57 protein-coding genes, 1 tRNA gene and 2 pseudogenes are annotated in these 56,081 nt (G+C 55.9%); 38 read left to right on the top strand and 22 right to left on the bottom strand.

The window, feature by feature from the left end; translation table 11 throughout:
- Nucleotides 1–139 precede the first annotated feature (139 nt).
- Nucleotides 140–1,270 (bottom strand): AGE family epimerase/isomerase, encoded by a 1,131-nt coding sequence (locus IFT84_RS14045; RefSeq protein ID WP_192120389.1) that lies wholly within the window; start codon nt 1,268–1,270, stop codon nt 140–142.
- A gap of 219 nt (nt 1,271–1,489) precedes the next feature.
- On the opposite strand from IFT84_RS14045, the gene IFT84_RS14040 reads away from it, so the two are divergent.
- Nucleotides 1,490–2,362, top strand: coding sequence for a 3-hydroxybutyryl-CoA dehydrogenase (locus IFT84_RS14040; RefSeq protein ID WP_192120387.1), 873 nt, complete (start codon nt 1,490–1,492; stop codon nt 2,360–2,362).
- 28 nt (nt 2,363–2,390) lie between these two features.
- Here IFT84_RS14040 and tlpA read toward each other — a convergent pair whose 3' ends face one another.
- The gene (tlpA, locus tag IFT84_RS14035; protein WP_192120385.1) at nt 2,391–3,083 is read right to left on the bottom strand and encodes a thiol:disulfide interchange protein TlpA; all 693 of its coding nucleotides are present in this window, start codon (nt 3,081–3,083) and stop codon (nt 2,391–2,393) included.
- Between the two features lie 45 nt (nt 3,084–3,128).
- Between tlpA and argH the strand changes: the two genes are divergently transcribed.
- The 5 genes from argH (at nt 3,129) to IFT84_RS14010 (ending at nt 9,249) form a co-directional block, all read left to right on the top strand.
- On the top strand, nt 3,129–4,550 hold the full coding sequence (gene argH, locus IFT84_RS14030) for an argininosuccinate lyase (RefSeq protein WP_192120384.1): 1,422 nt from the start codon (nt 3,129–3,131) through the stop codon (nt 4,548–4,550).
- A 138-nt stretch (nt 4,551–4,688) separates the two neighbouring features.
- Nucleotides 4,689–4,880, top strand: a complete 192-nt coding sequence (lptM, locus tag IFT84_RS14025) for an LPS translocon maturation chaperone LptM (RefSeq protein WP_192120383.1) — start codon at nt 4,689–4,691, stop codon at nt 4,878–4,880.
- Between the two features lie 12 nt (nt 4,881–4,892).
- Nucleotides 4,893–6,170, top strand: coding sequence for a diaminopimelate decarboxylase (gene lysA / locus IFT84_RS14020; protein WP_192120382.1), 1,278 nt, complete (start codon nt 4,893–4,895; stop codon nt 6,168–6,170).
- Between the two features lie 67 nt (nt 6,171–6,237).
- Nucleotides 6,238–8,778 (top strand): TIGR02302 family protein, encoded by a 2,541-nt coding sequence (locus IFT84_RS14015; RefSeq protein WP_244651219.1) that lies wholly within the window; start codon nt 6,238–6,240, stop codon nt 8,776–8,778.
- A 30-nt stretch (nt 8,779–8,808) separates the two neighbouring features.
- Nucleotides 8,809–9,249 (top strand): hemin receptor, encoded by a 441-nt coding sequence (locus IFT84_RS14010; RefSeq protein WP_192120380.1) that lies wholly within the window; start codon nt 8,809–8,811, stop codon nt 9,247–9,249.
- Between the two features lie 3 nt (nt 9,250–9,252).
- On the opposite strand, the gene IFT84_RS14005 is transcribed toward IFT84_RS14010, so the two are convergent.
- Both IFT84_RS14005 and hpt read right to left on the bottom strand, forming a co-directional pair.
- A complete protein-coding gene (locus IFT84_RS14005) occupies nt 9,253–9,609 on the bottom strand; it encodes a response regulator (RefSeq protein WP_192120423.1) in 357 nt (118 codons plus the stop codon).
- A 90-nt stretch (nt 9,610–9,699) separates the two neighbouring features.
- Nucleotides 9,700–10,245, bottom strand: coding sequence for a hypoxanthine phosphoribosyltransferase (gene hpt, locus IFT84_RS14000; RefSeq protein WP_192120378.1), 546 nt, complete (start codon nt 10,243–10,245; stop codon nt 9,700–9,702).
- A 193-nt stretch (nt 10,246–10,438) separates the two neighbouring features.
- Between hpt and ftsE the strand changes: the two genes are divergently transcribed.
- From ftsE to IFT84_RS13980, 4 genes are all read left to right on the top strand, one after another.
- Nucleotides 10,439–11,098 carry a cell division ATP-binding protein FtsE gene (gene ftsE, locus IFT84_RS13995; RefSeq protein WP_192120376.1) on the top strand — a complete coding sequence of 220 codons (660 nt, stop codon included), beginning with the start codon at nt 10,439–10,441 and terminating at the stop codon, nt 11,096–11,098.
- Nucleotides 11,091–12,083: a cell division protein FtsX gene (locus IFT84_RS13990; RefSeq protein WP_192120374.1), complete on the top strand. Its 993-nt coding sequence runs from the start codon at nt 11,091–11,093 to the stop codon at nt 12,081–12,083. The genes ftsE and IFT84_RS13990 overlap by 8 nt, the downstream gene beginning before the upstream one ends.
- Before the next feature lie 53 nt (nt 12,084–12,136).
- Nucleotides 12,137–12,877, top strand: a complete 741-nt coding sequence (locus IFT84_RS13985; RefSeq protein ID WP_192120372.1) for a YdcF family protein — start codon at nt 12,137–12,139, stop codon at nt 12,875–12,877.
- A gap of 165 nt (nt 12,878–13,042) precedes the next feature.
- The gene (locus tag IFT84_RS13980) at nt 13,043–13,837 is read left to right on the top strand and encodes a lysophospholipid acyltransferase family protein (protein WP_192120370.1); all 795 of its coding nucleotides are present in this window, start codon (nt 13,043–13,045) and stop codon (nt 13,835–13,837) included.
- Here the strand turns inward: IFT84_RS13980 and IFT84_RS13975 are convergent.
- Nucleotides 13,832–14,353, bottom strand: a complete 522-nt coding sequence (locus IFT84_RS13975) for a gamma-glutamylcyclotransferase (protein ID WP_192120368.1) — start codon at nt 14,351–14,353, stop codon at nt 13,832–13,834. The genes IFT84_RS13980 and IFT84_RS13975 overlap by 6 nt on opposite strands.
- A gap of 205 nt (nt 14,354–14,558) precedes the next feature.
- On the opposite strand from IFT84_RS13975, the gene IFT84_RS13970 reads away from it, so the two are divergent.
- Nucleotides 14,559–15,572 carry a DUF2125 domain-containing protein gene (locus IFT84_RS13970; RefSeq protein ID WP_192120366.1) on the top strand — a complete coding sequence of 338 codons (1,014 nt, stop codon included), beginning with the start codon at nt 14,559–14,561 and terminating at the stop codon, nt 15,570–15,572.
- A gap of 106 nt (nt 15,573–15,678) precedes the next feature.
- Here IFT84_RS13970 and IFT84_RS21805 read toward each other — a convergent pair whose 3' ends face one another.
- The 4 genes from IFT84_RS21805 to IFT84_RS13950 all read right to left on the bottom strand — a co-directional run bounded on the left by IFT84_RS21805 (nt 15,679) and on the right by IFT84_RS13950 (nt 20,108).
- Complete coding sequence (locus tag IFT84_RS21805) at nt 15,679–17,106, bottom strand: methyl-accepting chemotaxis protein (protein WP_446737600.1); 1,428 nt, start codon at nt 17,104–17,106, stop codon at nt 15,679–15,681.
- A gap of 107 nt (nt 17,107–17,213) precedes the next feature.
- Complete coding sequence (locus IFT84_RS13960) at nt 17,214–18,140, bottom strand: prephenate/arogenate dehydrogenase family protein (RefSeq protein WP_192120364.1); 927 nt, start codon at nt 18,138–18,140, stop codon at nt 17,214–17,216.
- On the bottom strand, nt 18,137–19,246 hold the full coding sequence (gene hisC, locus IFT84_RS13955) for a histidinol-phosphate transaminase (RefSeq protein ID WP_192120362.1): 1,110 nt from the start codon (nt 19,244–19,246) through the stop codon (nt 18,137–18,139). Before hisC ends, IFT84_RS13960 begins: the two co-directional genes overlap by 4 nt.
- A gap of 94 nt (nt 19,247–19,340) precedes the next feature.
- Nucleotides 19,341–20,108 carry a class I SAM-dependent methyltransferase gene (locus tag IFT84_RS13950; protein WP_192120360.1) on the bottom strand — a complete coding sequence of 256 codons (768 nt, stop codon included), beginning with the start codon at nt 20,106–20,108 and terminating at the stop codon, nt 19,341–19,343.
- A gap of 70 nt (nt 20,109–20,178) precedes the next feature.
- Between IFT84_RS13950 and gloB the strand changes: the two genes are divergently transcribed.
- The 5 genes from gloB to IFT84_RS13925 all read left to right on the top strand — a co-directional run bounded on the left by gloB (nt 20,179) and on the right by IFT84_RS13925 (nt 25,403).
- Nucleotides 20,179–20,949 carry a hydroxyacylglutathione hydrolase gene (gene gloB, locus IFT84_RS13945; RefSeq protein ID WP_192120358.1) on the top strand — a complete coding sequence of 257 codons (771 nt, stop codon included), beginning with the start codon at nt 20,179–20,181 and terminating at the stop codon, nt 20,947–20,949.
- A gap of 151 nt (nt 20,950–21,100) precedes the next feature.
- Nucleotides 21,101–22,399: an extracellular solute-binding protein gene (locus IFT84_RS13940; protein WP_192120357.1), complete on the top strand. Its 1,299-nt coding sequence runs from the start codon at nt 21,101–21,103 to the stop codon at nt 22,397–22,399.
- 79 nt (nt 22,400–22,478) lie between these two features.
- Nucleotides 22,479–23,360, top strand: coding sequence for an ABC transporter permease subunit (locus IFT84_RS13935; RefSeq protein ID WP_192120355.1), 882 nt, complete (start codon nt 22,479–22,481; stop codon nt 23,358–23,360).
- A gap of 8 nt (nt 23,361–23,368) precedes the next feature.
- Complete coding sequence (gene ugpE / locus IFT84_RS13930; protein WP_192120353.1) at nt 23,369–24,211, top strand: sn-glycerol-3-phosphate ABC transporter permease UgpE; 843 nt, start codon at nt 23,369–23,371, stop codon at nt 24,209–24,211.
- 109 nt (nt 24,212–24,320) lie between these two features.
- Nucleotides 24,321–25,403, top strand: a complete 1,083-nt coding sequence (locus IFT84_RS13925; protein WP_192120351.1) for an ABC transporter ATP-binding protein — start codon at nt 24,321–24,323, stop codon at nt 25,401–25,403.
- Nucleotides 25,404–25,435: 32 nt separating this feature from the next.
- Here the strand turns inward: IFT84_RS13925 and yddG are convergent, their stop codons facing one another.
- Nucleotides 25,436–26,302, bottom strand: coding sequence for an aromatic amino acid exporter YddG (gene yddG, locus IFT84_RS13920; RefSeq protein ID WP_192120348.1), 867 nt, complete (start codon nt 26,300–26,302; stop codon nt 25,436–25,438).
- Between the two features lie 29 nt (nt 26,303–26,331).
- A complete protein-coding gene (locus tag IFT84_RS13915; protein WP_244651218.1) occupies nt 26,332–27,075 on the bottom strand; it encodes a DUF3108 domain-containing protein in 744 nt (247 codons plus the stop codon).
- Between the two features lie 301 nt (nt 27,076–27,376).
- Between IFT84_RS13915 and rpmB the strand changes: the two genes are divergently transcribed.
- Entirely contained in the window at nt 27,377–27,667 is a 291-nt protein-coding gene (gene rpmB / locus IFT84_RS13910) for a 50S ribosomal protein L28 (RefSeq protein ID WP_192120344.1), read from the top strand.
- 131 nt (nt 27,668–27,798) lie between these two features.
- On the top strand, nt 27,799–28,434 hold the full coding sequence (locus IFT84_RS13905) for a VUT family protein (protein WP_192120342.1): 636 nt from the start codon (nt 27,799–27,801) through the stop codon (nt 28,432–28,434).
- An 11-nt stretch (nt 28,435–28,445) separates the two neighbouring features.
- Here IFT84_RS13905 and IFT84_RS13900 read toward each other — a convergent pair whose 3' ends face one another.
- From IFT84_RS13900 to IFT84_RS13885, 4 genes are all read right to left on the bottom strand, one after another.
- Nucleotides 28,446–29,438, bottom strand: coding sequence for an esterase-like activity of phytase family protein (locus tag IFT84_RS13900; RefSeq protein WP_244651217.1), 993 nt, complete (start codon nt 29,436–29,438; stop codon nt 28,446–28,448).
- A 96-nt stretch (nt 29,439–29,534) separates the two neighbouring features.
- Nucleotides 29,535–31,433, bottom strand: coding sequence for a cobaltochelatase subunit CobT (gene cobT / locus IFT84_RS13895; protein ID WP_192120340.1), 1,899 nt, complete (start codon nt 31,431–31,433; stop codon nt 29,535–29,537).
- Between the two features lie 5 nt (nt 31,434–31,438).
- Nucleotides 31,439–32,434, bottom strand: a complete 996-nt coding sequence (cobS, locus tag IFT84_RS13890) for a cobaltochelatase subunit CobS (RefSeq protein WP_192120339.1) — start codon at nt 32,432–32,434, stop codon at nt 31,439–31,441.
- A gap of 72 nt (nt 32,435–32,506) precedes the next feature.
- The gene (locus IFT84_RS13885; RefSeq protein WP_197975557.1) at nt 32,507–33,136 is read right to left on the bottom strand and encodes a J domain-containing protein; all 630 of its coding nucleotides are present in this window, start codon (nt 33,134–33,136) and stop codon (nt 32,507–32,509) included.
- Nucleotides 33,137–33,255: 119 nt separating this feature from the next.
- Between IFT84_RS13885 and IFT84_RS13880 the strand changes: the two genes are divergently transcribed.
- Nucleotides 33,256–33,537 (top strand): BolA family protein, encoded by a 282-nt coding sequence (locus IFT84_RS13880; protein WP_192120338.1) that lies wholly within the window; start codon nt 33,256–33,258, stop codon nt 33,535–33,537.
- Between the two features lie 97 nt (nt 33,538–33,634).
- Here IFT84_RS13880 and IFT84_RS13875 read toward each other — a convergent pair.
- From IFT84_RS13875 to IFT84_RS13865, 3 genes and pseudogenes are all read right to left on the bottom strand, one after another.
- Nucleotides 33,635–34,447: pseudogene (locus IFT84_RS13875) on the bottom strand (transporter associated domain-containing protein); the annotation flags it as partial.
- A gap of 32 nt (nt 34,448–34,479) precedes the next feature.
- On the bottom strand, nt 34,480–35,598 hold the full coding sequence (gene aroB, locus IFT84_RS13870) for a 3-dehydroquinate synthase (RefSeq protein WP_192120336.1): 1,119 nt from the start codon (nt 35,596–35,598) through the stop codon (nt 34,480–34,482).
- Nucleotides 35,595–36,185, bottom strand: coding sequence for a shikimate kinase (locus tag IFT84_RS13865; RefSeq protein WP_192120416.1), 591 nt, complete (start codon nt 36,183–36,185; stop codon nt 35,595–35,597). The genes aroB and IFT84_RS13865 overlap by 4 nt, the downstream gene beginning before the upstream one ends.
- Before the next feature lie 164 nt (nt 36,186–36,349).
- Here IFT84_RS13865 and IFT84_RS13860 point away from each other — a divergent pair, with 164 nt between their 5' ends.
- From IFT84_RS13860 to IFT84_RS13835, 6 genes are all read left to right on the top strand, one after another.
- Nucleotides 36,350–37,012, top strand: coding sequence for a hypothetical protein (locus IFT84_RS13860; protein WP_192120335.1), 663 nt, complete (start codon nt 36,350–36,352; stop codon nt 37,010–37,012).
- A 132-nt stretch (nt 37,013–37,144) separates the two neighbouring features.
- The gene (locus tag IFT84_RS13855) at nt 37,145–37,288 is read left to right on the top strand and encodes a hypothetical protein (RefSeq protein WP_192120333.1); all 144 of its coding nucleotides are present in this window, start codon (nt 37,145–37,147) and stop codon (nt 37,286–37,288) included.
- Nucleotides 37,285–38,223: a site-specific tyrosine recombinase XerD gene (xerD, locus tag IFT84_RS13850; RefSeq protein ID WP_192120331.1), complete on the top strand. Its 939-nt coding sequence runs from the start codon at nt 37,285–37,287 to the stop codon at nt 38,221–38,223. The genes IFT84_RS13855 and xerD overlap by 4 nt, the downstream gene beginning before the upstream one ends.
- A gap of 71 nt (nt 38,224–38,294) precedes the next feature.
- The gene (locus IFT84_RS13845; protein ID WP_192120329.1) at nt 38,295–39,248 is read left to right on the top strand and encodes an acetyl-CoA carboxylase carboxyltransferase subunit alpha; all 954 of its coding nucleotides are present in this window, start codon (nt 38,295–38,297) and stop codon (nt 39,246–39,248) included.
- Nucleotides 39,249–39,467: 219 nt separating this feature from the next.
- Nucleotides 39,468–40,826 carry a L,D-transpeptidase family protein gene (locus IFT84_RS13840; protein WP_192120327.1) on the top strand — a complete coding sequence of 453 codons (1,359 nt, stop codon included), beginning with the start codon at nt 39,468–39,470 and terminating at the stop codon, nt 40,824–40,826.
- On the top strand, nt 40,814–41,071 hold the full coding sequence (locus tag IFT84_RS13835; protein ID WP_192120325.1) for a sulfurtransferase TusA family protein: 258 nt from the start codon (nt 40,814–40,816) through the stop codon (nt 41,069–41,071). The genes IFT84_RS13840 and IFT84_RS13835 overlap by 13 nt, the downstream gene beginning before the upstream one ends.
- 11 nt (nt 41,072–41,082) lie before the next feature.
- Here IFT84_RS13835 and IFT84_RS13830 read toward each other — a convergent pair whose 3' ends face one another.
- The gene (locus IFT84_RS13830; protein ID WP_192120323.1) at nt 41,083–42,192 is read right to left on the bottom strand and encodes a CobW family GTP-binding protein; all 1,110 of its coding nucleotides are present in this window, start codon (nt 42,190–42,192) and stop codon (nt 41,083–41,085) included.
- 48 nt (nt 42,193–42,240) lie between these two features.
- A complete protein-coding gene (locus tag IFT84_RS13825) occupies nt 42,241–43,314 on the bottom strand; it encodes a D-alanyl-D-alanine carboxypeptidase family protein (protein ID WP_446737603.1) in 1,074 nt (357 codons plus the stop codon).
- 155 nt (nt 43,315–43,469) lie between these two features.
- Here IFT84_RS13825 and IFT84_RS13820 point away from each other — a divergent pair, with 155 nt between their 5' ends.
- The 13 genes and pseudogenes from IFT84_RS13820 to IFT84_RS13760 all read left to right on the top strand — a co-directional run bounded on the left by IFT84_RS13820 (nt 43,470) and on the right by IFT84_RS13760 (nt 55,309).
- Entirely contained in the window at nt 43,470–44,633 is a 1,164-nt protein-coding gene (locus IFT84_RS13820) for a M20 aminoacylase family protein (protein ID WP_192120319.1), read from the top strand.
- Nucleotides 44,634–44,720: 87 nt separating this feature from the next.
- A tRNA-Arg gene (locus tag IFT84_RS13815) sits at nt 44,721–44,797 on the top strand.
- A gap of 1,089 nt (nt 44,798–45,886) precedes the next feature.
- Complete coding sequence (locus IFT84_RS13810) at nt 45,887–47,053, top strand: hypothetical protein (RefSeq protein WP_192120317.1); 1,167 nt, start codon at nt 45,887–45,889, stop codon at nt 47,051–47,053.
- 333 nt (nt 47,054–47,386) lie between these two features.
- Nucleotides 47,387–47,695 (top strand): thermonuclease family protein, encoded by a 309-nt coding sequence (locus IFT84_RS13805; RefSeq protein WP_192120315.1) that lies wholly within the window; start codon nt 47,387–47,389, stop codon nt 47,693–47,695.
- Between the two features lie 47 nt (nt 47,696–47,742).
- Nucleotides 47,743–47,949, top strand: a complete 207-nt coding sequence (locus IFT84_RS21800) for an excalibur calcium-binding domain-containing protein (protein WP_192120313.1) — start codon at nt 47,743–47,745, stop codon at nt 47,947–47,949.
- A 312-nt stretch (nt 47,950–48,261) separates the two neighbouring features.
- Nucleotides 48,262–49,023 (top strand): helix-turn-helix transcriptional regulator, encoded by a 762-nt coding sequence (locus IFT84_RS13795; protein WP_192120311.1) that lies wholly within the window; start codon nt 48,262–48,264, stop codon nt 49,021–49,023.
- 59 nt (nt 49,024–49,082) lie between these two features.
- A complete protein-coding gene (locus tag IFT84_RS13790; protein WP_192120310.1) occupies nt 49,083–49,739 on the top strand; it encodes an acyl-homoserine-lactone synthase in 657 nt (218 codons plus the stop codon).
- Entirely contained in the window at nt 49,739–50,005 is a 267-nt protein-coding gene (locus IFT84_RS13785) for a hypothetical protein (protein WP_192120309.1), read from the top strand. The genes IFT84_RS13790 and IFT84_RS13785 overlap by 1 nt, the downstream gene beginning before the upstream one ends.
- Before the next feature lie 139 nt (nt 50,006–50,144).
- Nucleotides 50,145–50,758, top strand: a pseudogene (locus IFT84_RS13780) (SOS response-associated peptidase).
- Nucleotides 50,759–51,088: 330 nt separating this feature from the next.
- Nucleotides 51,089–51,862 carry a glucose-1-phosphate cytidylyltransferase gene (gene rfbF, locus IFT84_RS13775; RefSeq protein WP_192120308.1) on the top strand — a complete coding sequence of 258 codons (774 nt, stop codon included), beginning with the start codon at nt 51,089–51,091 and terminating at the stop codon, nt 51,860–51,862.
- Nucleotides 51,859–52,953 carry a CDP-glucose 4,6-dehydratase gene (gene rfbG / locus IFT84_RS13770; protein ID WP_192120415.1) on the top strand — a complete coding sequence of 365 codons (1,095 nt, stop codon included), beginning with the start codon at nt 51,859–51,861 and terminating at the stop codon, nt 52,951–52,953. Before rfbF ends, rfbG begins: the two co-directional genes overlap by 4 nt.
- The gene (locus tag IFT84_RS13765) at nt 52,925–53,833 is read left to right on the top strand and encodes an NAD-dependent epimerase/dehydratase family protein (protein WP_342212874.1); all 909 of its coding nucleotides are present in this window, start codon (nt 52,925–52,927) and stop codon (nt 53,831–53,833) included. The genes rfbG and IFT84_RS13765 overlap by 29 nt, the downstream gene beginning before the upstream one ends.
- 36 nt (nt 53,834–53,869) lie before the next feature.
- Entirely contained in the window at nt 53,870–55,309 is a 1,440-nt protein-coding gene (locus tag IFT84_RS13760) for a glycosyltransferase family 61 protein (protein ID WP_192120306.1), read from the top strand.
- Nucleotides 55,310–55,367: 58 nt separating this feature from the next.
- Here the strand turns inward: IFT84_RS13760 and IFT84_RS13755 are convergent, their stop codons facing one another.
- Both IFT84_RS13755 and IFT84_RS13750 read right to left on the bottom strand, forming a co-directional pair.
- Nucleotides 55,368–55,709 (bottom strand): hypothetical protein, encoded by a 342-nt coding sequence (locus tag IFT84_RS13755; protein ID WP_192120304.1) that lies wholly within the window; start codon nt 55,707–55,709, stop codon nt 55,368–55,370.
- Nucleotides 55,696–56,079, bottom strand: coding sequence for a hypothetical protein (locus IFT84_RS13750; protein WP_192120302.1), 384 nt, complete (start codon nt 56,077–56,079; stop codon nt 55,696–55,698). Before IFT84_RS13750 ends, IFT84_RS13755 begins: the two co-directional genes overlap by 14 nt.
- Between the last annotated feature and the right edge of the window lie 2 nt (nt 56,080–56,081).

Below are 56,081 nucleotides of genomic sequence, written 5' to 3'. Positions count from 1 at the left end.
AAGGACGAGGAAGCGCCGATCTTTCAGGTCGCCGATTACGGCCTTGTCGGGGATATCTTTGAACTCATCCCCGCTTTGGAAAAAGCGCTTTAAAGATTAGTCGAAATATACTCGAAAAGGCCGGTTGTACCGGCCTTTTTCATGGTTTGGCGTAGAGTTCCGCAACGCCCGTGAATACGTGATAGAGCGAACTGGCGGGCATGGTTTTGGCGATAAAATTGCCGTCAAGGTCGAAGCAATCGCGCCACCCACCCGGCGTTTCATGGGCGAGATAGGTCTCGAACAAGGCATCCGTCAGCGTGTCGGCAGCATCCAGCATGCTTTGTTCACCCAGTGCGCGGTACTGCATGAGATAGGCTTTCAACAGCTCAGCCTGCGGCCACAAGCGGCGGCTGTTTTTCAGTGGCTCGCCATCAGCGCTTGCCTCATCGGCAAGAAAAACATCTCCCGGTTTTTGTCCAATTGCCAGAGCGCGCGTCAGCAGACTGAAGCAAATGCGGTCCGCATCACAATCGGCAAGACGCGCGTGGCGGCGCACCAGCCAGACCCACTCGGCCATATGCCCCGGCTCAAATCGGTGCGATCCATAGGTCTCGCCCTTTTCCCAGGCTGCGCCGAAATGCTCCGTCAGCAGCCCTGTCTCAACATCGAAAAATTGTGTGCGGAAAAGGCCGAACATTTCTCCCGCCCGTGCCAGATACCGCCCGTCGCCGGTGTTTTCCGCGAGCGCCAGACAGGCCTCAAAAAAGTGCATGTGGGGATTTTGGCGGCGTGGTATCACACCCGCATCGTCTTCCGCCCAGCCGCCATGCGCCGCACGCAGCGTGGTATCGATAGCGCTCAAGGTCCGGTCCACATGCGTGCGGTAGATGGAGTTGCCCGTTGCCTTGAACAGCCACGCCAAAGCCAGGAGCACACAGGCATGATCATAGAGATCACGGCCTGAATCGGTAATTTCGCCCGTACTACGATTGAAGGTGCGGGCAAAACCCGGTTTTTCACCCGCCACCCAGGCCACATCCAGCAGCGATTGAAACGCCCGTTCTGCCTTTTCCAGAGCCCCTTCGGGTGCCACACCCAAGGCGTGGGCATGGGCAAACACATAGATCTGGCGGGCGGCGGTGCGGGTGCGCAGCACACCGGTCGTCTCCGGCGTTGCATCCGTTTGCAGCCCTTCCAGAAAATGTCCGCTGTCGGCATCAAATCCGGCCACGATCCACAAAGGCAGAGCCTGCTTTACACACCAGTCAGAAAGTCGTGCGACTGCCATTCCAATCCCCGTTCTGTGTTGGTCCATTCCGTCAACAGTTCAGGCATAATGCACCGCACCAGCGAAAGAAACAGAATTGCCTTTGCGCAAGCCGTAATAAACACTGGAAAATTGTGCCGGGTAGTTTATCACTACAGCGGGCATTAACGTGGTATTCCGCAAGAACCAACCGGACGCGGCTGCGCCCGCGCTTCCTTTTGAATTGACGAGAGTGACTCTATGATCAGGAATGTTGGCGTTATCGGGGCAGGTCAAATGGGATGCGGCATTGCCCATGTCTGCGCGCTGGCGGGCTACAAGGTTCACATTTACGATATTTCCGCAGATCGGATCGAAGCCGGCCTTGCCACCATCAACGGCAATCTCGCCCGTCAGGTCTCCTCATCCAAACTTTCGGACGAAGACCGCAAAAAGGCACTCGCGCTCATCAAAGGCTCCGCCGATCTCAATGATCTGGCTCCGATGGATCTCGTGATCGAGGCCGCGACCGAGGATGAAGCGGTTAAACGCAAGATTTACGGTCAGGTCTGCCCCGTTCTGAAAGCGGACGCGATTCTTGCCACCAACACGTCCTCGCTGTCGATCACGCGTCTGGCCGCCTCCACGGATCGTCCGGAACGGTTCATGGGCATCCACTTTATGAACCCGGTCCCGGTGATGAAACTGGTGGAACTGGTGCGCGGCATTGCGACAGAAGAAGGCACGTTTGCCGTTGCCAAGGATTTTGTCAACACGCTGGACAAGACCATTACGGTCGCCGAGGACTTCCCGGCTTTCATCGTCAACCGCATCTTGCTGCCCATGATCAACGAGGCGATCTACACCCTGTATGAAGGTGTCGGCTCTGTCGACGCGATCGATAACGCCATGAAACTCGGTGCGAATCACCCTATGGGTCCGCTGCAACTGGCGGATTTCATCGGGCTGGATGTCTGCCTATCGGTCATGCAGGTGCTGCATGACGGCCTCGCCGACAGCAAATACCGCCCCTGCCCGCTGCTGGTCAAATATGTGGAAGCCGGTTGGCTTGGCCGCAAATCCGGTCGCGGCTTTTATGATTACCGTGGCGAAGTGCCCGTTCCCACGCGGTAGATCTGATTATCTTAGATCGAAGATCGGTCTAAAGACCCGCAGCAGCTTTCACCATGGCCTTGCCATCCTCACTGTCCCACGCGGCGGGTCCGTTCATAGAGGCAAGCAGGCAGCCCTTGTCGTCAAACAGCAGCGTGACGGGTAGACCCAGCGCCAGCCCCTCTTTCTTCAACTCGTTAAAGACGCCCATGCTGGAATCGCGATAGAACCCCAGCGCGTCTACCCCGGTTTGCTCCAAAAACTGCTTGGGATTGTCATCGCCACCCGTGTCGATGTTGACGGCAACCACCTGAAATTTGTCCCCGCCGCCCTCACTCCCCAACGTCTTTTGAAGAGCGTTCAACGCGGGCATTTCCTCCCGACACGGCACGCACCACGTGGCCCACAGATTGAACAGTACCGTTTTTCCGGCAAAGCTTTGCAGGGCGTGGTCGGCGCCATCTGCACCCTTGAACGTCAGCTTCGGCAATTGTCGCGGCGTGTCGACTGGGGCCATCGCCGCCACCTGCCCCCTGGAAAAGGGCAGTAGCGATTGTGCTTTTGCAACCGAGCCTTCGCAAGCCTTCACACCTTGAACTTCATTCGCTGCAATTGGTGCCTCAGCATTGCCAGACCCACCTGCCTTCAAGTATACCCCCACCGCACCGGCGACGATGCCCGCAAGGGCGGCAATCGCTATCAGTGTGACAGGCGAAAGGCGGCGGGTCTTTTGTTCTGTCATAGTCTTCTCTCTGTCACGGTTTTTTCGGTTTTGGGGGCATTCAACATGGTCGACGGCAGCAAATCCTCAAACCAGATGTGGGGTGGTCGCTTCGCGTCCGGTCCGGCAGCCATCATGGAGGAGATAAATGCCTCGATCGGCTTCGACAAGAAACTTTTCAGTGAAGATATTCGCGGCTCCATTGCCCACGCCACCATGCTCGCCGCGCAAGGCATTATCACGACGGAGGATCGCGACCAGATCGTCAACGGTCTGACGACCATTCGCAGCGAAATCGAAAGCGGAAATTTCGAGTTCTCCCGCCGTCTGGAAGACATTCACATGAATGTGGAGGCGCGGCTGGCGACATTGATCGGCCCTGCCGCAGGGCGCCTGCACACCGCCCGCTCTCGCAACGATCAGGTTGCGCTCGATTTCCGCCTCTGGGTGAAAGACGAACTGGCACGCACACAGGCCGCGCTCACCGGCCTGATTGCCGCGTTCTTGGACCGTGCGGACGAGCACGCAGACACCGTCATGCCCGGCTTCACCCATTTGCAGACGGCACAGCCGGTCACCTTCGGCCATCATTGCATGGCGTACGTAGAAATGTTTGGCCGCGACCTGTCCCGCGTGCGCGACGCTATCACCCGGCTGGATGAATGCCCCATTGGTGCCGCGGCGCTTGCTGGCACCGGCTTTCCGATTGATCGCCATATGACGGCATCGGCGCTGGGTTTTCGCGAGCCGACCCGCAATTCCATCGACACGGTGTCAGACCGTGATTTCGCGCTGGAGTTTCTGTCGATTGCGTCCATTTCGGCCACGCACCTGTCACGGCTGGCGGAAGAAATCGTCATCTGGTCCACGCCGCAATTCGGATTTGTGCGCCTGTCAGATGCGTTCTCCACCGGCTCGTCCATCATGCCGCAGAAGAAAAACCCTGATGCCGCAGAGCTTGTGCGCGCCAAGACGGGCCGTATCAACGGCTCGTTGATTGCGCTGTTGACGGTCATGAAGGGTCTTCCGCTTGCCTATTCAAAAGATATGCAGGAAGACAAGGAGCAGGTTTTCGACAGTGCCGAAAGTCTGGAACTGGCGCTCGCTGCGATGACCGGCATGGTGCGTGATCTCACCGTGAATGTGGAGCGGATGAAGGCTGCTGCCGGGTCCGGCTACTCGACCGCCACCGATCTTGCCGATTGGCTGGTGCGCGAAGCAGGCCTTGCCTTCCGCGATGCTCACCATGTGACTGGCCGTGCCGTGGCATTGGCCGAGCAGAAGAGTTGCGACCTTTCTGCCCTCACCCTCGACGACCTGCGGAGCATTCACCCGGATATTACGGATCAGGTCTTTTCCGTGCTCACCGTGGAAGCCTCCGTTGCCAGCCGCTTGAGTTTTGGCGGCACCGCACCGGTTCGTGTGCGTGAACAGATTTCATGGTGGCGTGCAAAGCTTGCAGACCAGAGTGTTTTGCGATCTGATTGAATCAGATCGGCGCTCTGGCCCTTATAATATTAAGCATATTCTTATCGACCCTCGTTTCACTCCGGTCGGAATATGCTGTAACACCACCTTCATGCATATAAACAATGTGAGCATAATTCGACCGGAAGGAACCTGCACATGAGCTTTCGCAAAACCGTCGCTTGGACTCTTGTGCTGGCAGCCCTTGCTGCCACGGTAGCTGGTTGCGGCCGTAAGGGCCCGCTGGATGTGCCACCGGCAAAGCCGGTTACGGTCATCGACAAGGTCACCGGCCAGCCCAAACAGGTGGACCCGGATAACAGGCCGTTCTTTCTCGACCCTCTTTTATAATCAGGTACTGCCGTGAACCACTTCAACTACCGCGACGGTGTTCTCTACGCTGAAGATGTGCCCGTGCCAGATATTGCGCGCGCCGTTGGCACACCGTTCTATTGTTACTCCACAGCCACGCTCACGCGCCACTACCGCGTTTTCTCTCAGGCCTTTGCCGATGTGGACAGCATGGTCTGCTACGCCATGAAGGCCAATTCCAATCAGGCCGTTCTTGCGACGTTGGGACAGCTCGGCGCGGGCGTGGATGTGGTTTCCGAAGGTGAGTTGCGACGCGCGCTGAAAGCGGGCATTCCTGCATCGCGCATCTTGTTTTCCGGCGTTGGCAAGACCGTTCGCGAAATGGATTTTGCGCTGGACGCTGGCATTTACTGCTTCAACATCGAGTCGGAGCCGGAACTGGAAATTCTGAACCAGCGCGCCGTGCGCGCCGGTAAAAACGCCCCGGTTTCCTTCCGCATCAACCCGGATGTGGACGCCAGGACCCATGCCAAGATTTCCACCGGCAAGAAAGAAAACAAGTTCGGCATTTCCTGGGAGCGCGCCCGCGCAGTCTATGCCCACGCCGCCACGCTGCCCGGCATAAAGGTCAGCGGCATCGATATGCATATCGGTAGCCAGATCACGGATTTGCAGCCTTTTGAGGATGCCTTCCGCCTGTTGAAGGAACTGGTTGAAACCTTGCGCGCCGATGGCCATACCATTGCCCATGTGGACATCGGCGGTGGTCTCGGCATTCCCTACAAGGACGACAACAACCCGCCGCCGCTGCCCGATGCCTATGCGCAGGTTGTGCGCGAGCAATTACGCGGGCTGGATTGCAAGCTGATCATGGAGCCCGGTCGCCTGATCGTCGGCAATGCCGGTATCCTCGTCACCGAAGTCATCTATGTGAAAGACAGCGACACGAAGACCTTCGTGATTGTCGATGGCGCAATGAACGATCTCATCCGCCCGACACTCTACGAAGCCTATCACGAAATTCACCCCGTTCGCATTTCTGCTGCCAATGCTCCGCGCATTACGGCGGATATTGTCGGCCCTGTCTGTGAGACAGGCGATTATCTGGCGCTGGATCGCGAAATGGCGATGCCGAAACCCGGCGACCTGATTGCAGTCGGCTCTGCCGGGGCCTATGGCGCAGTGCAGTCCGGCACCTACAATACGCGCCTGCTTGTGCCCGAGGTTCTGGTCAACGGAGATCAGTTTCACGTTATCCGCAAGCGGCCAAGCTACGATGACTTGATTGCGCTCGATAGTGTGCCGCAATGGCTGGAGACGGCAGAATAAGCGCCACCCGTCCTCGTCTTCGCCATAAAGAATGGTAGAGTGTGCGAAACCGAAACGGAAAAGACGCATGCAACGAGACGAGACAGCATTTGGACGCCTTGGCTGGAAACGTGCGGTTGCCCGCACGGTGCTGCTGCTGGAAGCGCTCGCGCCTGCGCTATTGTGGCCGCTATGTATAGTGCTTCTGTTTGTATCCGCCGCCTGGTTCGGGCTGTTTCGTGCACTACCATTTGCACTGCATATTGCGCTCGCGGTCGGGTTTTTGGTGGCGCTTATCGTCAGCCTTCTGCCTCTGCGACACCTTCGGTGGCCGGATGCCCACGCGGCTGACCGGCTGCTGGAAAGCCGCAATGGACTGACACATCAGGCTTTGCAGGTGCAGGCAGACCGGCCAGCGGTGTCGGACGCATTCGGGCTGGCCCTGTGGAAAGAGCATCGCGCCCGCATGGCCGCGAAAATCGGCAGGCTGGAAACAGGATTGCCGCAGCCTGACATCGCCTGCCATGACCGTTACGCGTTGCGCAGTGTACCAGTGCTGCTGGTGTTTATTGCATTTGCTTTTTCCGGCTCCAACCGTGCGGGCACATTGGCGGATGTTGTAACGTTCAATGGTCAGGCGCGTAACCTTGCAGGCATGCGCCTCGACGCATGGATTACGCCGCCAGCCTATACCGGGCGCCCGCCCGTGTTTTTGACCAGTCAGAAACCTGGAGATCAGGCAATTACAGTGCCTGAGTCCAGCATTCTCAGCGTGCGCTTTTCCGGCGACGGCGCAAAATCGGCCGTCACATTTCGAGGCAGTGACGGCACGGATACGGATGTCATTGCTACAGAGGCCGTCAAGGACGCCCACCAGTTTACCCTGACCGATAACGGCACTCTCACCCTCAACGGCCAGCAATGGCCGATTTCCATTACGAAAGACGCTGCTCCCGTCATCGCGTTTGAAGGCGAACCGAAGCCGACCGTCAACGGCGCGCTGGAAATTGGCTTTACGGCCAAGGATGATTATGCCCTCGCCTCCGCCATGGCCGATATTGTGCCGCTCGATACCCCGCCCAAAGATGCGCGCCCGCTTTACCCGCTGCCGCAATACAAACTGGACCTGCCCCGCAGCAATGGCCGCGAAGTTAAGGGCCCGGTCAAGGGTTTGAGCAGCCGAAACCTTAGCGACCATCCGCTGTCCGGCAAACGCGTGGCCATTACGCTGGTTGCCAAGGACAGCGCCGGGCAGGAAGGGCGCAGTGAAACGCGTGAGATGATCATGCCCGCCCGGATTTTCACCGAGCCCTTGGCGGCGTCGGTTGCCGAACAGCGGCAAGTCTTTTCGTTGAATGCCAACGATCTCCCCTACGCCATTGATCTGGCGGATGCGGTCATGCTGCGTCCGGAAGAAACCATCCCCAACACCACACACTACCTGCTGCTGCAATCGGCCAAAAGCCGAATGCAGCTTGCGCGCAATGACGACTTGCTGCGCGAAGCCTCTGCCTACCTCTGGGAGATCGCCATGGGTATTGAAAATGGCGATCTATCGGACGCGGAAAAGCAGTTGCGGGATGCGCAGCAGGCGCTGTCTGACGCTTTGGAAAAAGGGGCTTCCGAGCAGGAGATCGCCAAACTGACGGCGGACCTGAAAGCGGCCATGGACAAGTTCATGCAGGCGATGGCCGAGCAGGCCGCCAAAAACCCGCAGGCTAATCAGGGGCAGCCGTCTGGCAAGATGCTGCGCCAGCAAGATCTCGATGCCATGATGAAACGCATAGAGGAACTGTCCAAGGCCGGTGCCCATGACGAGGCGCGCAAATTGCTGTCTGAAATGAACCGGATGATGAACAATCTGCAAATGGCGCGTCCGCAGCAAAACCAGCAAAACAGCCCTGCCCGCCAGCAACTCGACAAGCTCGGCAACCTTCTTCAACAGCAGCAAAAGCTGCTGGACGAAACGTTCAAGCTGAACCAGCAACTGAACGACCGTATGATGACCGGAGACCCGCTGACGGGCGAGGACAACGAGTTGTTTGGGCAGGAGCAGAATCAACCATCCCCCGCCGACCAGATGACTGCTGAACAGTTGAAGGACGCTATCAAGAAATTGCAGGGCCAGCAGCAGGCATTGAAACAACAACTGGATGAAGCTGGCAAAGCCATGGAAGGCATGGGCATGAAACCCGGCCAGTCGCTGTCCGATGCCGGACGGGAAATGGGCAGCGCTGCTGACTCACTCGGCGATGGCGATGGAGAACAGGCGCAGGGTCAACAGGGCCGCGCACTGGAAGCGCTGCGCAAGGGCGCGCAGGACATGGTGAAGCAGATGCAGGCGCAGGGGCAAGGACAGGGCGGGGGCCAGGGTCAGGCGCAGCAGACCCCCGGCCAAGGCCAAGGTCAGGGAGTGGGACGGGAACAGAGCCAAGGCCAGAATGGCCGTGATCCCTTAGGGAGAGACCGCAACGGCAATGGCGAAGCCTTTGCAGACAGTAACGATATTCCCGACGATATTGACATTCAACGCGCCCGCCAGATCCTCGAGGACATCCGCCGCAAGCTCGGCGGTGCAGTGCCGGAGGTGGAACGGCAGTATCTGGAACGGTTGTTGGATATTCGGTAATATAGAAAATTCTCATAAACGGTTCTACTTATGATTCCTGAGTTTACTGCGCACATCGGCCCCCACAAAAATCGTGAGCTGGAGCTTATGTTGACGGGCCACAAGCCGTTTGCGACGTTTACGTCAGAGCCAGGAATGACGCCGGACGATGTGGGTGACGCGGCGTTTAAGCCCTATGTCGAGCGCGGTGATATTCTAATGTTTGTTCGCCGCTATTCCATTGGTGGCGATGGCAACGGACCCCGTGCCGAATTTGAGCAACGCCAATACTGCCTCCCAGGCGAGGAGTGGCGAGCCAAGCTGTCGGCGCTGATCTCGGAGATGTGCATGGATGGCCGGGCGCATAAGCTGTTTACACCCGACGATTTGCATCGCCTGGACGGCACGTTGCTTGGATACCCAAAAGAAAGCATTGAGGCCTTTATCCAGCGCAGCAGGACTATTCGGAAGGCGCGAACCAAGTCCGATTAGATTCTACGTCAGCGCCATCGCCACCGCGCGGCGAATGTCCGGCAAGCTGAAGGGCTTGGATACGACGTCGACGATCTTCTCCATCAGGTCATCGGCGCGTTCACGCTGCTCGGCATAACCGGTCATCAGCAAAATTTTCATGGAGGGAAAATTCGCAGCCGCCTCGTGCGCCAGCGCAATACCGTCCATGACCGGCATACGAATATCTGACAGCAGAAGATCGTAAACGCCGTTTTCGAGACAGGCCAGACCCTCGGCACCATCGGCAGCCTCGAAGGTTTCGTGGCCATCCAACGCCAGGGCGCGCGCCACAAAACGGCGCAAAGAGTCTTCATCTTCGGTGATCAGGATTTTTGCCATCATGGTCCTCACTTCCGACGTTGAAGCCGGTTCATAAGGCAGACAAAAACAGACTTTCCTTTTATTTTCGTAAACGGAAATATCTGGACCTTACTCGGCATCACCGGTGACAACACCGACAAACGGCAATTCGCGGAAGGCGTAGGCCACATCCATTCCGTAACCGACAACGAAATAGTCGGGGCATTCAAAGCCGACATAATCGGCTTCCAGATCGGTCTGCCGCTTGACGCTCTTGTCCAGAAGAACAGCAATGGTCACGTTTTTCGCGCCGCGTTCATACATCAGCTCGCGGGCAAATTTCAGGGTCCGTCCGGATTCCAGAATATCGTCGATCAGCAGAACATCACGCCCGGTGACGTCGCTGTCGATATCCTTGATGATGCGCACCGTTTGGCCTGTTGTCCCCGCGCCGTAGCTGGACAGCGTGATGAACTCCACCTCCGGTGCCAGTCCCGCCGCGTGAAGTGAGCGGATAAGATCGGCTGCGAAAATGAACGAGCCTTTCAGAATGGAAATCACCAGAAGATCGTTGGTCGGGCCTGCCACGATCTCTTCCGCCAGTTCAACATTGCGCGCCGCAATCTGCTCGGGTGTAAACAACGGCTCAATATTTTTACCACGAACGACAGGCATGTGGGGCTCTTCTCCAGTTTGACCGGCCCGCCCTTACCACAGTCTGCGTTGCCATGCACCCTGTCCGCCAGAAGATCGCCTTCAAACCGGCGCTTTTGCAGGACAATGAGGGCGGATAGGCCATAACACCATGGACAGGCGGGCGTTTCATGTTGTTAAAAGGCACTCGCAAAGATCAAACCGGATTGTCGCATTGATTCACTTTGAGAATGTTGGATTGCGCTATGGCATGGGGCCCGAAATCCTCCGTGACCTGACCTTCGACATCCCGCGAAAATCGTTCCAGTTTTTGACCGGTCCTTCGGGCGCGGGCAAAACGACGCTGTTGCGCCTGCTGTTTTTGTCTCTTCAACCCACACGCGGCCTGATTCGGATGTTCGATCGCGATATCGCCAGCATTTCACGCACGGAATTCCCCATGCTGCGCCGCCGCGTCGGCATCGTGTTTCAGGACTTTCGCCTGCTCGATCACCTCACCACCTATGAGAATGTGGCGCTGCCGCTTCGTGTGCGCGGCAAGGATGAATCGACCTATCGCTCGGATGTGCTGGAACTCCTAAAATGGGTAGGGCTTGGCGAACGGCTGAACGTGCTGCCGCCAGTGCTATCCGGTGGTGAAAAGCAGCGTGCCGCCATTGCCCGTGCCCTGATCGACCGGCCTGAAATTCTATTGGCGGACGAGCCGACCGGCAACGTCGATCCGCCGATGGCACGCCGTTTGCTGAACCTGTTTCTGGAACTGAACCGGCTCGGTACAGCCGTCATTATCGCAACGCACGATCTGTCGCTGATGGATCAGGTCGAGGCGCGCCGCATGATCCTGTCGCAAGGGCGGCTTGATATTTATGACTAGGAAAGCCCCAACCGAAACCCAGCCGAAACGCCCCGAGATGCGTGTGCGCCCCACCGGCCCCATCGTGCCGCCGGTCAACGTATCCGGCAATGCGCTGATGCTGGTGATTGCTATTATGGCGTTTCTTGCCTGCCTCACGCTTGGGGCCGTCAGCATGGTGCGCGCCACGGCGCAAAGCTGGCAAAGCCAGATTTCCCGCGAAATCACCATCCAGATCAAGCCGGAAGAAAATCTGGATATGGACAATACGCTGGCCAACGCCCGCGATATTGCCATGACATTTGCAGGCACGAAAAGTGCTGAAATCGTGGACCGCGCTGCCACCGCCCGCCTTTTGGAGCCATGGCTTGGCCCCGGCCTTAATCTGGACGATCTGCCCGTGCCGCGCCTCATCGTCATCACCATTGATGAGACCGCCCCGCCGGATTTCGGCGCTATGCGCGCGAGCCTATCGGAATCCATTCCACAGGCCATTCTAGACGATCACCGCACCTGGGTGGACCGGCTCATAGCCATGGCACAGACGACAGCGCTGATTGGCACCGGTGTGCTGGTGCTGGTGTTTTCCGCCATGGTTCTTACGGTCATTTTTGCAACGCGCGGCGCGCTGTCCGGCAACCGGCACATTGTAGAAGTGCTGCATTTCGTGGGCGCGGAAACCAATTTCGTCGCGTCCGAATTTCAAAAGCATTTTTTGAAAATCAGCTTCAAGGGCTCTGCCGCAGGCGGCGCACTGGCTGCACTGTTTTTCTTCATCGCCAATATGTGGCAGCGCAGGAGCATGGCAACGCCTGAAAGCGATCAGGCAACCGCCCTGTTTGGCGCGTTTCAGATGGGATATACCGGCTATCTCGGCATTTTTGCCACCATGATTATCATCGGCGTTCTGACCACGCTGACGGCCCGGTTTACGGTGATGCGAACGATCTACGAAATCGATTTGATCCGCTCCGATCCCGCCCGCACCGATGGCCAGCCGGACTGAAATAATGCAAACGGAATCTAGCCGCCGCCGTATTCTGGCGGTATGAGCGAATCATGACAGGGCGCTCAGACAGTACGAATCGCGATGGCACGCAGTACGGCGTCGGTTCACCACGCGCAGGCTTCGTGCGCTTGGGCCGTGCTGCCACATTCATTGCCCGTTTGACGGTGACGCTGACCGTGGTCCTGATCCTGTGTATCGGCATTGATTTTCTGCGTTTCGTCGAGCAGATCACCGCGCTGCAGCCGCCGGAAAATCCGAAGGCCGATGCCATTGTTGTACTGACCGGTGGCGCTCAACGGATCGATCAGGCGGTCGAACTGCTGAAAACCGGCGCGGGCGAACGCCTGCTGATATCGGGGGTTCATCCGGCCACGACCGGCAACCAGATCGCACGCAACACCCAGAGTTCGCAGAGCCTGTTTAAATGCTGCGTGGATATCGGCCATCAGGCGCTGGATACGATTGGCAATGCCAACGAAACTGTGCGCTGGATACGAGACAATGCCTACCGAAAGGTGCTGGTGGTCACCACCAACTACCACATGCCCCGCTCGCTGCAGGAATTGCGCCGCGTCGACAATCAGACGGATTTTGTCCCCTACCCCGTCGTCAGTTCTGATTTGAAGGCCAGGAACTGGCTGCGCGACCCGGCAGTGCTTCGCGCCATGTTGCTGGAATACTTCAAGATAACGTTAGCCAGCCTGCGCGATTTGGCAGGCAGTGTGCCGGGCACCGGACTGCGCACAGAAGGTTTGCGCGGGTCCCACAGCGCAGGTATCGACGGCACATAAAGCATTCCGCTGAACAAGAGTTCATCGAAATGCTCTATAGTTTGTTTTGCCGTATTGTCCGACGCCGAAGCAATCCCGCTTCGACTGGAAATGCTTTAAACGGTTTTCCTTGGGCCGCAAATAATCGTATACGCAGACATCTCGATTAGTGTTTGAAAGCCGCCGATGATCGTCCTGCGTTCCGTAGTGTTCAATATTCTCTTTTACATCAACATCATCCTGCAAATGGTGGTGATGACGCCGATGTACTTTCTGCTGCCGCGCAAGAAGGCCTATATGGTGCCGAAAAACTGGGCGCGCAGCAATCACTGGCTGATGCGCGTGATCGTGGGCACCACCTTTGAAATCGATGGGCTGGAGAATATTCCAAAGGGCAGCTATATCTTTTCGCCCAAGCACCAGTCGTTTTGGGATGTCTTTGCACTGCTGCCGTGGCTGGATGATCCATTCTTCATTCTCAAACGTGAGTTGACATGGATTCCACTGTTTGGCTGGTATGTCCTGAAACAGCGCATGGTGCCGGTGGACCGCTCCGCCCGGGGAAAAACCATGGCGAAGGTGATGGAGCGCGCCAAGGCAGAGATGCGAAGCGGTCGCCAGCTTATCATCTACCCCGAGGGCACCCGCCGCCCGCCGGGCGCAGCTCCCGATTACAAATATGGCATTGCGCGGCTCTACCGTGATCTACAGGTGCCGGTCGTGCCGGTTGTCATGCATCCCGGCCTGTTTTGGCCGCGTCGCAAGTTCCTGCGCTATCCCGGCCATTTCCAGGTGCGAATCTTGCCCGCAATACAGCCCGGCCTGACACCGGACCGGTTTTTGGAAACGCTGGTGGACACCATGGAACGGGAGAGCGACGCCCTTTTGATCAAGACCGTTGCCGACAATCCGCATGTGCCACTTCCCCCGACTGCGGCAACACGCCTTGCCGAACTCAGCGGCGAGAGCAAAGCCTTATAATGTTGATACCATGGAAGCGACCTCTTCAAGGGTCGCGTCCACAATGCCCATATCACGCAGATGCGCGACGGTGTTGGTGACGTAATCGCGGTTTGGCCCGGCTTTTCCGGTGGAACTGGCAACGATATGGCTTGCTTCCAGCACTGTCATCTTTCCGGCATATTGGGAATGGTTCCGGTCCGCCACATAGGTCAGCGCCGTTACTTCATCGCCATCGGCGAGCGTCAGCGGCAGCCATTGCTCGCTGTAAACGCTGTTGACCTGCTCGCGCTCGCGTAAGTACGCCAGTACATCCTCATGATCTGGCGCTGCCACATGGAACGCAACACCGGCACACATGCCGCCGCGATCCAGACCCAGCACCAGACCCGGATGCTCTGGCGTGCCGCGATAAACCGTGGAGCGGATGCACAGTCTGCGGTGAAAACCGGCTAGCGTTGCTACGGAGCGGCGCTGAAAGGCAAATCCGGGGTTCCACATCAGAGAGCCGTAGCCAAACACCCAGAAATCGCTCATTCATGTATCCGTCTTTGTCGTTGCATCCTGTTTTGCATAAGACTGAGGCGCGATGGTGTCAAAAGGCTGCAGAAGCGCGCCGCTTGCCCGCCTTCTGCCGCAAAGCCGGATGATAGAGCATTTCCAGTAAAGCAGCCTCGCTTTTACACCCGGACAATGCGTAAAATAAACGCTGAGCGGTTCGGTTATTGAATGAGAGATGACAATGCACGAAACGAATGGACCGGTCCCCAGAAAACAAAGCCGCAAGCTGCTGTGGCTGGCGCTGGCAATCCTGATTGTTCTTGCCGGTTATAGCGCGGTTTGGTTCGTGCTGGCCGGGCAGATGAAATCCCGTCTGGCTGCTGTCCTTGCCCAGCCCAACACCGCAGGGGTTGCCGGACAATGCACCGATATGGATGTACGGGGATTTCCCTTCCGCATCGGCGTTTTCTGCAATCAGGTGAAGGTGGATGATACCCGACACGGCATTTCAGCCTCGTTCGGTGCGCTGCGCTCGGCGGCGCAAGTCTACGCGCCCGGCCACAGTGTTCTGGAACTGGATGGACCGGCGGAAATCCGCATGACACCCGGCACCTCCATATCCGCCAACTGGACCCAGATGCAGGCCAGTGCCGTGGTCAATACCGGTGGTCTGAACCGCACGTCCCTTGCCTATAAAGCCTTGGCGGGAACGGTGGTGACACCCATCAGCCCGGACAGCGGCACCTTCAGTGCGGAACAGGGAGAGATGCATGTGCGCTCCAATGGCGATGATGTGGATATCGCCATGTCCGTCAACCAGCTCCGGCTGAAAGTCCCGGAGGTGGACAGCCCCGTTCCACCTGTGAATGCCAGCGCGGATCTCACCATTCTCGGCCGCGCGCCGTGGCTTGCCTCCGCAACGCTGCCGGCCGATCCGCTGTATGGCACATCCGGCACCGTGCGGGCCATTCAGATTGACCTCGGCGGAGGGCTGATTGCAAATGCCTCCGGCCCGTTCAGCGTCAGCGACGTTGGTGTCGTCTCGGGCGAGTTCAAACTGTCACTGAACAATGTTGACGCCTGGCGAACACAATTGACAGCGGTGGCTCCCGATCAGGCCAGTATCATCAAGACCGCCACCAAGCTGATGAAAGCGCTTTCCAACGGCAGCAATGATGCCAGCGTCACAATTGATGTGCGCGACGGCACCGCTTTTCTTGGATTTATCCCGATTGGCAAACTACCGCCGCTTTAGCGCATAACTCGACTGGAGCGCAGCAAGGATCGGGAAGAAAGCACTGTCCGATTTGATTCAATCGAATCGAACGGTGCTCTCATCAAAAGCAGTTTCCTCCTGCTGGTCAGGCAACGCGACGCTGCACGGTGATATCGTCATCGAGACGGAAATGCCGTACCAGATTGGACAACTCCCGTGCATCATCGGCAAGTGACCGGCCGGATGCAGTGGTTTGCTCCACCATGGCGGCATTCTGCTGCGTCATCTGGTCCATTTGACTTACCGCGGTGTTGATTTCGTTCAATCCGGTTGCCTGCTCGCGGGCGGAGTGGGCAATGTCGCTCACCAGCGTGGTGATCCGCGTAACCTGCTCTGCAATCTGCGCCAGCGCCTTACCGGTATCGCCCACCAGCGTTACCCCCTGCCCGACCTGACGCGACGACGTGGAAATCAGCGTCTTGATTTCCTTGGCCGCATTGGCGGAGCGTTGCGCCAATTCGCGAACTTCCTGTGCCACGACAGCAAAACCACGGCCTGCTTCGCCAGCGCGGGCCGCTTCGACGCCAGCGTTCAGCGCCAACAGATTCGTCTGGAACGCGATTTCATCGATCACGCCGATGATCTGTCCGATCTGCCGCGAGGACTGCTCGATTTCAGACATGGCAGTCACCGCATTGCCGACAACCTTGCCGGATTCTTCTGCGGCCACACGCGCCTGTGCGGTGACGGAGGCAACCTCCTGCGCGCCCTCTGCGGTCTTGCGCACGGTGGTGGTGATTTCTTCCAGTGCCGCCGCCGTTTCCTCCAGCGACGCTGCCTGTTGCTCCGTACGGCGCGACAGATCATCGGAGGCCTGGGCGATCTCTCCGGAACCCGCCAGCATGGCATGGCTGACCCGGGCCACCGACCCCATGATATCCTGCAACCGACCGGCAGCGTCGTTGAAGTCCTGCTTGAGCCGTGCGGCTTTGGACGGAATGTCCCCGGTAATGCGGTAAGTCAGGTTTCCCTGTGCCACCTGTGACAGAGCCTTGCCCAACGTATCGAGAACGGCGGTATCGTCATCGCCTTCCCGCGCGGTTTTCTCCTGCAACAGAACCGCCGCGTGTACATCGCTCAGGGAACCGCAGGCTCGGATGGTCCGCCCATCGGTCTGATGCGCGCATCCACCGGTGGCGCGAAACCAGCGATAAGACCCATCCTGCATTTTCAAACGATAGGTAACATCGTAGCGGGCGCGGCCAGTTTTATCTTTCAGGTGTTCCGCGAACGCGGCGAATGTGGGCGCGACATCATCGGGATGCAAGCGATCCGACCAGGATTGCACGACGTTCGGAAACGCCGCTTCGGAATCAAAGCCAACCAGACGGCGAAACTCTGCCGACCACGTCCACCGGCTCTGGGGATGCAGAGCATCTCCCTCGTGCAGCACGGCTTCCCAAAGACCAATTCCGCAGGCTTCATCCAGAAGACGGGACCGCTCTGTGACGGCTGCCAGTTGCTCCCGGGTTGCTTTTAACGCATCAGCCTTGCCTGATCGAAACCACGCCATATTCCCTCGCTATCCCTTATGTGCGAGCACAGCGCTTCGCAGACAGGAGAATGGTAGAGGAAGCTAATTTACAGAATCTGAATCAACACCAGAACCCGTTAGAAGCGTTAATTTTTGGTATCATTCACGTGGCGGCCAAAGTCCGGCAGTTCCACATCCTGACCTGCATCAATAATAGAACGGCGAATCGCCCGCGTGCGGGTGAACATGTCGAACAGCTTGTCGCCATCGCCCCAGCGGATCGCCCGTTGCAGCGACGCCAGATCCTCGGAAAAGCGCGACAGCATTTCCAGAATGGCATCCTTGTTGTGCAGGCAGATATCGCGCCACATGGTGGGATCGGACGCCGCTAAGCGCGTAAAATCGCGGAAACCGGATGCGGAATATTTGATGACTTCCGACTCGGTTACCGTTTCCAGATCATCCGCCGTGCCAACAATGTTGTAGGCGATGATGTGCGGCAAATGCGATACGATGGCCAGAACCTTATCATGGTGGGCGGGGTCCATCTCCTCCACCATGGAGCCAAGCGTTTCCCAAAAATGCCGCAGCGTCTGCTTGGCACCCTCGTCGGCACCGGGCATGGGGGTCAGAATGCACCAGCGCCCTCTAAAGAGATCGGCAAAGCCCGCATCGGGACCGGAATATTCGGTACCCGCAATCGGGTGACCGGGAATGAAATGCACCGTATCAGGCATATGCGGTGCCATTTGCGCCACCACGGACGCTTTTGTGGAACCGACATCGGTCACAATCGCGCCGGGCTTGAGGTGCGGGGCGATATCGGCTGCCACCGCCGCCGATGCACCTACGGGCACCGACACAATCACCAGATCGGCATCCTGCACCGCTTGCGCGCTGGATTGTGTGTAGACATCACCGAGCTTCAGTTCCTCAGCCCGTTTCAAGGTTTCGGCGCTGCGGGTCGAAATGGCAACCGACCCCGCAAGCCCATGCAGCTTGATCGCCCGCGCAATGGACGAGCCAATCAAACCGATGCCGATCAGCGCAACACGCTCGAACTGTTGCGTCATGCTAGCCGACTCACAAAACCACGCAGCGCCGCCAGAACCCCTTCGCAGGCCTCCTGCGTACCAATCGTCATGCGCAAGGCATTGGGAAAACCATAGCCGCTGACCGCCCGCAAAATATAGCCGCGTTGCGTCAGATATTCATCGGCATCGCGGGCGCGACGGCCTTCGGCATCGGGGAAATGAATCAGCACGAAATTCGTGACCGATGGGGTCACGGTCAGGCCGATCTCTTTTAGCCCGTCCACGACCTTTTCCATCCATTCCGTATTGTGTGCCACGGCGCGCTCGATAAAGCCGAGATCACGGATCGCCACGGACGCCGCTGCAATGGCCGGCGCGTTGATGTTGAACGGCGCACGAATGCGGTTGACCGCGCTGATGACGGCCTGTGGTGCATACATCCAGCCGACGCGCAACGCAGCCAGGCCATATACTTTGGAGAAGGTGCGGGTCATCACCACATTGCGGCTGGAAGATACGAGTTCCACGCCCGCCTCGTAATCATTGGTACGCACATATTCCGCATAGGCGGCGTCCAGCACCAGCAGCACGGTTTTTGGCAGGCCTGCCTGCAATCGGCGCACCTCGCTGACGGGAATATAGGTTCCGGTCGGGTTGCCGGGGTTGGTCAGAAACACGATCTTTGTGCGCTCCGTCACCGCCGCCAGAATGGCGTCCACATCGATCCGGCAATCCTTTTCCTTCACCGTCACCGGCGTACCACCGGCAGCCTTGATCTGGATTTTGTAGACCGAAAAGCCATGCTCGGTAATGATACCTTCATCACCGGCACCCAGATACACCGTGCACAGCAGGCCCAGAAGCTCATCCGAGCCATTGCCGCACATGATGTTGGCAGGGTTCAGGCCATAAACGCTGGCAATGGAATCGCGCAACAGCGTTGCCTGCCCATCAGGGTAACGCTCAAGCTGAAATGCGGCCTTCTGGAAGGCCTCGATAGCGGCAGGGCTGGCTCCAAGCGGGGTTTCATTGGAAGAGAGTTTGTGCACCTTGGCAACACCGGGCGCATGTTCCTTGCCGGGGACATAGGCGGAAATATCCAGAATGCCGGGGCGCGGGGTCGGGCTGGTTGCTTCAGTGCTCATGGACTGTCTCTTACCGGTTTGAAAGCGATACGGATTTCAGGAAATACGTGTGAATTCAGGCTTTGTCGAGTGGCATCCAAGCCTTCCCAGTTCCCTATCCGCCGTGTTGCGGATCCTGCGGCTTCACCTTGCGCAGGCTCGGCACGCCCTGCGTTCCCAGCACAGGCACGAATACGCGGCGTGATGCACGCGCCGCCACTGGCAGGCCCTGATACAGGCGCTTTTGTGCTTCCACGATGATGACCCCCGCAAACACCGGCCAGAGCGAGCGCCCGACCCGCTCAAAACTGCGCCGCAGCTTGAGCACCGAGCGGATTTTCGACGGTGGAAAAAACAGCGCATCGGCTGAGGCACCGGGCGTAAAATTCGTTTCGCGCAACAGCGCTGTCAATTGCCCGCGCGAATAGGGCCGCCCGGAGCCAAACGGCGTATGCTCCATGCGCGCCCACACCCCGCGCCGGTTGGGAACCACGATCACCACCCGTCCGCCGGGGGCCAGCACCCGCCACAGTTCCTTCATGGTCTCCCTTGGATTTTCGGCAAATTCCAGCGAATGCACCATCAATACACGATCGACCGAGGCATCGGGCAGCGGCAGTTCCTCGTCGAAAATCAATGCCGTCGCAGACTTCTCGGCAAATGGCCAGTTCACCGCGCCCTGCCCCGCAGGCATGAAGGCAAACGTGCGCTCGGTGTCTGCGCGAAAGCGGTCAAGATAGGGCACAGCATAGCCGAGGCCCACAAGCCGCTCTTCCGGCAGTTCGGTCCAGATAGACGAGAGCGCCATGCCTATGGCCTGCTCGGCAGAATGGCCAAGGGTGGAATGGTAGAATTGGCGGAGATCGACAATATCAGCGTGCATGTTGTTATCGTAGTGTACTGGACAACGGGCATCCAGCACTTAAATGAGGAAAGTGAAGAAGGAAATGCTGATGACCGCTCTCGAAATCGATCTTTTCATGGCCCGCTCGGACAATTTCGGCGTTCTGCTGCATGATCCCGTCAGCGGCGCTACCGCCAGCATCGATGCGCCGGAGGAGCAGCCCATTCTGGAGGCGCTGGCGCGGCGCGGCTGGCAACTCACCGATATTTTCACCACCCACCACCACACCGATCACGTTGCGGCCAACGCGGCACTCAAAGACCGTTTCGGCCTGACGATCACTGGCCCAGCGGCGGAAGCGGCGAAAATTCCCGGTCTCGACAACAGTGTGCGCGGTGGTGACAGCTTTATCTTTGCGGGCCATCGCGTCGACGTCATTGATACGCCCGGCCATACCGCCGGACACATTTGCTTTCATTTCGCAGACGATCACCTGTTGTTTGCAGCCGACACGCTGTTTGCGCTGGGCTGCGGACGTCTGTTTGAAGGCACACCAGCGGATATGTGGAGGTCGTTGCAAAAGTTGAAAGCCCTGCCGGACGAGACCACCGTCTATTTCGGCCATGAATACACGCTCTCCAACGCCCGCTTTGCGGTGACGATAGACCCTGAGAATGCGGAGCTGAAACAGCGCGTGCAGGAGATCGAGGCACTGCGCGCGCAGAACAGGTTCACCGCGCCCTCAAATCTCGGTCTTGAGAAGCGGACCAATCCGTTTCTACGACCGGATGATGCAGGCATTCGCAAGCAGCTTGGTCTGGAATCAGCAACGGACGAGCAGGTCTTTGCGGAAATCCGCAAACGCAAGGATCAGTTCTGACCTCCGCACTCCTTTACACATCACAATTAACTGGTAGTTCAAATTACTGCGTTTCGTGAGAATGTCACGAAACCGCAATGAAGGCGTTACTTGCCTGTTACCGAAGGCGGCTAGTCCACTGCCATCCAATGAAGGATGCAAAGGACAGACGATGATCAGGAAAATTTCGGCAGCGGGTTTGGCTCTGGCGGTTTCGGCAACCTCTTCGATGGCTGCTACCAACATCTCCTGGTGGCACGGTATGGCGGGCCGCAATGGCGAAGTAATCAACGAGATCGCCACCAAGTTCAACGCAGCGCAGGCCGCTTGCGCGATAACACCCGTCAGCAAGGGCACCTATGAAGAGGCGCTGGCGTCAGGCATTGCAGCATTCCGTTCGGGCGAGCAGCCCAATATTCTTCAGGTGTTTGATGCCGGTGCGGCCACAATCATCAATGCCAAAGGCGCGGTTATTCCTGCCGAAGATCTGATTACGAAAGCCGGTTACAGCTTCAACCGTGCGGACTTCATCGAAGGTGTGCGCTACCTCTACGCCGATACCGAAGGCAAGTTTGTCGGAATGCCCTTCAATTCGTCCGCGCCCATCATGTACGTCAACGACGAGGCCATGAAAAAGGCCGGCGTCGAGGCCCCAAAAACGTGGGAGGAGTTTGAAGCCATTGCACCAAAGCTGAAGGAAGCTGGTTTCATTCCGCTCGTACAGTCGCAACTGACATGGCAATTCACCGAAAATTTCTTCTCGCGCAACAACATTCAGTTCGCGACCAACAACAACGGCTACGACAGCACAAAGGGCACGGAACTGCGCGTAACGGATCCAAACCTTGTCATGATGTTCAACAAGTTGAAGTCGTGGAAGGATGCAGGCTATTTCGGCTTCTACGGCGCTGGCTGGTCTGACAACCAGAAGATGTTTGAAGAAAACAAGGCCGCATTGTGGATCGGCTCGTCGGGCTCCTTTGGCGGTCTGCAGAAGACAGCTCAAATGCCGTTCTCGGCTGACTTCCTGCCCTACTGGAAAGCGATTGACGGCGCTGGCACGAACACCTTCATCGGTGGCGCGGCCTTGTTTGCCATGGCTGGCAAGCCTGAGGCTGAGAACAAATGCGTTGCTGATTTCTTCCAGTTTCTGACCTCGGCAGAGGTTCAATATTTCTACCATAAGGCAACGGGTTACGTGGCCATTACCAACGCGGCCTACGATATGGCCAAAAAAGACGGCTACTACGACAAGACTCCGGTCGCGGAAGTAGGCATCAAGCAGCTTCAGTTGAAATCTGGTGAATGGTCGAAGGGGTACCGTCTCGGCTTCTACCCGCAAATCCGCGAAGTTATGGAACGCGAGTACGGCAAGATTTTCAGCGGTGAAACCACTGTTGAAGACGCATTCAAGACAATCGAAACGGAAGGCAACGAGCTTCTGGCCCGTTTCGCCAAGACCTCTGGTTAATCCGCCATCGGCTTGATCTTTTCTTAAAATACGCCTGCTGGCAAACCGGCAGGCGCTCCTGCCGTTCCAAAGGCTTTTCATGAAGCGCGTCCAGTTCTCGTCTCCCCTGCTGCCCTATCTGTTTCTTGCGCCACAGATGGTTATTATCATCGTCTTTTTTTACTGGCCCTCGGTACAGGCGATCCAGTCGTCATTCTATCTGGAAGACCCTTTCGGGTTCGGGGCGAGTTTTGTCGGGCTCGATAATTACCGCGATGTGCTGGCTGGCTCACAATATGCGGGCATCGCACTGTTTACGCTGGTCTTCACCGTGCTGGTATCCGGCTTTTCGCTCGGGATAGGCCTGTTGCTGGCAGTCAAGGCTGATGGCGTTATCCGAGGCAACGCAACCTATAAGACGATGTTGATCTGGGTTTACGCTATTGCGCCACCGGTCGCCGCGCTGATCGGGCTCATGTTTTTCGATCAGCATATCGGGCCCATTGTCAAGCTCGCGGCTTTCTTCGGTGTTGAACTGAAAATTGGTCTTAATTTCAACGATACGGCATTTGCCATGATCGTTGTCGCGGTTTGGAAACAGATACCCTACAATTTCATTTTCTTCCTCTCCGGTCTGCAAGGCATTCCCGTATCCGTGCGTGAAGCCGCTCTGGTAGACTGCAAGTCAGGGTTTCGCCGCTTCTGGACCGTTATCCTGCCTTTGTTGGCACCCACGGCTTTCTTCCTGTTGATCATCAATATGACCTATTCGCTGTTCGACACCTTCGGCGTCATCGACGTCATGGTGAAAGACAAAGCTGCCAACAACCCGATTACGCTGGTTTACAAGGTGTATATGGATGGGTTCCGCGGAAACGATCTCGGTGGATCTTCGGCACAGTCTGTCATCCTGATGATCGTGGTTTTCGCCCTGACGATTTTCCAGTTCCGCTTCATTGAGCGGCGCGTTCATTACAACTAGGGTTCGCCATGCACCGTACCAAATTTTTTGATCATCTGATTTTGATGATCGGTGTGTTCGTGATGGTCGCGCCTGTGGTTATGGCGTTTCTGACCTCCACGCATGAGGCTGCGGAAATCCATATGAATGGACTGCAAGCGACATGGGGCGGTCATTTTGTTGAGACCTATAGTAAAGTTTTGACCAAGCAGGGCGGCTTTACCGGCGAAGTGACCGGTTTGCGCATGATGATGAACTCTCTTGTTCTCGGGCTTGGTTTTGCAGTCGGTAAAGTGATTTTGTCCATGCTGGCGGCTTATGCCATCGTGTACTTCCGCTTTCGCTTGGGCACACTGTTTTTCTGGATGATCTTCACCACCCTGCTTTTGCCCCTTGAAGTCCGTATTCTACCGTCTTACGAGGTGATGAACATTCTCGGGCTGACCAATACCTACACGGGGCTGATTGTGCCGCTTCTGGCATCGGCCACAGGCACCTTCTATTTCCGCCAGTTTTTCAAATCCATCCCGGATGAATTGCTGGAAGCGGCGCGCATCGATGGCGCGGGGCCATTTAAGTTTTTTATCGATATTCTGGTTCCCCTGTCGAAAACCATGGTTGCGGCCATCTTCATCATTATGTTCGTCTATGGCTGGAACCAGTACTTGTGGCCAATGCTGATGACGACGGATGAACGCTACTTCACGCTCGTACGGGGCGTCAAACAGATCCTGCAAGTATGGATTGGCTCACAAGTTCCAGACTACAATGAAGCATTCGCGCTTGCCATTCTCGCCATGCTCCCGCCCGTGTTGATCGTGATGCTGTTTCAGCGTTGGTTCATCAAAGGCCTAACGGAAGGTGACAAGTAGGCAGACGTGCCTCTTTGTAGATTACGCTTCAACCATTAGCAGCATATTGCAATACAGCCTCACGAAAATGACGCGTTTGCTAAAAAAATTCACAAAAAGGACTCGAGAAATGGCAGCGATCACAATCGACCAAGTCTCCAAGCGCTATTCCGGCAGCGCCGCTGTATCGGTGAACTCTGTGTCGCTCGGCATTGCCGAGGGTGAGTTCATCGTTCTCGTCGGGCCTTCCGGCTGTGGTAAATCCACCCTTCTGCGCATGATAGCCGGCTTGGAAACCATCTCTGAGGGTCATGTTTCCATTGCCGGCAGGGTCGTCAACGATGTGGAACCGGCGGACCGTGACATTGCCATGGTGTTTCAGAACTACGCGCTTTATCCACATATGACCGTGTACGACAATCTTGCCTATGGGCTGAAAAATCGTAAGACGCCGCCGCAAGAAATTGCGGCGCGCGTGGCGGAAGCCGCCAGAATGCTGGAACTGGAACCCTATCTGACCAGAAAACCGCGTGCGCTTTCCGGTGGGCAACGCCAGCGCGTCGCCATGGGGCGTGCTATCGTGCGTAAGCCCGCAGCCTTTCTGTTCGATGAACCACTATCCAATCTCGATGCAAAACTGCGGGTGTCGATGCGCGGCGAAATCAAACGGCTGCAAAAGCGTCTTGGTACAACGTCGATCTACGTCACGCATGACCAGTTGGAAGCCATGACGCTGGCCGATCGTCTTGTTGTTTTGAACGGCGGGCAAATCGAGCAGGTCGGAACACCCCTCGACGTCTACCACAATCCTGCCTCCACGTTTGTCGCAAGCTTTATCGGCTCACCCGCTATGAACCTGATCACCGGCATTATCGCTGGACAAACAGTGCGCATTGGAGACCATGAGTTGCATCTTGACCGGATGACTGAGCCACAGGGTACGGTGATCGTCGGTATCCGCGCGGAGGATTTGCGCTTGGCAAACCCCGGCGAACCAGCAATGACATTGCGCGTTGATTATATTGAAGAACTCGGCGCGCAGCGTTTGATACACGGCACAATCAATGGCATGCCGTTGACCGCCTCGGTGTCACCTGACATCAGCGTGGGCGATTCGATAACACTGACCGTCCAGACGGATCGCCTGCATCTTTTTTCTCCGGAAACCGGCAAACGCTTGAATCAAATCAATCGTATGCGGCGGGCCGCATAGCGGCCACTCGTTATGGCCTGTACGCAACTCGTTCAGGGCGTTTGAGGCTTGAAAATAATCTCCTTCGACGCCAGCACCGCTCCGCCGGTGACCAGAAGGCAGGCGAGCGCCAGACGCAAGGAAGGCTCGGCAAAGCCGAACACCACCAGGATCAGCGTCGAGAGAATCGGCGCGGCATAGCTTGCTACGCCCAGAATCTGGATATCGCCATTCTTGACGCCGTAATCCCACGCGTAAAACGCAGCACCCACCGGCAGCAAGCCAAGCCCGACGACTGCCAGCCACTCCCATGACGATTGCGGCCAGACGGTCGTTTCCAGAGCCACATGGCAGATCAGCGAGAGCGCCGCTGTTACCAGACAAAACCCCGTGACCACGTCGGTGGATACCGCCTCAAACCGCCGCGTCAGCAACGAATAGGCAGCCCATGTGAACGCGCAGGCAAGCGCTGCTCCGTAGCCCAGGGTATAGGCGCTATCAAACGCGAAGCCATTGCGCGCCACGATCATGATCGTACCCACAAACCCCGCCAGTGCCCCGGCTACGTGGAACCAGCGCAGCCTTTCGCCCGGCAGCAAGGCCGAGCCGACAACGATCAACAAGGGCCACAGGTACGCAATCAACCCTGCCTCCACGGCGGGTGCGTTGCGCAGCGCGGTAAAATACAGAAAATGATAGCCGAACAGACCAATGATACCCACCAACCACACCTGAATGGGCTGGCGCAACAGCGCGCGCCGTTCAGGTCGCGCGATCAACACCGCAATACCGGGAAGGCTGCCAATTGAGAAGGCAATGGCGGAAAGCTGGAAGGGCGGCATGGTGCCGGAGGCGGCGGTCATCAGCGCCAGAAGTGACCACATTCCGATTGCGGAAAACCCGATCAGGGTTGCCCTCATGCTGTATCCCCCATTCAAATTGACGGCGCTTATCCCCCGAAGCGCGTGGCCGAAATCGTTACCGGCCCAAGCTTGGTGGGTATGCGCACATAGACAGGAGCATATACATTCACAGCATCGGCCTTGGCAAACCAGATCTCCATCGTATCCAGCTTGCGCAGATAATCCACATCATCGCGACCTATGCGATAGCCGGATTTCGGCACGAACTTGATACCGCAAACGATGGCGTCGCCAGCAAATCCCTTGGTTTTGAAGGGCTTCGTGCCCTTGTGCGACAGTTTTAGATCAAGCCGTGATTCGCCGTCGAAGATGGGCAGCGTCTGGGGGCAGACTTTTGCAGTCGCAGGGAAAATCAGTCCGGAAATCGGGTCCAGAACGCCGCGCTTGTCGGCACCACTGACCGGCACCCAGTTCACCGGTTCTGCCCGCGCAGGCTCCAGCGTGGACGAGGTCACATTTCCGTTGCGGTAGCGAACATCGATGCTGCGGCCTTTTTTACCGCTCTGATATTTCACGGAATAATGCGTGGCCTGCAGTTTGTTGCGGCCCACGACGCCCGAAACCGTGGTGCTGCCCTGCGTGTGGCTGAGAATGTCGGCAAGGCCAGCTGAACTGAGTTTGCCAGAGATGGAATAAGTTTTATCCGACATGAGCGTATTGAACGAAGCGCGCGCTAGTGGAATGCCCGATAACGCGATGCTATAATCGGTATTGTGCTCAATCTCGGCGGCATTTCCGGGTGCGCAAACGGATAGGGCTGCAAATGTCATCAGAATCGAACCTATTGCCCACCGGATCATTCGTCTTCCTTCACATCGTTTATGACTTCGCTTACGCGTTTTAGATAGAAAAGCTTTGCGGTTTTTGTTGGCCACTTTATATAAGCGCCTCTGTTGAGCGAAAAAAGCCCGGCCTGCAACTGAAATTGCGGGAAATGAGAGGTTTAGCTTGACGGCGGGGCCTGCCCTGATTATGAGAAGCCCAACTTTGAAAATCCATGGCCAGAAGGGCGGCAATCGGGCTGATGCCTGTATGTGTGTTGCTTACTGGCAAAACGTAATAGGTGTACCCATGTCCCGTAGTTGCGAATTGACCGGCAAGGGCGTCCAGTCTGGCAACAATGTGAGCCACGCGAACAACAGAACGCGTCGCAAGTTCCTTCCTAACCTTTGTAACGTTACGCTGATTTCCGATTCGCTCGGCCAGCGTTTCCGTCTGAAGGTTTCGGCAGCAGCGCTTCGCTCCGTTGAGCACCGCGGTGGCCTCGACCTGTTCCTGCTGAAGTCCGATGAGAGCGATCTCTCCATGCGCGCACGTCTGCTGCGCCGCCAGATTGCTAAGAAGACCGCAGAAGCAGCATAATAGCGCTTTCAGTGTTTCTGATTTAAAAAGGCTTGCCCGGTTTTCCGGTCAAGCCTTTTTGTTTGCTCACCAGGGCGGCCGATGGCCCCCTCTTTATCCCTCCAACTGGTGGCATCACCCAGGATAAAAAAATGCCCGTCACGCGCAGTTTCATCATTTACGTGCTTCTCATGACCCTTGTGGTCGTCGCATCGAATATTCTGGTTCAGTATCCCATTCCCGGCCAGATTTCCGGACTGCGACTGGCAGACCTGCTGACCTTTGGTGCCTTTATCTATCCCGTTGCTTTTCTCGTTACCGATCTTACCAATCGCCAATTCGGCCCACGCATTGCGCGCCGTGTCGTGGTGGTCGGTTTTGCGGTTGCGGTCGTCCTGTCGTTTCTGGTCGCATCGCCGCGTATTGCCATTGCGTCCGGTTCCGCCTTTCTCGCCGGTCAGCTTCTGGATATTTCGGTGTTTAACAAGTTGCGGGCACAGACCTGGTGGCGGGCACCGCTGATGGGGTCCATCATCGGCTCCATGCTTGATACCGCCCTGTTCTTCTCGTTTGCTTTCGCGCCAACCTTTTCCATCTTCGGACCCAATGAGCCGTTTGCTCTGGAACATGCGCCGCTTCTCGGCGTCATGGCGTCAGAAGAGCCTCGCTGGATTTCATGGGCGCTGGGTGATCTGGTGGTCAAGATTATCGTGGGCTTCGTGCTGCTGCTACCCTATGGGGCGCTGATGAGCATCGTGCGGCCCATGCCGGTTCAAAAAGCGGTTTAAACCCGAGCCGGTCAGTTCACGCTGACCGGCTTTTTCAGTCGGAATTCCAGCACTATATTGCGTTGCAGGATAGACTTGTTGTCGTCCGAAACCAGAATGATGCGCAATTCGCCATCCGGCATTGTCAGCACGTCCATGCCTTCCATATTATCGATCTCATAGCCGAAATCGGCAGTGATCAGCACCGCCCCATCGACAACCGCACCGGGTTTGATGCTATCGCCCGGTATGCGCCGGATTTGCATACCCACGCCCTGCGCATAGCTGTAGCTACGCTCCAGCAACAGGAGATCGCCATTCGGCAGAAAGGCACCATCCGTCACGGCAAATGGCGGCTTGCGGGTGACGCGGAAAAGTCCTGTGTCCGCCCCGTCCAGAATGGCAGCAAACAAGTTGTCATTCGGATCGACGCTGTCCTCGGCAATCGTGACAGTAAATCCGGCTGGGGAGGTGGCGATGGTTTCCAGCCCCTGATTCGCGCGAAGCTCTGTCTCCGGGATCAGGATCGGAATGGATCGGATTGGCCCACTTTGTACCATTCCGGGATCGGGATAGGCATCAATACGTGCCTCACGTTCAAAGCTGACCCACGCCTCCCCGCTATGCAAAGTCAGGCCTTCGGCATCCACGGCCTGTTTCCTGCGGCTTTGGGTTTTGTCCTGCAACAGGATTGAAGAAATCGTCACATCCGCAAGGCCGGACAGCGCACCTGTCGCATCTCGCAAGGTCCGCCCTTTCAACCAGTGCCCATCATCCATGACCGCGATGAAGTGGCTTCTGTCGGCGCGAAACCGAATCGATGATATGGCCCCGAAGGACCAACTGCTGGATGTCAGTTCCAGCCCGCCTACGAATTCAAGAGAGCCGAAGCGCTTTTCCTGCGAGCCGATTTTAAAGTCCGCAATCTGGCGACTTCGCACATCAATGCTTTTGGACTCATCCGCCAGCGCCGTCCCAGAGAGCAGTCCGGAACAACAGAGTGTTACGGACAGAAACCGTCTCAAGCATGTCTGCGTCCTTTCAAGATGCGATAACGCTCTCGCTCTTTGTGTCTTACATTGCCTGAGCGTGAAACCGCTGCGCACTTTTAGTGGAAATGCTTAGCGGCCACGCCGGGCCTTGCCCGCACGGCGGCTTGTTTGATCTTCGAACAGGGACGCCAATTGCTCCGTCATCGCGCCCGCCAGTTCATCGGCATCCACCAGCGTAACGGCACGGCGATAATAGCGCGTCACGTCATGGCCGATACCAATGGCCAGCAGTTCAACGGACGACCGCGTTTCAATCTGGTCGATAACGGCGCGCAAATGCCGTTCCAGATAATTTCCCGGGTTTACGGAAAGCGTGGAATCATCCACCGGTGCCCCATCGGAAATCATCATCAGGATACGGCGTTGTTCGGGCCGCGCCAGCAGCCGGTTGTGCGCCCAAATCAGCGCTTCCCCGTCAATATTTTCCTTCAGCAGCCCTTCGCGCATCATGAGACCGAGATTGCGGCGCGAGCGGCGCCATGGCGCATCAGCGGACTTGTAGATGATGTGGCGCAGATCATTCAGCCGCCCCGGCGTGCCGGGCTTGCCGTTTGCCAGCCACGTTTCCCGTGCTTGGCCGCCCTTCCACGCTTTGGTGGTAAAGCCCAGAATTTCCACCTTCACGCCGCAGCGCTCCAGCGTACGCGCCAGAATATCCGCACAGGTTGCTGCAACCGTGATCGGGCGTCCGCGCATGGAGCCGGAATTGTCGATCAGCAGCGTCACCACCGTATCGCGGAAGCTTGTGTCACGTTCACGCTTGAAGGACAGCGGTTGCATGGGGTCAATCACCAGACGCGTCAGACGCGCCGTATCGAGATAGCCTTCCTCCAGATCGAAATCCCAGGATCGATTCTGCTGCGCCATCAGGCGACGTTGCAATCGATTGGCCAGGCGCCCGACCGCACCTTGCAGATGGGACAGTTGTTTATCCAGAAAAGCGCGCAACCGGTCGAGTTCCGATTCGTCGCAAAGGTCTTCCGCCGTAACCGTCTCGTCAAATTCCTCGGTGAAAATGCCGTAATCGACTTTTTCGTTGAAATCCGAGAACGGATTGGCCGGACGCTTCATTTCGCCGGGCGTTTCGCTTTCCTCGTCGCCCTCGTCCATCAGGTCGTCGTCGGAAACCTCCGCGCCGTCCATTTCACCTTCGTCCATTTCCTCGTCGGACGTTTGGTTCTCGTCCGCTGGGGCAGCATCGTCGCCTGCGTCTTCTTCGGCGTTGCTGTCGTCCTGCTGATCACTGCGCGGCTGGTCGTCGTCGGTGTTGTTTTCGGCCTCTTCGGGATTTTCGTCCTCGTCGCCATAGTCCTCGGCAACGTTCATGGACGACAGCATATTGCGCACGACCCGGGCAAACGCCTGTTGATCGCCAACGGCATTGGCGAGATTGCGCATATCGCCGGAGGCTTTATCCTCAATAAAACTGCGCCAGAGATCCACAACCTGACCGGCAGATTCCGGCGGTTTGCGACCGGTCAGCGTTTCGCGCACCATCAGCGCGACAGCTTCCTGAAGAGGAGCCTCTTCCTGCGTGGTGATTGCACCAAAATTGGCCTTGGCGTATTTTTCGTCCAGCATCGCGCCGATATTGTCGCCGACGCCGGTCATGCGCAGCGCGCCGAGCGATTCCACCCGCGCCTGCTCAACCGCATCAAAAATGGCGCGGGCATCGCTGCCCTGCGGTGCCATGGTCGCGTGGATACGGGCGTCATGGCAGGCCTTGCGCAAGGCCATGGCATCACCCAGCCCCCGCACAACCGACAGTTCCGCCCGTGTTGGCCGCTTGGACAGCTCCGGCAGGCGCACGCGATCTCCGGCAAGGCCGGGGCGCTCGTTTGCAAACGACACCTCGACCTCGGCATCGCCGGCAATGGAGCGCACGCATCCTGTTACGGCGCGGCGAAAGGGCTCGACATCGACACTCGTTCCCGGTCTTGCTCTGGAATTATCGCCACGCCCTGCCATGGTTCTTACGCTGTTGCCTCAAGCACGATATTGGCTGCGCTTTCCTTCAATTCCACGCCGAAAGCACGCTGATAGTGCTCGGCCACCAGCGAACGCTCAAGTTCGTCGCACTTGTTGAGGAAGGTTACGCGGAACGCAAAGGCGATGTCGCCAAAGATATGCGCATTTTCCGCCCAGGTGATGACGGTCCGCGGGCTCATGACAGTGGAGAGGTCGCCATTGATAAAGGCGGCGCGGGTCAGATCGGCCACCCGCACCATCTTGGAAACCGTATCGCGTCCACGGGCCTGCGTGAAACCCTTTACCTTGGCTGCAACGATATCAACCTCATTGTCATGGGGCAGATAGTTGAGCGTTGTAACGATCGACCAACGGTCCATCTGCGCCTGGTTGATCTGCTGTGTGCCGTGATAAAGGCCGGTCGTATCGCCGAGACCGACGGTATTGGCGGTGGCGAACAGGCGGAAGGCGGGGTGCGGGCGGATTACCCGGCTCTGGTCCAGCAGCGTCAGGCGACCAGACGATTCCAGCACGCGCTGGATCACAAACATCACATCCGGGCGACCGGCGTCATACTCATCGAAAACCAGCGCCACATTGTGCTGGTAGGCCCATGGCAGAATGCCGTCCTTGAATTCCGTGATCTGCATCCCGTCCTTGACGACGATGGCATCCTTGCCGACGAGATCGATACGGCTGACATGGCTATCGAGGTTTACGCGCACGCACGGCCAGTTCAGCCGCGCAGCAACCTGCTCGATATGGGTGGACTTTCCCGTGCCGTGGTAGCCGGAGACCATAACGCGGCGGTTGTGGGCAAAGCCTGCAAGAATGGCGAGCGTGGTTTCGCGGTCAAACAGATAATCAGGATCAAGATCAGGCACATAAGCATCGGCCTTGGAATAGGCAGGTACGCGCAGGTCGGAATTTATGCCGAAGACATCGCGAACGGACACGGTCGTATCGGGCAGATTGGAAATATCAAGGTCGATCTTGCTCATCATGTCTCCAGAGCGGCCACGCGACACATGCCCGCGAATACGTCACTTATTTGCGTGAAACATTAAAGCCCGTTACGTGCAAAAGCCAGCCTGTTTCAACAGTTGATAGGCCTGAATCACAGCGCGGAACCGCTCTTCCGATCCACGGTCCCCGCCATTGGCATCGGGGTGGTGTTTTTTGACCAGCGCCTTGTAGGCCGCCTTGATGTCGTCCCCGCTTGCGCTCGCATCCAGTTCCAGCGTGTCGAACGCCTTGGCTTCCAGCGTTTTCAGCTTGCGCTGGCGTGGCACCTGACGGGGTGCCGTCTGGTGGGCCTCGCTCACGAAGCCGAACGGATCGCGCAACCGTGCCTGCGACTGGGCAGAGCCGGAACGCATCTTGGACTGCTCTGGCGCATCCTTGGCAGACTTGTTCACGCCCACCGTCCATGTGGGACGGTGGCCGGTGATGGCCTCTTTCTGGTAACGGGCAATCTCCGTGTCGGACAGACCGGAGAAATAGTTATAGCCCTTGTTGTATTCCTTCACATGCTCAAAACAGAACATGAAGAATTCGTTCTCCGCATTGCGGCCAACGGGGGCGCGATGCGGCGCTTTTTCATTGCAGCCATCCCACTGGCACGTGGGCGCGATGGCCTCCGCTTTGGGGGCAGCTTTTTTGCGGGTACGGATACCGTCGAAATATTTTGAGTCGAGTTTCATGGGCCTAATTATGGTACGTCTGAGCCCACACAACAAGAATTGACAAACGGGTTTGTTACTGGCTTTGTCAGACTATTTTTCGCCGACCATCGAAGCAGGCAATCAAAGCAGATAAGCTCATGACCCTTCAAGCCCAAATCCGCGACAAATTGATGGTAGCCTTTGCCCCAGAGCGTCTGGAGGTCATCAACGAAAGCCATCATCACGCCGGTCATCAGCCCGATTTCAACGGCACCGGTGAGACGCATATGCGTGTGCGCATTGTCTCGTCGGCTTTTGCGGGCCTTGGCCGGGTGGCGCGCCATCGTTCGGTGAACGATCTGCTGAAACCGGAGCTCGATGCGGGTCTTCATGCGCTGGCCGTCGAAACAGCGGCACCGGGTGAACACACACGTTGGTAAGCTGCTCTCGTTCTTTTATTTGTAGCATTATCCAGACGTGAAAACGACTCCGTTTTCACTGGAAATGCTCGAGCGTTGGTAAGGCGCTCATGCGGCATCATACCGCAGGCTTTTGCGCCTCCAGCGTGCGGACACGCAGCCTGGTAATGCGGTTCTTGACCCGCTTCATCACGATGAAGCGTTTTCCATAGAAGGTGAACGCCTGCCGCTCTTCCGGAATGCTTTTTGATTCGTGAATGACAAGGCCTGCAATTGTCGTCGCCTCGTCGTCCGGCAGTGACCAGTCCAAGGCCCGGTTCAAATCGCGAATCGGTACATTGCCATCCACCACGATAGAGCCATCGGCCTGCCGCCACACCCCTTGGATTTGCACATCGTGCTCATCGGAGATATCGCCGACGATTTCCTCAAGAATATCCTCAAGGGTCACGATGCCCTGCACTTCGCCATACTCATCCACCACCACGGCAAAATGGCTGCGACGGCGCAAAAATGCGTTGAGCTGATCCTTGAGATTGGTCGTGTCGGGGACAAACCATGGTTTCTGCGCAATTTTCCCGATATCGAGCGTTGACCGGTCGGTTGCCGGATTGGCCAGCGCGCGCAGCAGGTCCTTGGCGTGCAGAACGCCAATGATATTGTCGGTCGCCCCTCGCCACAGCGGCATGCGTGTGTAGGGGCTTTCCAGAACCGCACGAATGGACGCCTCCGGTCCATCGTCGGCGTTCAGCCCACGCATCGCAGTGCGGTGGATCATAACATCGGAGACAACAAGCTCTTCCAGATCGACGGACTGTCCGGTCTTTTCCCGTTCCGGCTTCTGCACGGGTTCGCGGGCATCAGTCTGTCCTCGCCCGCCCTCGGCCTGCCCCACGGGACGCGAGCGCCGACCAAGCCCGAAAACCTGGAGAAACCCGCTCAAAAAACCGGCACCGCCGCGCATCAGGGGTTCTTGTCCTCCAGAAACCGCAGCACCTCCGACGATGGCACATCCTTGGCGACAAACGACTGGCCGATACCGTGGGTGAGAATGAAGGTCAGCTTGCCACCGCTGACTTTCTTATCCTGCGCAATGGCGTCCATCAGCACAGATGCGGGCGGCAGGTCTCCGGGAATTTCGCTTATGCGGGTGGGAAGCCCGACGTCGCGCAAATGGTGCTCCACGCGCGTTGCATCGTCCGGGCTGGCGAGGTTCATGCGCGCTGAAAACTGGTGCGCCAGCACCATGCCGATGGCAACGCCCTCACCATGCACCAGCCGTGCGCCATCATAGCGGGTAGCGGCTTCCAGCGCGTGGCCGAAGGTGTGGCCGAGGTTCAGCAGCGCACGGACGCCATGCTCATGCTCGTCCGCCACCACCACATCGGACTTTGCCTGACAACTCGTCGCAATCGCGTCGATTCGCGCCTGCCCGCCCGCAAACACGTCACGCCAGTTGGCTTCAAGCCAGGCAAAAAAATCGGGCTTGTCTATCAAACCGTATTTCGCCACCTCGGCATAGCCAGCGCGAAACTCTCGCGGGCTTAGTGTATCCAGCACATCCGTATCGGCCAGCACAAGATCCGGCTGGTGAAAAACGCCGACCAGATTTTTCCCATGGGCGGTGTTGATGCCCGTCTTGCCGCCCACGGACGAATCCACCTGCGCCAGCAGTGACGTGGGCACCTGCACAAATCGCAGGCCCCGCCGCACGATCCCGGCTGCAAAGCCTGTGAGGTCGCCGATAACGCCACCGCCAAGCGCAATCACCACATCGTTTCGCTCGATACGGGCCGATAGCACGGTATCACACACCGTCATCAGGTGCTCGAAGCTTTTGGTCTTCTCGCCGGGCTCCAGCACCAGAGACGCCACCGCAAAGCCTTCGGCCTTGAGCGACTGCAAAAAAGCTTCGAGATAGAACTCGGCCACATGCCGGTCAGTGATAATGGCTGCCTTACGGCCCTTGATGCGCGCAGCAATGTGGCGCGCACCTTGCGCAATCAGGCCGGGACCGATGAGAATATCGTAGGCACGGTCACCGAGTGGCACGTGGACAGTCCGGGTGGGGTTTTCAGTCATTGCTGGCGTCTTCTTCCCTTGGCGATGGCGGAAAGAATTTCCTGGACCATCACTTCTTTTTTAACATCACGTGACATGACGGTGAGATCGGCCTCGGCATAAATCGGGTAGCGGGCGGCCATCAGGTTGGCGAGCGTCTGTTTTGGATTTTCAGTTTTAAGAAGGGGCCGCGTATCGCGCTTGTTGACCCGCTCCCACAGCACGTCGAGGTCCGCATTGAGCCACAGCGACAATCCGGCCCGATGGATATGCTTGCGGGTACGCTCATTGATATAGGCACCGCCGCCGGTGGAAATGACTTTGGGTCCAGAGCGCAACAGCCGCTTGATCACGCGGGCTTCCAGCGCACGAAACTCGTCCTCGCCATAGGCGGAAAACAGTTCTGCAATCGACATGCGGGACACCCGCTCGATTTCGTGATCGGAATCAACGAAAGGAATGCGCAGTTCAGATGCCGTCATGCGCCCGATGACAGATTTGCCCGCGCCCATCAGACCGACGAACACAAGATTGCGCTTGCCCAGCACATTGCGTGCTGTTTCAGACAAGGTTGCGCATACCGGCCCATCACTCGTCACAGCATTCATCACCTCGTTCATGCCTGCAAAATTCCTCGTTCCGCTTCGGTATCGACAAATCCGCAAACAGCGTCAAGATGGGACCGCTCGCAAACCGGCTTGTTTATGGAGAAGGCCCCAACGCATTACATATGTGCGAGCATTGATATTGCTTATGAACGTCAAGGTTGATATTGATTCAGCAGTCATTTCGGCATGAAGCCAGACACGCAAGCAGACTTCAACTCATGAGCGACTTGATAGCCTGCAGGATACGTCAAATGGTCTCTGTTTTACCCAGCAACGCCGCAGCAGTGCTCATTCTTCAACAGGCCGCTGCCACGTCAGTCGGCCAAGACGACGCCAGCAAAACCATAACCGATCTTGCAAACGGTGTCGCAAAGCGTGACAGCGTTTCGGTTGACAAGCAGCCAACACAAGCTGCGTCAAAAGTTGCCAGTGCAATGTTCGGCGTCAATCACACCAGCGTAACCGAAACCAAGTTGAAGCTCATTGAACGTATGGGGCAAGCACTCGGCCTCAACAAGGACAATTTCAGCACGAGCGAAGAGTTTTTTGACGCCGCAAAAGAAGCGTTCCAACAAATCCAGAACAAGCCCGATGGCAACAAAGTCATAGCATCAATCGAGAAAGATCTGGGCCTGGACAAGCTGGGTATATCATTGAGCGATTTGATCGACAGTGCGAGAAACCCCAAAGACAACGATAAGCTAACCGAGGCCTTGAAAAAGCAGGCCAATGGAAAGGACGAGGAAAGGGAGAAGGCCGCAGCGCTCCTGGCAGGGCGTATCGATGAGGATGGAATTTATCGCGGTGTAACAGCCTCGGGCCGATAACAACCAGTTCAACGGAGACACGTACCTGCTGACCGTCGTGCGCCCTTTCCACCGCTGAGCCATTGCAACAGGCTATTCATATCCACGTTGACCCGGTATCCTTGAGGCGTAAGAACCGGAGGACGCGACTTTATGCCCACCCTGTTTCGCTACATCATGATCTGTTGCCTGATTGCGGCCGCAATCTATGGTGCCATGGTCGCATTGGTGACGTTTGTGGAGCCGCGTCCGCGGCAGGTGACCATTCCTGTGCCTTTGGAACAGACCAGGCCATGAGGGATTTGAGCGCTGCCCATCTGGAATCCTTTCTGGAAATGATGAGTGCCGAACGTGGCGCGGCACAGAATACACTTACTTCCTATCAGCGGGATCTCGATGATATCCGTGCGTATCTGAAAAACCGGAACGTGACGCTGACACAGGCGGCAACCGAGGACCTCAGCGCCTATCTTGCGCACCTGTCGGCGCAAGGGTTCGCTGCTTCATCGCAAGCGCGGCGGCTGTCGGCGCTGCGCCAGTTCTACAAGTTTCTTTATGCCGAAGGGCTGCGCACCGATGACCCGACCGGCATTCTGGATGCGCCCAAGAAGGCGCGCTCCCTGCCGAAAATTTTGAGCGTTGCAGATGTTTCAAAGTTGATCGGCCAGGCCGAAACCGAGGCGCGAGGTGGAGGGTTGCCTGCGTTGCGCATGCACGCACTTCTGGAACTGCTTTACGCCACCGGCATGCGCGTCAGCGAACTGGTATCATTGCCCGTCAACGTGCTGGCACAGAATGGCCGGTTTCTGATTGTTCGCGGCAAGGGCAACAAAGAGCGTATGGTGCCGCTATCCCATGCGGCCATCGCTGCCATGAAGACCTACGGGGCGGAACTCACCCGCCAGAGCGAGCAGATGAAGACGGAAAGCGCATGGCTGTTTCCCTCATCGGGCAAGCAGGGTTACTTGCCGCGTCAGGTTTTTGCGCGTGATCTCAAAGGGCTGGCGTCCCGCGCTGGTATTCGGGTGGCAACAATCTCGCCGCATGTGCTGCGTCATGCCTTTGCCAGCCACTTGCTGCAGAACGGTGCGGACCTGCGCGCCGTTCAGGAACTTCTCGGCCATTCTGACATTTCAACGACACAAATTTACACACATGTTCTGGAAGAACGGCTGCACGAACTGGTTCAGACCCATCACCCTCTTGCCAAACAGGCCAAAAAACAGGATTAGGTGCCAAAGCCCGTAAACCTCCCATTCTTTTGTTATGGGCCATTGGCGCAAAATGATCGGAAACGTATCTCATGCACAATTATCTCGATTTCGAAAAACCCATCTCTGATCTTGAAGGCAAGATCCATGAGTTGAAGAAAATAGCTGCCGAAGATGAAAGCATAAACACGGCAGACGAAATCGAACGGCTGGAAGGCCGCGCCCGCGAAGCCATGGTGGACATTTACGCCAAGCTGACGCCGTGGCAGAAAACGCAAGTTGCCCGCCACCCCTCCCGCCCCCATTTCCAGGACTATGCCAAGGCGCTGTTTGACGAGTTCACGCCACTGGCCGGCGACCGTAAATTTGCCGAGGACGAAGCCATTCAGGCCGGTCTCGGTCGTTTTCGCGGCCAGCCCGTCGCCATCATCGGGCAGGAAAAGGGCAACGACACGAAGTCGCGCATCAAGCACAATTTCGGTAGCGCCCGTCCCGAAGGCTACCGCAAGGCCATTCGCATCATGGAAATGGCGGACCGGTTTCAGCTCCCCATCATCACGCTCATCGATACCGCTGGCGCCTATCCGGGCATTGGTGCGGAAGAGCGTGGACAGGCCGAAGCCATCGCCCGCTCCACCGAAATGTGCCTCAACGTGCGTGTGCCCATCATTTCGGTGGTTCTGGGTGAAGGCGGATCGGGCGGTGCGATTGCGATTGCCACTGGCAACCGCGTCTACATGCTGGAACATGCCATCTACAGCGTGATTTCGCCCGAAGGTGCCGCGTCCATCCTGTGGCGCGATTCCACCCGCGCGCGCGAAGCCGCGACCAATATGAAAATTACGGCAGAAGACTTGAAGGCGCTCGGGATCATCGATGGCATCATCGCCGAGCCGGTTGGTGGCGCGCACCGTGACCCGGATGCCGTCATTTATGCCACCGGCAACGTGATCGATGACGCGCTGGCGCAGTTTGCCCAAACCAGCCCGGACGATATCCGCTCCGAGCGACGCCAGAAGTATCTGAATATCGGGCGTAACCTCTAAATTTACGGTACATTAAGCATAACAAGGCGCGCGCGGCCGCATTTGTCGCGTTCGCCCACTTACGCCAAACCAGTGCCACATTGCTCAGGCTTTTTGCCGCGGATCGGACCGGTGATTTTCCTTCCGATTTAAGAGTTTGTGAACTATGCTTTTTTACAGTTCGGCTCGAGTGCGTCTCCTAAGCGACGCACTGGCTGATTGTCTGGTGGGCTGATATCGATGCGTTTCAAAACCTTTCTCATGCTGTCCTTGACCGCGCTTGCCTTGGCGGGGTGTAACGACACGCTGGATTCCGTCGATATGTCGAAGGTTCGCGACAAGGTCCAGCATCCGCTTTCCGCAAAGATCGTGGAAAAGATGAAGGCCAAGGGTATGGAAACCCAGTCGCCCATCATGCTGCGCATTTTCAAGGAAGAAGGTGTTCTGGAGGTCTGGAAGGAAAAGACCAACAAGCGCTTTGAACTGATCACCGATTACAAGATCTGCGCCTGGTCCGGAAAGCTCGGCCCCAAGGCCAAGGAAGGTGACCGGCAGGCGCCGGAAGGCTTCTATCCGCTTTCGCCGGGGCATATGAACCCGAATTCCAGCTACTTCCTGGCCATCAACACGGGTTTCCCAAACAAGTATGATGCGTCGCAGGGCCGTTCCGGCACCAATCTGATGATCCATGGCGCCTGCTCGTCGTCGGGCTGCTACTCCATGACCGATGCGCAGATGCTGGAAATCTACGCCTTTGCCCGCGACGCTTTCAAGGGTGGCCAGCAAAACGTGCAGCTTCAGGCGTTCCCATTCCGCATGACGGCGGAAAACATGGCCCGCCATCGCAACAATGCGAATATGGACTTCTGGAAAATGCTGAAGGTCGGCTACGACCAGTTTGAAGTGACCAAACGCCCGCCGGTCGTCAATGTTTGTGAGAAGAAATACGTCTTCAACCAGCAGACCTCTGCGGGTGCGCAGTTCAATCCGACCGGCCAATGCCCGGCCATGGAAACGCCTGCCCCACTGATGAGCGCTATGGCCACCTTCAACAAGGCCTATGACCGCGACTACCAGACCGCCATGAAGAAATACGAAGGCATGGTCTGGTATGAACCGACCGAAAATGAGCGCAAGGAAATCGTGAAGGACAAGCGCAAAGGCCGTGAACTGGCCTATGCGCCCACCGGCTCCTCGCTGGACGCTGGCCGGTTGATGAAGGCCAGCGAGTTTGAAAAGGCGCAAGCGCCTGCAGCAACGTCCACGGTCGCACCGGCAGTCGTGGGCCTTGCTGAAGAACAGGCCAAGGCTATTGCGACGACAACACCGTCTTCCCAGACGCCATTGCCAAGAACACCAACGCCGAGTGCGACGGCGTCCGCTGCTATCCCTAAAGCCACGCCACTCAGCCCCGCAGCCGTCGACACCTCCGTTGACGCGCCGGACCAGACGGTCACCGCAACAACCCCGACCACGCCGGGTGGCGCGGCCGTGCCTGTTCCGCAAGTCAATCCCGCTGGAGCACCGGCTGCAACCGACCCATTAACGGAAGCATCGGCACCGGCTAAGAAGCCATTCTGGAAAGTATGGAACAACTGATAAACAGCGATTTAGACGGAGCAGCGGTTTTTTATGACCTGAAAGGGCTGAAATGCCCCCTGCCCGTTCTAAAAGCCCGCAAACGGATGGAAACGCTGCCACCCGGTGCACGTCTGCAACTGGAAACCACCGACCCGCTGGCAGGACTGGATATTCCCCACTTCTGCCATGAAGACGGGCACACCCTTGAAGAAACGGAGCGACTGACGAATGGCCACCGCTTTCTGATCCGAAAAAAGAGTTAGAGCATTTTCTCTTAGAATTTCATTCCCGGAACCGCTAGGGGATTATCTTCCAGCGCAGCCCTGTCGGGCCGGTCGATCCGGGGCTTGCCGGTGAACGCATCAAACAGATCGCGCACGAACGTCTCGGGTAAATCCTGCGTAATCAACACCATACGCGTGCGCTTGTCGCTGGCATCCGGCCATGCACCCAACCTTTGTGGGGTGTGAAAGATTGTCTGCACCCCATGCAGGATCATAGGGCTATCCGGCTTGTCGGTTAGTGCGACAATCGCTTTCATGCGCAGCAATTTCTCGCCATGGGCCGACCGTAGTAGATCGATGAACATATCGAGCGCCATCGGCTCGATAGGCTTGTCATGCACGATGCTAAAAGAGCGGATATTGCCGTCGTGGCGGTTTACATCATGATGGTGGTGCCCATGGTGATGATGGTGCTGCTCATAATCATCCTCGTCCTGTAGCCAGCGGCTGACATCAGCGGTTTTTGTACTCGGGTCGTAGAGACCACAATCGAACAGTGTCGCAGAACCCGCTTGTGCGCTGTCACCATCTATCAGCGGCGCGCGCGGATTGAGCTGCGCGAGGCGCGCCGTTAAGGCAGCCACCGCTTCGGCATTTGCCAGAGTTTGCTTCGTAAGCACGATACGATCGGCAACCGCCACCTGCCGCACTGCTTCCGCATGACGATCAAGCGTCGCAAACCCGTTCACCGCGTCCACAACGGTGACGACGCCGTCCAGACGGTAGCAATCGGAAATGACGGGATTACCTATGACTGACTGCAGCACGGGGGCCGGATCGGCAAGGCCGGTGGTTTCGACAATCACGCGCTGTAAAGGCTTGATCTTGCCGGTCTGCATCCGGTCCATCAAGTCCGCAAGCGTATCAACCAGTTCGCCGCGCACGGTGCAGCACAGGCAACCATCGGACAGTTCAATAATGCCATCCGATGCTGTTTCCACCAGAAGATGATCGATGGAAACATCGCCGAACTCGTTGATGATGACGGCCGTATCAGCCAGATCGGGGTCTTTCAACAGCCGGTTTAAAAGCGTTGTTTTGCCAGCACCGAGAAATCCGGTGAGAATGGAAACAGGAACAGATGCAAAGCGCAGGCTCATGATGACTCGTTTTTACAGCGAAGGACGGGTTTACAGCGAAGGCCGGATTTAAAGCGAAGGACGGGGTCTTGGCACCGGCACACGGGCAGCGCTGCCCTTGGCCTCTTTAGTCACCGTGTCTTTGGTCACAGTTTCGTTTTCCGTTCCCGGAATCAGGCCGGCATAGACCAGTTTCAAGGGACGGTTGATCTCCTGAATAAACGGAGACTGCAGTTTTTGACGTCCCACTTCGTCCCGGCCTTCACTGCGCACTTTGGCAGCCGCTTGCGAGCATATTTGCTTGCTGACATCGGCAACCAGATCACGCGTCTCGCCATAAGGCTGAATATCCACGATTCTCGGTCCTGCTGTCGCCGTCGTCAGCCCCTTCTGCAACAAACGGGCTGACTCATCCGCCCGTCCGCCAAGGCTATCGGCACCCAGCACCACGGACACAACGGCGCGGCCATTGCGGTTGGCTGACGAGACCTGATTGAAACCGGCGGCACAAATGAACCCGGTCTTCATGCCATCAGCGCCTTCGAAGCGGCCTATCAGCATATTGTAGTTGGGATAGTTCTTCTTGCCGGTGCTGATGCCTTCCAGCGCAAAATAGGAGGCGTATTCCGGAAATTCGCGTTTCAGCGTGATGGCGAGAATGGCAAGATCACGCGCCGTTGTATATTGCCCCTGCCCCGGAAGGCCATGCGGGTTGATGAAGTGCGAGGAGGACATGCCAATACGCGCGGCCTCGGCATTCATGCGGGCAACAAATTTTCCCTCAGTTCCCCCAACGGTTTCGGCAACGGCGACAGCAATGTCGTTGGCCGATTTCACGAGCATGATTTTCAGCGCGCTATCGAGCGTCAGCTTCTGCCCGGGCTTGTAATACATCTTGCTCGGTGGTTCCTTGGCCGCATTGGCGGACATGACCACGGGTGTCGTCAACGATACTTCACCGGCCTTCAGCGCCCGAAAGGTCGTATAGGCGGTCAACAGTTTGGTAAGGGACGCGGGATACCAGCGCTGAAAAATATCGTTCTGCTCGACCACGCGCAGCGAATTAATATCGACCACAAGCCGTGGATTGGCGTTCGCCCCGGTCAAGGATCCCAACAGCACAGCGCAGGTCGCTGCCATCAGCGCGTATGCTCTGGTCGCCTGGCGCAAGCAACTCCATATCATGGATAGGTACCTTTGAAATTCGGCAATGGTCTCGTCGCCACTCCCTATTTAATCTATAAGACGGGAACATGGCAAAGCCCATACAGCAAATATTAGCCTGACAGGACAGATTCATGACCATCCTCAACCGAGCAGCAGAGCTTCAGAACGACGTTACCGCGTGGCGCCGCCATATTCACGCACAACCTGAATTGATGTTCGCGGTCGAAAATACGGCAGCGTTTGTGGAAACAAAACTGCGCGCGTTCGGTGTTGACGAGATTGTGACCGGTATTGGGCGTACCGGTGTTGTGGGCATTATTCATGGCAATCTCGGCCCTGGCCGCACGATCGGTTTGCGGGCCGATATGGATGCCCTGCCGATGACCGAGGTAACCGGCAAGCCCTGGGCCTCGACCACGCCGGGCAAAATGCATGCCTGCGGTCATGATGGCCACACTGCCATGCTGTTGGGAGCGGCGAAATACCTCAGCGAAACCCGCAATTTTACCGGGAGTGTGGCGGTGATCTTCCAGCCTGCTGAGGAAGGCGGCGGCGGCGGTCGCGAAATGGTGAAGGACGGGATGATGGACCGCTTTGCCATCAGTGAAGTGTATGGCATGCACAATCTGCCGGGCATGCCGGTTGGCCAGTTCGGTTGTCGAAAAGGACCGATCATGGCCTCGACCGATGAGTTTTCGATCACGATCAAGGGTGTTGGCGGTCATGCCGCCATGCCACACAAGACAATCGATCCGATCGTGGTCGGCACGCAGATTGTTACGGCGCTACAAACCATCGTATCACGCACCGCTGATCCGCTAGCGTCTGTTGTGGTCTCTGTTACAAAGTTCAATGCCGGTTTCGCGCACAATGTCATTCCGAGCGAAGCCGTGCTGGCAGGCACCGTGCGCACGCTCCGCGATGAATTGCGTGACATGGCGCAGACGCGGCTTGAAACCATTTGTGCCAATATCGGCGCCATGTTCGGTGCGGAGGTCTCCGTGCGCTATGCCCGCAACTATCCGGTTACTGTCAATCACCCGGACAAAGCCCTCTATGCCGCCAATGCTGCCATAGGGGTTGCAGGTGCGGCCAATGTGGACGCGGATACCGAACCCATGATGGGTGGCGAGGATTTCTCCTACATGCTGGAAGCCCGTCCGGGCGCGTTTATCTTCATCGGGAACGGTGACACGGCGGGGCTGCACAACCCCGCCTATGACTTCAACGACGAGGCGATCCCCTACGGCATTTCCTACTGGGTGCGGCTGGCGGAAGAACGGCTTGCTCGTTGAACACGAAAACGGAGGGGAATGAAACCATTCCCCTCCGCGCAAAAAGACTTGGCTAAAGGTCGCACCTTTTGTAAGGGTTGAGCCAGTGGTTCCGTAGCTCAGCAGGATAGAGCACCAGATTCCTAATCTGGGGGCCGCGCGTTCGAATCGCGCCGGAATCACCAATTGAATCAATCATTTAATTCGATCTAAAGCGCGTTTTCATGTTGCGCTAAGGCCACAAGCAAACACCTTAAGTTACAATGATTCCCCTGTGTTCACGGCTACTCCGTGCAACATGGAACGCGACATGCAGTGGGACAAAGTGAAGGAAATTCAGTCAGTGGTAAGCGCCAATGAAAAGCACCTTTTTAGAGATGCTGTGGCAGCGGGTTAGATGACATCTGGTTTGGCAACGTACCCGATTTTATCGGGTTGGTTGGACTACCCCGATAATATGGGGTTAGATACACAGACCCGATTAGATCGTGTCTGTTCGTGCGCCGCCTGCTGTGTGTCCGCGCCGGTAAGCGCCGTGCCGTGCGGCGAGTGGAGACACCTTCCGCAAATTCGCGGAATTTGAACGTGAGCCACGGTGGCGCGGGTATCTGCCCCTACCGAAAAGGGGGCGCAGGCGTCACATCTGCGTTGCCGTTACCGCAATTCAGATCAGCCATTGTTTCACAAGTAGCTTCTGTCGGGACAACGAGCGAAAAATGCCAGTGCAACTCTTGCTTAGTAATGTGCGCTAATGCACACTTGAAGCGTTAAAACTTACGCTTTTTCCAGGGGGAATTAATGAGACTCGTATGCCTACTTGTCGGCGGCGCAACTGTGTTGACTGGATGCGCAACAACACCGTCCACGCCGATGGAAGCACATTTAAATAGATATGCTGGAGCCGAAGCAGTTGCGAAAAACTGCCCAGCCTATGGGGGTTACGGTTCGGTCGCCGCGATGCGCTCAGACGCGAATCAAAATCTGGCCCGCGCTCGTGCTCTTGGGGCAACCGAGGCAGATGTGGCGAAAGCTCGCCAACGGGTAAACGGTAACTTCACAGGCGCTCTTTTGTTGGTAGGGCCTATGCAGGCTTGCAATTCGTTCATGAGCGATTTGGCTTGGGCCGGGGCGGAAACACCGGTCATCAAGCCGAAAAAGAAAATGTGAGACAATCAAGATACCACATGCCTGAAGAGGCTCAGGCTGGATTGCCGCTTATTCACTGATATGCCATCTGTAGAACCTGTTTTGTTAAGACAAAAAGGCATCTGCCAATGGCCAATCGGAAGTTCTTAATTGCAGTGGCTGCCTTCGTTTGTTTGTTGAAGGCAGCCCCTTCTCAAGCTCTTACTTTTTCTACCAAACCATTTGGTACAACAACGACACTCATCGTTGCTTCTGGTGTATTTGAGCCGAACGAAAGTTACACCGATTTCCTCAGCCTGGTGAGGGGGCTGGGTGATAAATCCGGATTCGTTGTCTTCAACTCCCCCGGCGGTAATCCATCGAAAGCGATTGAGTTGGGGCGCCTAATTCGCTCATTGGGTTTAGCCACGTACCAGATTAGAGAAATGCAGTGCGTTTCTGCCTGTGCGCTGGCCTTCATGGGGGGAATCAGTCGCGGAGCGGAAACTGGGTCCATAGGCGTTCACAAGTCTTCTTTTTCAGATACCACGGCGTTGTCGGTCGATGACGCTGTATCGTATATCCAGCACCAAACCGCCGAAACAATGATGTACTTGACCGAAATGGGAGTAGACCCCGCGCTTTTGCAGTTATCCCTACAGTATGAGCGCGACGACATGCGTTACCTATCGAAAAGCGAGATGGTTCAGTACAGGGTAACAACCTTGGACATTGATGCCGTTCAACCGACAATTAGTCGGGATGTGGCCGCAGTCCAGCCCGAGCCTGCAGCAAAAGCATTACCAGGCAACGGGATAGCGGCGGCGGATACGCGCTTTCAAATACCTCTCGCAAAGACTGGTGTGTTAAGAGTTCCCAAAGGAAAAGAATTTCTTCGCGTAGACGAAAATCAGGACGCACAGAAGACGCTGCCACTTCATAATGGAGACAGGGTTCGGATAGTTCAAGTAAATGACAGATGGTATCGCGTCGAGGTAGATGGGGTTACTGGTTACCTACATCACAACTGGGTAAAGGTTGACCAATTCTTTGATCAGCCGTTTGGGAACCGGTACATACAGATCAAGAGTTTCGACAACTTCAATGAGGCAGCATGGTATGCTCAAAACTCAACGTTGCCGCTTACAGTTTATCTGGCAACAAATCGGTGGTTCGCTGTTGCTTTAAACCGAACTATGCCGCAAGACGAGGCACGAGATGAGCTCAAGAGCCTCAAAGAGCAAGGCCTTGTCCCCGACGACGCATTCATGACTGTCGGCAACACTTATGTTAGGACAGTGTGCTGTACTGATTAAACTGCATCTTGACCGACCGTTGCTCGAACATTATGAGAACACTCATAGGCGAGGCTTAACGATGCAGACAGATTTTGAACCCCAATCCTTCTACAATCCAGATCATATCGCAGCTTTGCACTTGCGCTCAACGCGGCGCTTTGCGGAAATGTATTTGGAAAAAGGGCGCGATTTACAGCTAGGCTGGGCCCCGCCGATCAGACTTATCGTTCTGTCGGATCATAAAAAATGAAAGTCTTTCCTATCGTATTATTGCTCTCGCTGTTACCTCTCCCAGTTCACGCAATTGAGATTTGTTCAGGACCTAACCGTGCAGCGCGCAAGGTGACGTGCTTGGTCGATGGTGATACCGGCTGGCAGAATGGTAAAAAGTGGCGTCTTCTCGATATCGATACCCCGGAAACATCGCGCCCAGAGTGCAAAGCAGAGGGCCACACCGGCAAAGCAGCGCTGAACCGCCTCGCCGGTCTTATGGCAAATGGATACCAGCTTCAGTACAGCGGATCGAAAGACCGTACGAGCGACAGGCGCGACCTCGTGCGCATCAGGCTGCATGACGGACGGGACGCGGGCGAAGTGCTAATACAAGAGCGGCTTGCCCAGCCTTGGCCGAACACTGGAAATATTTGGTGCAATCGCTAGACAACCTGGGCGCGCTATCCTAACCATACGTAGGTTAGGAGAAACTAATGTTAAACATCATTTTCAGTGCTGTCATTGCTTCGTCTACGCCTATCAATCAAACCGAACTAGCGCAGTCCTACAGTTGTAGCCCGAAGAAAACGTGCAGCAAGATCAGATCTTGCGATGAAGCACGTTACTACCTCGATCAATGCCCATGGGGCGGCGCGCTGGACCGCGATAAGGACGGCACTCCCTGCGAATCAATTTGCTGAGACCTTAATGCCAAGACTGGAAACGACGGTTATTGCAGTGGTTCTCTTATTGGGGTTAGCGGGGCTCGGCGTACAGTTGTGGCGTCTTTGGTCTTACATTTAGGGAACAGTCTTGGGGATATGTGCGCCCGTCCTGTCAGCAATTGACGGTCAACTGATAGCATATTTACTTGACTATAAAAAACGCTAGCTGACTTATTGCCTTTATTTCAGATCGACTAAAATATGTTGTGGTCTCCTACAAAATGAGGGGGCTAAACCACTGGTTAATGATTAGAAACACCGAGCGTAGCAAGCGCGCTGGGGAGTTTCATGAGCAACGGATCGGTCAAAACGAATTTCGAAACAGCTTTCGACAGAGCCAAAGGTTGCAACAGTGTTCAAGAGGCAATTACCTTCATTCAGCAAAACTATGCTGTTGATTATGTTACATACCACCTCGCCCAAACGGTTTCAGGAACTTTTGATGCACCGTTTGTGAGGACAACCTACCCGCCCGAATGGGTATCATGCTACCTCCTGAAAAATTACATACAGACCGATCCCATCATTCGTGAAGGATTTGAAAGGCAAATGCCTTTTGACTGGCGCGAGGTTACGATTCCGCCATCTGCTCAAACGTTCTTCGAAGACGCAAAGCTGCACAATATAGGTGATAAAGGTTACTCCATCCCAGTTCGGGACAAAGGTAATCGGCGCGCACTGCTTTCATTCAGCACGGCAGCGTCAGAGGATATCTGGGATATAACTCTGGCCGCAAACAGAGACGCTTGGATAGAGTTGGCGCACCTCGTTCACAAGAAAGCCGTACTGGAATTACACGGTGGGACCGACCCCATTCCTGTTCTAGGCAGACGTGAAATTGAATGCCTTTATTGGTCAGCACTTGGCAAAGATCACAAGAGCGTAGCTCGAATTCTAGGGATATCGCAGCATACAGCCCGAGGATACATTAAGTCGGCTCGATATAAACTGGGCTGTTCCTCCATTTCGGCCGCCGTATCGCTAGCGACCAAATTACGGATTATCAATCCAAACATCGTTCCCGCAAATGAGGGGACCCATATGAGGTAATTCAATTAATGCAGCATTTCTTTCATTAGAGAAGTCGCAACAATGCGATGGAGAAGGTTATGTATGTCATTGTCCAGAAACATGAATATCAACGGTACTCAAAAACGCTTGATCAGTTTTTCCGGCTGCGTAAACTGGTATTTTGTGACAAACTTGGATGGAATGTGCCGGTCATAAACTCCTATGAGCGCGACACATACGATGAACTTGATCCCGCGTACCTATTATGGTGCGACGATAGTTGCACCAAGCTGTATGGTGGCATGCGACTGATGCCAACGACTGGCCCTACGCTTCTGTACGATGTTTTCCGCCAAACTTTTCCGGAAGCTGTTGACCTTGTTGAGCCTGGCATATGGGAGGGCACGAGAATGTGCGTGGATGAAGACGCCTTGGCACGGGACTTGCCAGAAGTGGAGCCCGGCCGCGCTTTCAGTCTATTGCTCCTGGCGTTGTGTGAATGCGCAATGGCCCATGGCATTCACACAATGATCAGCAACTACGAACCGCATATGCGAAGGCTGTACAAGCGCGCGGGGGTGTTTGTTGATGAGTTGGGTCGCGCCGATCTCTACGGAAAGTATCCGGTGTGCTGTGGCGCATTCGAAGTTTCAGAAATGGTTCTTTCTAATATGCGTTCCGCGCTGAACGTCGATCGCCCACTATATCAAACTGCGTTTTCTCAAATAAGCGCCAACCAGTTTGAGGCTGCGTAATGTTAGCCGAAAAAAACACGAGGCACGAATTGATCGGGAGCCTGTTTCGCTCTTTGATGACGAGCGCAGCCGAGGCGCGCGCGATGCGACTGACAGAACTGGCCAACTTGTTGGATATCTGCAGCATGCAAGCCGCGTCAGATTGGCAAGGCATCGACCCGGATCATATGACAAAGGCTGATTTTGCGGCAATTGTATATGCGTCCCAAGATCTGACCTATCAGCACAGCGAACAACGTTTGCCACACTACCAGAACTGCGCCTGAGAAATTAAAGCCCCGTATCTGTCAGCCATGGGGCTCTACCCCTTACTGGTCTACACTGTGAAGAACTTGCGTCGCTATTACCGCTGGAAACCAAATACCGCAGTCTCAGTTAACTTGTGTAACCGGAGGGCGAGTTCGCATGTGCAATCTCTACAATGTCAGCACCAATCAGGAGGCGATTCGCGCACTGACACGGACGTTCCGCGATATGACCGGCAACCTGCCTCCGTCGCTCGATGTCTACCCCGACTACCCTGCCCCGGTTGTTCGCATCGGCGAGGATGGCAAGCGTGAACTCGCCAACCTGCGCTGGGGTATGCCGTCCCCGCCGCAATATGCAGGACCGCCGATCACCAACATTCGCAACACCGCATCCTCGCACTGGCGACGCTGGCTGGGGCCGCAGAACCGGTGCGCGGTGCCAGCGACGACATTCAGCGAGTGGGAAGATACTAAGGCTGGTTTGCGATCAATGAAGAGCGCCCCCTGTTTTTCTTCGCGGGAATCTGGACCAAATGGCACGGCCAGCGCAAGAAAGCGGAAGGGCCGATGGATCATGAGATATTTGGGTTTCTGACAACGGATGCAAACGAGGTCGTGAAGCCGATCCACCCCAAAGCGATGCCCGTTATTCTCATTACGCACGATGAAATCGAAACGTGGCTGACCGCTGAATGGTCAGATGCTTCCCGTTTACAGCGACCGCTGAGGGAACAGGACTTGATCTTACTGCGAATGCAGAACGATAGCTGAGATAACACGTCTATTTCGGACGGAAAACATAGCGTTTACACGCATCCAAGAACGAAAAGACGGATGTTTCTGCTTCTCGGCTAGGTTTCATGACGGATATTACATCCAGCCTTCGGTGAACACCGGTAAAATGCATGCTGAATGATAAGAGTTGAAATTTGACCTACCCCTACTTGGTAATAAATTCGTAGTTGACTCTCCTATAGCATCATCCGATTAGACTATTAAGGTGGTATGTCGAGGGTAAGAAATACATAAATCTAATAAATAAACATATTAGACAGGATATATTTCTTATTAAGCGCGAACTATTATTACGAGGGAATAATAATGAAAGCTATAATTCTCGCGGGGGGCCTTGGCACCCGGTTGAGTGAAGAAACTTCCTTGAAGCCAAAGCCGATGGTGGAAATCGGCGGTCGACCAATTCTCTGGCATGTGATGAAAATCTACGCAGCTCACGGAGTTACAGACTTTGTGATATGTTGCGGATACAAAGGCTACGTGATCAAAGAATATTTTGCTAATTACGCCCTTCATAATTCAGATATGACGATAGATTTGTCTTCCGGTGAAATGGTTTTCCACCGGCGTTGGGCAGAACCTTGGCGTGTTACGTTGGTGGATACCGGCGAGGAATCTATGACCGGCGGTAGATTATTGCGCGTAGCCGATCATGTCCGCGATGAGGAAGCGTTCTTCTTTACCTACGGTGATGGCTTGGGTGATGTGGATATCACCGCGAGCCTTGCATTCCATAAACAACACGGTCGACTGGCGACATTAACTGCTGCCTATCCCCCGGGTCGTTTTGGAGCTTTGGGCTTGCACGACGGTGTAGTCACCAACTTTGAGGAGAAACCGAAGGGTGACGGCGCAATGATCAATGGCGGTTTTTTTGTACTCTCGCCGAAGGTTATCGAACGCATTGCTGGTGATTCTACAATCTGGGAACAAGAGCCATTACGCGGGCTCGCGCAGGACGGCGAACTAATGGCGTTTCAGCACCGAGGCTTTTGGCAACCTATGGATACGTTGCGTGATAAGCATTCACTTGAGGCTCTGTGGGCCTCTGGAAAAGCAGCTTGGAAGGTATGGGCATGACGGTTCCAGCAGAACATGAACGCGCTTCGTGGTGGCGCGGCAAGAAAGTCTTTCTTACAGGTCACACCGGATTCAAAGGATCTTGGCTGTCATTGTGGTTGACGCACTGGGGTGCAGAAGTCACCGGACTTTCCCTTACCCCACCAACTCAGCCAAGCCATTTTGACGAAGCGGGTATCGCAAAACGGATGAAATCGCTTGTCGGCGATATTCGCGATGCAGATGTAGTCAAGCAAGCAATGATGGAAGCCGAACCTGAAATAGTATTGCATCTCGGAGCCCAGGCGCTCGTCCGCAAATCATATATCAACCCGACGGAAACCTACGCAACAAACGTAATGGGTACGGTTCATGTTCTAGAAGCTGTACGCGCTACACCATCGGTTAAAGCCGTTGTCGCTGTTACCAGTGATAAATGTTACGAGAACAGCGAATGGCCATGGGGTTACCGGGAAAACGACCCAATGGGTGGACACGATCCTTACAGCAGCAGCAAGGGCGCCTGTGAACTTGTGATCGCTTCGTGGCGTAAGTCCTTCTTTACCGCACCTGATGCACCCCAGGTGGCATCGGTCAGAGCCGGAAATGTGATTGGCGGCGGTGACTGGGCAGAAGATCGTTTGATCCCCGACATCCTCCGTGCTTTCGAACAAAGCCAGCCTGTAATAGTAAGAAACCCAAGCGCGACTAGGCCGTGGCAGCATGTGCTCGAACCGATCGGCGCGTATCTAAGGATTGCCGAGCACTTGTACGAGGAAGGTAGCGCTTGGGCAGAAGGCTGGAATTTTGCCTGTGACCCAGATGATATCCGGTCTGTCGGTTATATCGTTGATCGTATGGTCGAACTCTATGGAGGCGACGCCCGTTGGGAACTTGAAAAAGACGCGCAAGCTCACGAAGCACATTCGCTTGCCCTAGATTGCTCAAAAGCGCGTCAACGACTTGGATGGCGCCCAACTTGGCGCTTGGACAGAACACTCGAACGAATCGTTGATTGGTCTCACCGGCGAAGAGCCGGCGAAAATGTAGGCTCGCTCAGCGAATCGGAAATCGATCTGTTTCTTGCAGATATGGCTGCGCGTAATCAGTGAACTGGGAGACGACACGTTGCGAATAGTGATGACTGGAGCTACGGGATTTCTCGGCACGGCGGTTGCAACTGTACTGGCCGAACACGGTGCAGACGTCACGCTACTCGCGCGTATGTCCTCAGTATTAACAAACCAACCAGGGAATGTCGTTCGGTTCGAAAGCTCTGTCGAAGCGGGTCACCACGTCAAGGCTTTGGCACCAGATGTGTTGATCCACTTAGCCGCAGCGCAGGGGCGACTCCGCGAAACTGCTGTATCAATGGTAGATACCAACGTTACGCTGAGTACCGCTTTATTGGAGGCAATGGGGCCCGGCTCGTTGTTTATAAATACCGCTACAACATTGCCTCCCGACGTCAATCTTTATGCTCAAACAAAACGTCAGTTCGTTGACCTAGCTCATTTGTTGGTCAGTCAAGGTAAAATCCAAGCAAACGTTGCAAATACTCAAATGCAGATGATCTATGGCGCCGGAGACGACCCGGTAAAATTTATACCTATGCTGGCCCTGCATCTTGTTGAAAACACAAAGCCGCTTATCACCACTCCTGCTAATCAAAAGCGTGATTTTGTTCATGTCAATGATGCTGCTTCGGCAATTTTAGCTTTGATAAACGCACGATCCGACCTTGCCCCTTGGCAAGATGTTCCCATCGGAAGTGGTAACGCGGTTCCACTGTCCGAATTCATTGACTATGCAATTAATGTTAGTGGCTTCAATCAGCCTTGGGAAAAATCGCTGACACCTCGACCAGGTGAACCGCCAGAAATGGTAGCAGACACAACTTTCTTAAAGCGGTTGGGATGGAGTCCGCAGGTCACTTTGAAAGAGGGTATTTCTGAGCTGATAGAGGGTGCCCGTAGCGTACTCAACGTTTAACACAAATATTGTTTTAGAATGCTTTCCGGAGAACCTATGCCTAAGAACCTGCTTAAAGATGTCATGGAGTTTGCTGCAAAAGCCGAATGGTCTAACGTGATGTCTTCAACAAATGACCTCAACGGTCTTTTAAAACGTCCGAGGTTGTTTGGTCTTAGGATAGAGGCGTCTTTGGCGATGAATGATGTTGAAGCTGTCAAGTCGACAGCTGAAACTGCCGCCAAAGCCACCATGCCCCCAAACATTCGCTACGCTACGATCCGTCCGCTACTAAAGGCCGGCTACGCTTCCGAAGCCTGGTCAGTCCTGAATGGCGATACAAAAATAGTAGACGACTCGGGCTATTTGCCGCAAGCAATTCGAGTTGCAAAAGTCGCTCGTAAAGATCGTCTGCTCCAGCTCGAGATCCTGAGGACGCTGAAAAAGCTACATCCAAAGATCGCTAATAGACGAAAAAGCGCGCTACAGTTTCTTCCAAATACCGCTGTATACGACAGAAAGTTTGGCCGCTTTGATGCTTTAGCGTCTTCTGATACCGATATAAAACATCTGAATGCACTGAAGAGCACCTGTTCCGACTCTATATCGGGACTGGAAAACGCCCTTCCGCCACGTGCTATTGAGTTGTTGGACGTGTTTGTAGACTCTTTCGGCCAGGTGTGGTCCGAGGACGGTGCCGTCGCAAAGTCATATGGCCGCCCAATGCCTGTGATAAAGCCGTCCGATTGTAAAACAGTTGAATATGCCGTTAACGGAATTATGGCAACGAAGGGAGTTTATCACTGGCTTATAGATAGGATGCCGCAACTGGGCATTGTTCCTTTATCCGACTCGTCCAACCTTAAAATCTTGATGCGTGATGGCGGGCCAAGATTTGAACTCGAAAGCGTAAAGCTTGCTGGTTTACAAGATTCTCAAATTGAACTGGTGTCCGATATTGTTTTCGTGAAAAGACTATTGTTGCCTAGTGTCGGTTTCGCTGGTTTACGCCACTGGTCAATGACGGGACCAATGTTCGAGCAAATGTCGGCCAATGCCTTTGCAATTGCCGCGAGAGACGGCTTCGTTAGTCCGGAACGAATTTACATATCCCGTCGAGATGGACTTAGACGTCCGATGGTAAACGAGGCCGAGCTTGAACAGTCTCTTAAAGAGCGGGGTTTTAGTACTCTACTGTTTGCTGAGATGCCCCTTTGGCAGAAAGTCGTTGTTTGTGCCAGCGCCAAGCGGATAGTGGGACCGCACGGTGCCGGTTTATCGCATTTGATATTTTCTCAACCTGGAACTAAATTTCTAGAAGTACTTCCAATTATGGACGGGACGTACGCTCTTCGGTTTATCTACGCCCGCCTATCAACGGTTCTAGGGTTAGATTACAGAGCTTGGCTTGAGCCTCAGCCTCCTCGAACTGACCAGTGGCAAGTTAGGTTGCCTGAGTTTTTGCCGCAATTTGATGAATGGCTTAGTCAAGCATAATCGATTAAATCGAAACGCAAAAAAGACCCCGCAGCCGGTTAGGGCCACGGGGTCGGGTTCATGAATTTGAACGGCGGAATATTTCTCGCTGAATGCGCATTTCCTCTCGGATACGATCCAGTTCGGTCGCCATGTGTGCTTGTGAGCGTTGCATGTCTTCGGCAACCTCAATCAGTCGCACAAGCGTACTGGTCAGGCTGTCTACCGAGCTTGAGGCTCGATTGAGCGCCGTTGGATCAACTATCACTGCCGCAACCTGGGCAGTTGATGCACTGGCTGCTGGGCTAGACGCTTTGCCGTTCAGGTAACCGCTGCGGGTCGCCACGAAAATGATTGCAAGGCTAATTCCGAAGGCAACTATGGCAAGCGGATGCATGCCGTTTAGATCAGATAATGGCATTGCTTTCTCCGGAATCATGGGCGGCACGGTACGCATTGACGATTTCCAGAACGGCAATGGGTGGATAGATCGCAAGCCAAGTGCTGATCACACCGGAAAGCGCATAGCAGTAGGTGATGCCTACGAAGATCAAGAAGCCGCAAGCCGCAGACACAACCCGAATCCATGGTGTGACGTGCTTTCTGGCGCCATTCACAACCAGACCGCCGATGCGCATCAGCCCAAGGCAAACCATGGTCCAGCCAAGTACATTCTCATCGCGGAAGATTGCCCGGAACCCGGCCCACTGCGGCTGGCTGAATGTGTCATCTGGTAACAGCAGCACCCAGCCCCACAGCGCTGTTACCGCAGCCAGGAACCACTCTGTCATGC

This window comes from Rhizobium sp. CFBP 8762 (assembly GCF_014841565.1).
Taxonomy (GTDB): Bacteria; Pseudomonadota; Alphaproteobacteria; order Rhizobiales; family Rhizobiaceae; genus CFBP-8762.
This window is presented reverse-complemented; position numbering and strand designations above follow the sequence as displayed.

What these genes read in the sequence shown, in the direction of transcription:
- IFT84_RS13785 (WP_192120309.1), top strand. Translation starts at nt 49,739, where the DNA reads ATGTTAGCCGAAAAAAACACGAGGCACGAATTGATCGGGAGCCTGTTT.
- gloB (WP_192120358.1), top strand. Translation starts at nt 20,179, where the DNA reads ATGACCGCTCTCGAAATCGATCTTTTCATGGCCCGCTCGGACAATTTC.
- IFT84_RS13835 (WP_192120325.1), top strand. Translation starts at nt 40,814, where the DNA reads ATGGAACAACTGATAAACAGCGATTTAGACGGAGCAGCGGTTTTTTAT.
- rpmB (WP_192120344.1), top strand. Translation starts at nt 27,377, where the DNA reads ATGTCCCGTAGTTGCGAATTGACCGGCAAGGGCGTCCAGTCTGGCAAC.
- IFT84_RS13760 (WP_192120306.1), top strand. Translation starts at nt 53,870, where the DNA reads ATGCCTAAGAACCTGCTTAAAGATGTCATGGAGTTTGCTGCAAAAGCC.
- IFT84_RS13795 (WP_192120311.1), top strand. Translation starts at nt 48,262, where the DNA reads ATGAGCAACGGATCGGTCAAAACGAATTTCGAAACAGCTTTCGACAGA.
- hpt (WP_192120378.1), bottom strand. Translation starts at nt 10,245, where the DNA reads ATGCCTGTCGTTCGTGGTAAAAATATTGAGCCGTTGTTTACACCCGAG.
- IFT84_RS21805 (WP_446737600.1), bottom strand. Translation starts at nt 17,106, where the DNA reads ATGGCGTGGTTTCGATCAGGCAAGGCTGATGCGTTAAAAGCAACCCGG.
- xerD (WP_192120331.1), top strand. Translation starts at nt 37,285, where the DNA reads ATGAGGGATTTGAGCGCTGCCCATCTGGAATCCTTTCTGGAAATGATG.
- ugpE (WP_192120353.1), top strand. Translation starts at nt 23,369, where the DNA reads ATGCACCGTACCAAATTTTTTGATCATCTGATTTTGATGATCGGTGTG.
- IFT84_RS13750 (WP_192120302.1), bottom strand. Translation starts at nt 56,079, where the DNA reads ATGACAGAGTGGTTCCTGGCTGCGGTAACAGCGCTGTGGGGCTGGGTG.
- IFT84_RS13935 (WP_192120355.1), top strand. Translation starts at nt 22,479, where the DNA reads ATGAAGCGCGTCCAGTTCTCGTCTCCCCTGCTGCCCTATCTGTTTCTT.
- IFT84_RS13985 (WP_192120372.1), top strand. Translation starts at nt 12,137, where the DNA reads ATGACAGGGCGCTCAGACAGTACGAATCGCGATGGCACGCAGTACGGC.
- aroB (WP_192120336.1), bottom strand. Translation starts at nt 35,598, where the DNA reads ATGACTGAAAACCCCACCCGGACTGTCCACGTGCCACTCGGTGACCGT.
- IFT84_RS14045 (WP_192120389.1), bottom strand. Translation starts at nt 1,270, where the DNA reads ATGGCAGTCGCACGACTTTCTGACTGGTGTGTAAAGCAGGCTCTGCCT.
- IFT84_RS13905 (WP_192120342.1), top strand. Translation starts at nt 27,799, where the DNA reads ATGCCCGTCACGCGCAGTTTCATCATTTACGTGCTTCTCATGACCCTT.
- IFT84_RS13855 (WP_192120333.1), top strand. Translation starts at nt 37,145, where the DNA reads ATGCCCACCCTGTTTCGCTACATCATGATCTGTTGCCTGATTGCGGCC.
- yddG (WP_192120348.1), bottom strand. Translation starts at nt 26,302, where the DNA reads ATGAGGGCAACCCTGATCGGGTTTTCCGCAATCGGAATGTGGTCACTT.
- IFT84_RS13845 (WP_192120329.1), top strand. Translation starts at nt 38,295, where the DNA reads ATGCACAATTATCTCGATTTCGAAAAACCCATCTCTGATCTTGAAGGC.
- IFT84_RS14005 (WP_192120423.1), bottom strand. Translation starts at nt 9,609, where the DNA reads ATGGCAAAAATCCTGATCACCGAAGATGAAGACTCTTTGCGCCGTTTT.
- IFT84_RS13990 (WP_192120374.1), top strand. Translation starts at nt 11,091, where the DNA reads ATGACTAGGAAAGCCCCAACCGAAACCCAGCCGAAACGCCCCGAGATG.
- IFT84_RS13925 (WP_192120351.1), top strand. Translation starts at nt 24,321, where the DNA reads ATGGCAGCGATCACAATCGACCAAGTCTCCAAGCGCTATTCCGGCAGC.
- IFT84_RS14015 (WP_244651219.1), top strand. Translation starts at nt 6,238, where the DNA reads ATGCAACGAGACGAGACAGCATTTGGACGCCTTGGCTGGAAACGTGCG.
- IFT84_RS13960 (WP_192120364.1), bottom strand. Translation starts at nt 18,140, where the DNA reads ATGACGCAACAGTTCGAGCGTGTTGCGCTGATCGGCATCGGTTTGATT.
- argH (WP_192120384.1), top strand. Translation starts at nt 3,129, where the DNA reads ATGGTCGACGGCAGCAAATCCTCAAACCAGATGTGGGGTGGTCGCTTC.
- hisC (WP_192120362.1), bottom strand. Translation starts at nt 19,246, where the DNA reads ATGAGCACTGAAGCAACCAGCCCGACCCCGCGCCCCGGCATTCTGGAT.
- IFT84_RS13885 (WP_197975557.1), bottom strand. Translation starts at nt 33,136, where the DNA reads ATGAAACTCGACTCAAAATATTTCGACGGTATCCGTACCCGCAAAAAA.
- IFT84_RS13820 (WP_192120319.1), top strand. Translation starts at nt 43,470, where the DNA reads ATGACCATCCTCAACCGAGCAGCAGAGCTTCAGAACGACGTTACCGCG.
- IFT84_RS13975 (WP_192120368.1), bottom strand. Translation starts at nt 14,353, where the DNA reads ATGAGCGATTTCTGGGTGTTTGGCTACGGCTCTCTGATGTGGAACCCC.
- IFT84_RS21800 (WP_192120313.1), top strand. Translation starts at nt 47,743, where the DNA reads ATGTTAAACATCATTTTCAGTGCTGTCATTGCTTCGTCTACGCCTATC.
- cobT (WP_192120340.1), bottom strand. Translation starts at nt 31,433, where the DNA reads ATGGCAGGGCGTGGCGATAATTCCAGAGCAAGACCGGGAACGAGTGTC.
- tlpA (WP_192120385.1), bottom strand. Translation starts at nt 3,083, where the DNA reads ATGACAGAACAAAAGACCCGCCGCCTTTCGCCTGTCACACTGATAGCG.
- IFT84_RS14010 (WP_192120380.1), top strand. Translation starts at nt 8,809, where the DNA reads ATGATTCCTGAGTTTACTGCGCACATCGGCCCCCACAAAAATCGTGAG.
- rfbF (WP_192120308.1), top strand. Translation starts at nt 51,089, where the DNA reads ATGAAAGCTATAATTCTCGCGGGGGGCCTTGGCACCCGGTTGAGTGAA.
- IFT84_RS13940 (WP_192120357.1), top strand. Translation starts at nt 21,101, where the DNA reads ATGATCAGGAAAATTTCGGCAGCGGGTTTGGCTCTGGCGGTTTCGGCA.
- IFT84_RS13810 (WP_192120317.1), top strand. Translation starts at nt 45,887, where the DNA reads ATGGCCAATCGGAAGTTCTTAATTGCAGTGGCTGCCTTCGTTTGTTTG.
- IFT84_RS13830 (WP_192120323.1), bottom strand. Translation starts at nt 42,192, where the DNA reads ATGAGCCTGCGCTTTGCATCTGTTCCTGTTTCCATTCTCACCGGATTT.
- IFT84_RS13970 (WP_192120366.1), top strand. Translation starts at nt 14,559, where the DNA reads ATGCACGAAACGAATGGACCGGTCCCCAGAAAACAAAGCCGCAAGCTG.
- lptM (WP_192120383.1), top strand. Translation starts at nt 4,689, where the DNA reads ATGAGCTTTCGCAAAACCGTCGCTTGGACTCTTGTGCTGGCAGCCCTT.
- IFT84_RS13865 (WP_192120416.1), bottom strand. Translation starts at nt 36,185, where the DNA reads ATGAATGCTGTGACGAGTGATGGGCCGGTATGCGCAACCTTGTCTGAA.
- IFT84_RS13915 (WP_244651218.1), bottom strand. Translation starts at nt 27,075, where the DNA reads ATGACATTTGCAGCCCTATCCGTTTGCGCACCCGGAAATGCCGCCGAG.
- rfbG (WP_192120415.1), top strand. Translation starts at nt 51,859, where the DNA reads ATGACGGTTCCAGCAGAACATGAACGCGCTTCGTGGTGGCGCGGCAAG.
- cobS (WP_192120339.1), bottom strand. Translation starts at nt 32,434, where the DNA reads ATGAGCAAGATCGACCTTGATATTTCCAATCTGCCCGATACGACCGTG.
- IFT84_RS13790 (WP_192120310.1), top strand. Translation starts at nt 49,083, where the DNA reads ATGTATGTCATTGTCCAGAAACATGAATATCAACGGTACTCAAAAACG.
- IFT84_RS14040 (WP_192120387.1), top strand. Translation starts at nt 1,490, where the DNA reads ATGATCAGGAATGTTGGCGTTATCGGGGCAGGTCAAATGGGATGCGGC.
- IFT84_RS13840 (WP_192120327.1), top strand. Translation starts at nt 39,468, where the DNA reads ATGCGTTTCAAAACCTTTCTCATGCTGTCCTTGACCGCGCTTGCCTTG.
- IFT84_RS13880 (WP_192120338.1), top strand. Translation starts at nt 33,256, where the DNA reads ATGACCCTTCAAGCCCAAATCCGCGACAAATTGATGGTAGCCTTTGCC.
- IFT84_RS13980 (WP_192120370.1), top strand. Translation starts at nt 13,043, where the DNA reads ATGATCGTCCTGCGTTCCGTAGTGTTCAATATTCTCTTTTACATCAAC.
- IFT84_RS13950 (WP_192120360.1), bottom strand. Translation starts at nt 20,108, where the DNA reads ATGCACGCTGATATTGTCGATCTCCGCCAATTCTACCATTCCACCCTT.
- IFT84_RS13755 (WP_192120304.1), bottom strand. Translation starts at nt 55,709, where the DNA reads ATGCCATTATCTGATCTAAACGGCATGCATCCGCTTGCCATAGTTGCC.